The organism is Rhizobium mongolense subsp. loessense (assembly GCF_900099775.1).
Taxonomy (GTDB): Bacteria; Pseudomonadota; Alphaproteobacteria; order Rhizobiales; family Rhizobiaceae; genus Rhizobium; species Rhizobium loessense.
Map to the genome: position 1 here is coordinate 57,049 of NZ_FMTM01000007.1, position 55,912 is coordinate 112,960.

A 55,912-nucleotide genomic window follows, 5' to 3' on the forward strand; every position below is an offset into this window, starting at 1 on the left:
TGAGCGTCGCACAGGCGGTGTCGTTATTGTCGAGTGCTGCGAGCGACATGCCGAGCTTCAGCAGCATCTCGGGCGCCTTCTCGGAAGAGCCGTATTTCTTGTGGGCATTCAGGAAGGTCTTGGCGGCCTCATTGAACTTGCCTTGGGAATAGAGCGCCTCGCCCAGCCAGAAGTTGGCATCGGCAGCGCGGGCGCTTCCCGGATACTGCGCGATATACTGGGTGAACTGCTCTTCAGCAATCGCGTAGTCGCCGGAAAGGACGTGACCGTAAGCGGCCTTGTACTGATCGGTCTCGCTGCCGAGAGATGCGGTCTGCTGCGGCGACGTCCCGGCGTTCACGTCGGGAAGCGGCGCTGAACCGACCTCCGCGTTTTCATTCACGCTGCCGCCGATCGGATTGCCGTTCTGATCGAACTGGATCGAGCCAAGCTCCTGCGGCGGGCGGCCGAAACCGCTGTTCGACGGAACGTCGTTGGAGGGAGCCCTTTCGGCTCCCTCTGGTGTTTCGATGATCGTCGCGACATCATCGTTCTGGCGCTGGGGACGTGTCTCGGCCTGCCCCGAAGCCGGAGGCTGCAAATCGGCCTCGCTCTTCTTCGTGCTGCCCTTCGATCCAGCGGCACCGCCGCTCTTTTCCAGATCCTGGAAGCGGAATTCGTTGTCTTCCTGCGTCTTGCGCAGCGATTCCTGCATCTGCAGGATCTGGAAGCTCATTTCCTCGATGCGGCCGTTCAGCTGGCGCAGCTGCTCTTCGAGTTGCTGCACGCGCATTTCGGCGCTGCTGCTCTGCACGTTGACGGCCGGCGGCGTCTGGGTCTGCGTCTGGCTCTGCGCAGGCTTGCCGCCAAAGTTCATGCCGAGAAACGAAGCGGAATAAGCCGCTCGCTCGGTTCCGGTAACGGCCGCGAGGCAGAGCAAGCCTGCCACGACAAGTTTCTTCATAGGTTTCGTCCTGTCCCAGTGATTCTTCGCGCCTGGATGGCACGAACAGGAGATTTTTCCAATTACCTTCAAAAAGCAACGGAGTCTGGCCAAAGTGTGTTCAAAAAGAAAAGGCGGCCCGCGAAGGAGCCGCCTTTCCGCAACACAATATATTTGAGAGGATTACATACCGGCGCCGCCGAGAACAGTGACTGCACGGCGGTTCTGCGACCAGCAGGAAATATCGTCGCAGACGGCGACCGGACGTTCCTTGCCGTAGGAGATCGTCTTCATGCGCTGAGCCGGAACGCCGCGCGAAGCAAGGTAATCCTTGGTGGCGGCAGCACGGCGGGCGCCGAGAGCGAGGTTGTATTCGCGCGTGCCGCGCTCGTCGGCATGGCCTTCGACGGTGATCGCATAGTTCGGATAGCGAGCCAGCCACTGTGCCTGGCGGTCGAGGGTCTGGGCAGCGTCGGCACGGATCGAGGTAGAGTCAGTGTCAAAGAAGATGCGGTCGCCGACGTTGACGGTGAAGTCCTGAGCCGAACCCGGCGTTGCCGCACCTGCACCGAGGCCGAGCTCGCCAGCGCTGTTCGGCGTCTTCTTGTTGGCGCAGCCAGCAAGCGCCAGACCGGCAACGAGTGCGATCATGACAGGGTTGCGGGCGAAATTCTGCATGCGGCTCATTGCCGGGGTGTGAATTCGGCTCATGGCCGGGTCTCCTTGCGATTTATCAGGGTTGCCGGACTGTAACCGTACTCGGTTAATCGGCGCTCAAGAAGTATGGTTAATAATTTATTGATTGTCCCTGCATCGGCCAATTCCAGCTCTTTGCGGCGACAAGAAGGCGAAATCTGGCCCATCCACTACTCAAGCAGCGGCGACCAGGCCGGGTCGGATGCGTAGGTGGGCGTCTTGATGACCTGCTCGTTGTAACCCGTCAGATCGATCGAATAGAGCTGCGGGCCGCCTGCACCGGCTGGCTGGCGGAAGAACATCAGCACACGCCCGTTCGGCGCCCAGGTCGGACCTTCGTTGTGAAAGCCCGTAGTCAGGATGCGCTCGCCCGAACCGTCCGGCTTCATCACGCCGATCGAGAATTTCCCGCCCGATTGCTTGGTGAAGGCGATCAGATCGCCGCGTGGCGACCAGACCGGCGTCGAATAGTTGCCGTCGCCGAAGGAGATACGCGTCTGGCCGGAGCCGTCGGCATTCATCACGTAAATCTGCTGCTTGCCGCCGCGGTCGCTTTCGAAAACGATCCGGCCGCCATCCGGCGAATAGGATGGCGATGTATCGATCGCGGCTGTCGAGGTCAGGCGCGTCGTCGTGCGCGATCGCAGATCCATCGTGTAAATATTGGCGTTACCTTCCTGCTGAAGGCTCATTACCACTTTTTGGCCATCCGGCGAGAAGCGCGGCGAAAAGGTCATGCCCGGGAAGTTGCCGACAACTTCACGCTGTCCGGTTTCGAGCTGCAGCAGGTAGACGCGCGGCTGCTGGTTGGCGAAGGACATGTAGGTCACTTCCTGCCGGTTCGGCGAGAAGCGCGGCGTCAGAACGAGGTCGCTGCCATCCGTCAGCGTGCGCACGTTGAAGCCGTCCTGGTCCATGATCGCGAGCTGGCGTTTGCGCTGCTGCTTCGTGCCAGACTCGGAGACAAAGACGACGCGGGTATCGAAATAGCCCTCTTCGCCGGTGATCTGCTTGTAGATCGCGTCGGCAATGATGTGGGCAACGCGGCGCCAGTTTTCCGGCTGCGTGTAGAATTGCTGGCCGGTCATCTGCTGACCAGCGAAGGAATCCCAGAGACGGAACTCGGCGCGAAGACGGCCATCGCCTTCCTGCGTGACGCGGCCGGTGACGAGCGCCTGCGCGTTGATGACCTTCCAGTCCTCGAAGCGCGGTGCGGCATCGGGGTTGGAAATCTTCTCGATGAAGGCGTTCTTGTTGATCGGCGCAAAGAGGCCGGAACGCTGCAGATCGGCGGCGATCACCTGAGAGACCTGCGCGCCCATGTCGCCCTGCAGGAAATCGGTAATGGCGATCGGCAGCGGCTCGACGTTACCCTTGTTGATGTTGATCTCGACAAGCGCGTGCGCAGGCGTCGCGACAGCCGCCGTCACAGCCATGCCGAGAGCCACCATGAAGGCGCGGATGAGGGAACACTTGGTCATGAGGAGCAAGCCTTTCAGCATTTAAAGGGCCATCTGACTGGGGTCGAAGTTCACGATGACTTCGCTCCACGCGTCATATTTGTCTTTCGGAAGGTTGGTGAACGGCGCAGACCGCTTGACGGCACGATAGGCACCGCCGGCAAGTGCACGGCGTGTGGATTCGTTGCCGCCGGTCGCTTCGACCTCGGGATCTCCGATGATCTCGCCATTCTCGTCCAGCTTCATGTGCACGGTGATGCGGACCTGGTCCATGTCCGCAAGGCCGGGAATGATCTGCCAGTTGCCGGCAATCGCATTGCGCAGTGCATCCATCTCGCTCATGCTGAGCTTGGCGCCGGTGTTATTCGACTTCTTCGCGCCCAGAGAAGCGACTTCGGTCGAGCGCTTGGCGCCACCGTTGGAGGGCTCCTGCTTGTTCAGCAGTGCTGCGATGTCGTCGGCGTTGAAATCGCTCTGCTTGGAGGACGAGGCCTTCGCCTTTTCCTGGGCCTTGTCGGCTTTCTTCTTGTCCGGCTGCTTGTCAGCCGTCTTCTGCTGGTCCTGCGCTTTTTCCGGCGGCTTTTCAGCGGGTTTCTGCTCGGGCGGTTTCACCTGCGGCTTGGCGACCGGCGTCGGAACATTGTCCGGCAGCGCTTCGGCTTCCGGCTTCGGCGGCTCGGCCTGTTCGGCAGGCATTTCTTCCGGCTTCGGCGGGGTCGGCGCAATTTCCGGCTTGGTTTCTGGAATCGATGCGACTTCCTTCGGCTCATCGACCACCGTGTCCTCCTTCATGATCTCCTTAACCTCGTTGGGGACGGGATCATTCTGGGGAAGCGGCTTCTCGGCGGCTTTCGGCGCGGCAGTGCTTTCGTTGTTGTTGGGCTTGGCGTTCGGGATCGGCGGCGTCTTCAGATCGATCTTGTTGTCGCCGAGGTTTTCGGCGTCTGCAACATCGGCGGGTTTTGACGTCGGCTTCGGCGCCGGCTTGTCGTTGGGCTTTGCCGTCTTGTCACCCTGCTGCATCTGGGTGATGGATTCAACCGGCACCAGATCGACCGGCATCGCTTCGAAATCATCGACCTTGAACGATTCCGGCGAACCAATGGTCACCAGAGCCGCGGCGAGCACCAAGCCGTGCAGAACAGCAGATGTGACGACGCTGGTCTTCATCTTGCTTTCTACTGGTCCTTCTTCTGCTGCGTGACGAGACCGATATTCTTGAAGCCCGCGCCCTGGATGCGCGCCATGACGTCGGCGATCACGCCGTAGGGCGCCGTCGCATCACCACGCACGAAGATGCGTTCATTGTAGCCGGTGGTCGCGATCGCTTCGAGCTTGGCGGCGATCTCTTCGGCCGGGATCGGCGTTTCCTGCAGGAACACCGCACCGTCATTCTTGACGGAAATAGTGATCGGCTGCGTTTCGGAATTGAGCGCCTTGGCTTGCGTTTCCGGCAGGTCGATCGGCACGCCGACGGTCATCATCGGGGCCGCCACCATGAAGATGATGAGCAGCACGAGCATGACGTCGACGAGCGGCGTCACGTTGATCTCGGAAATAACACCCTTGTTCCGGCCACCACGGCGGCGGCGTCCTCCGCCTCCGCCGTTATTGCCTCCAACAGCCATACCCATAATCGTGTACTCCGTTGGTTTACTGCGCGGCCTGACGCGGCTGCAGCTTCTCGTCGATCTGGCGCGAAAGTATGGCGGAGAATTCGTCCGCAAAGCCTTCCATGCGACCGGAGAGTTTGCCGGCATCCGCGGAGAACTTGTTGTAGGCGATAACCGCCGGGATAGCTGCAACGAGGCCGATCGCGGTGGCGAGAAGCGCCTCGGCGATACCGGGGGCAACGACGGCAAGATTGGTCGACTTCGAACCGGCGATTGCCTGGAACGAAGTCATGATACCGACGACCGTACCGAAGAGACCGATGAACGGACCAGCCGAACCGATCGTCGCGAGCGACCCGAGGCGGGCGGAAAGATATTCGGTTTCACGGGCGAGCGTCACATCCATTGCCCGGTCGATACGCATCTGCAGGCCGATCGGCGAGCGTGCGCCGCGCTCGAAGGACTTCTTCCACTCGCGCATGGCTGCGACGAAGATCGAAGCAAGCCCGGTATTGTTGCGCTCGGAAAGTGTCCTGTAGAGCTCTTCCAGCGACTGACCCGACCAGAAAACCTGTTCGAACTTGTCGAACTGTCGCCGGGCACGTCCATAGGCCAGATATTTGTCGATGACAATCGCCCAGGTCCAGACGGAGGCTGCTATCAGCCCGAGCATGACCAGCTTGACGACGATGCCTGCCTGCATGAACAGCGACCAGAGGCTGACGTCGGCCGTTGCTGCTGCCAATCCTACTTGTTCCATTTATCAAAATCCCCGAATCCAAACGCCCGGTGCTTGACCGGGCGGCACAGAAAGTGATCTCGCAAGAATTGCTTGGCGACCGCCGCCCAAAGCCCTGGTCAAGCTTAAAGCTCTTCTTCCGCCTTCCTTGCCGTCAAATTTGGTCAAAGGAAGGCGTGCACCGCACAATCTCTGACTTTCAGAGTAAGACACTATTATGGTTAATAGATCGTTAGTGCCAGAGTATGACGGCAAAGCTTTAGCAGCTGAATTTTTCTTCCCGGCTTGGCACGAAGAGACCGAAGTCCGACGACGGAATACCCACGCAATCCTTGCAACGCCGAATTCCTTCACATAAAAGTCATGTTTTTGCAAGGCTTGCGTTTGGTCATTCCAGCGTGTCTCGGATGCATCTTCAGCCCTCCTGCGTCTCGATTTGCATCTGCTTTGCCAGCGTCTCGGGCAACCGCCGCGGTCTTCCCTTCGCGTTGATGACGGCAATGATGACCTTGGCGGCGATAAGCGGCGTTTCGCCACGGCGGATGTCCTGTTGCAGCACCATCTTCGCGCCGCCTGCCTTCTCGGTGCGCGTGACGATGGTAAGGACATCGTCCATGCGCGCCGGATTCCTGAAGTCGATCTCCATGCGGTGAACGACGAAAACGAGCCCTTCCTCGTCGGCGGTGATCAACTCGCGCTGCTCGACGCCCAGGCAGCGAAGGTAGTCGGTGCGGCCGCGCTCGAGGAAATGCAGATAGCGCGCGTGATAGACAAGACCGGAAAAATCGGTGTCCTCGTAATAGACGCGCTGGATCAGTTGGTGGCCCGTCTCCGTCAGTGCGCCAGAAATCGAAAAGCCGTTATCCGCCATAATTTTCTCCAAACTCGCATGCCTGTTGGCGAGGCGCAGCAATGCCCTACCTTTGAACAATCGTCACAGTACTTGAGTATTCCCGATAGTGGATGAGCATACAGGAGGCAATGCGATGAAGATTGCGGTGATGGGCGGAGATGGGTTCATTGGCTGGCCGACATCACTGCATCTCTCGGACGCGGGGCACGACGTCCACATTCTCGACAATCTCTCGCGGCGCTGGATCGACACCGAACTCGGCGTGCAATCGCTGACGCCGATGGATTCCATTCAGGAGCGAACCCGCATCTGGCATGCCGAAACCGGGCGGCGCATCCATTTCAATCTGATCGACCTCGCCAAGGACTACGAGCTTCTCAAGAAGTGGCTTGCCGAAAACCGGCCGGACGCCATCGTCCATTTCGCCGAGCAGCGCGCAGCACCCTATTCGATGAAGAGCGACCGGCACAAGAACTACACCGTCAACAACAATGTCAGCGCTACGCATAACCTTTTGAATGCGCTCGTCGAATTACAGCTCGACGCCCATCTGATCCACCTCGGCACGATGGGCGTCTACGGCTATTCGACAGTCGGCGCCGCGATTCCCGAAGGCTACCTGACCGTCGGCGTCGAAACGGCGGATGGCGACATGGCGCAACAGGAAATCCTCTATCCGTCCAATCCCGGCTCGATCTACCATATGACCAAGTGCCTGGATCAACTGCTCCTGCAGTTCTATGCGAAGAACGATGCCCTGCGCATCACTGACCTGCACCAGGGCATCGTATGGGGCACCCACACGGAGCAGACCTGCCGCCATCCCCAGTTGATCAACCGTTTCGACTATGACGGCGATTACGGCACCGTGCTGAACCGCTTTCTCATCCAGGCCGCGATCGGTTACCCGCTGACCGTGCACGGCACAGGCGGTCAGACGCGCGCCTTCATCCATATCCAGGATTCGGTTCGCTGCATCGAGCTTGCGCTGAAGAATCCACCTGCGCACGGCTCCCGTGTCGAAATCTTCAACCAGATGACCGAGACGCATCGTGTGCGCGATCTTGCCGAGATGATCGCCAGGATGAGCGGCGCGAAGATCGCCTGGCTTCCCAATCCGCGCAAGGAAGCGCCGGAAAACGATCTGATCGTCAGGAACGAGAAATTCCGCGATCTGGGGCTCGATCCGATCACGCTCGAGGCGGGTCTGCTCAGCGAGATCGTCGACGTCGCCAGGAAATTCGCTTATCGCGTCGACCGCTCCCGCGTTCCCGCCGTCTCCGCGTGGACGAAGGACATCGCCGCCACGATCGACCGCGACCCGGAAGGCAAGCGGCTGAAATCGGTGTCGTGAGCATGGGGGTGACCGAGACCGGAGCGGCCATCTCATTAGGAGGCTCGCCTCAGCGCCACGCCTACATCACCCTCGTCACGAATGCCGACTATGCCAAGGGTGCGACCGCGCTTGTGCGCTCCCTGCTGCTCACGAAAACGTCGGCCGATATCGTCGTGCTGCACACCGGCGGCGTGGATGCAAGCGCCCTTGCCCCGCTTGCCGATCTTGGCTGCCGCCTCATTTCAGTCGCGCACCTGCCGCTTTCCAAAGCCTTCAACGAGCGTCATGCCCGCGGCGAGCTTCATTCCGCCGCCCCCTTCACGAAGGGCCGCAAGCCGGATTTTCATTCGCCGCTCGACAATTTCTGCAAGCTGCGCGTCTGGCAGCTGACCGAATATGAGCGCACCGTCTTCATCGATGCCGATGCTATCGTCTTGAAGAATACCGACAAACTCTTCGGCTACCCCGAATTCTCAGCAGCACCGAATGTCTATGAAACGCTTGCCGACTTCCGCCGCTTGAATTCCGGTGTCTTCGTCGCAAGGCCTTCCGAAGAAACCTTTGGCCGGATGCTCGCCATGCTCGACCAGCCGGATGCATTCTGGCGACGGACCGACCAGACCTTCCTCGAAGCCTTCTTCCCGGATTGGCACGGCCTCCCCGTCTATTTCAACATGTTGCAATATGTATGGTTCACCATGCCCGCGCTTTGGGACTGGAAGAGCATTTCGGTCCTGCATTACCAGTATGAAAAGCCATGGGAGAAGGATCATCCGAAGGCGGACAGGCTCAAACCGCTGATCGATCTCTGGCACTGCGTCCATGCCGGCAATGACCTGCCGGACCTTGCGTCAATGACGAACCCGGAGGCGAAATGAAGGTATTGGTATCCGGCGGAACAGGCTTGGTGGGACGCTATATCGTCGAGGAGCTGCTTGCCGCCGGGTATTCGGTCATCATCGGCGGACGCCGTGCGCCACTGCCACGCCTCTTCTCCCGTCCCGTCGAATTCGCACCGCTTTCGCTCGACCCCGATAAGGACCATATCGAGGCCTTCGACGATGCCTATTTCTACGTGCATGCCGCGCTCAGCCACCTGCCCGGCAAATATCGTGGCGGCGAAGGCGATGATCCGGGCAGCTTCCGTCGCCTAAACCTCGACGGCACCGTGAAGCTGTTCGACACCGCCAAGCGCGCCGGTACCCGCCGCTGCATTTTCATCTCCAGCCGCGCCGCCTATCAGGATGCAGCGCCCGGCACTGTTCTCACGGAAGACATGCTGCCGGAGCCCGATACGCTTTACGGAGAGGTGAAGCTCGCCGGCGAGCGAGCGCTCGCCGATCTGGCCGGACCGGGCTTTACAGCGGCCAGCTTGCGCGCCACGGGAGTCTACGGCGACCTGCTCCCGAACAAATGGACGGGTCTCATCGAGGATTACCTGAGCGGCAGGCGGGCACCCGTTCGAGCCGGAACGGAAGTTCACGGCCGCGACCTCGGCCGCGCCGTGCGCCTGATGCTGGAGACGGAAAGCGCCCGCATATCCGGCGAGGTCTTCAATGTTTCCGATCTTCTCGCCGATACCCGCGATATCTTGTCGGTCGTGCAACAGCAAACCGGCTGTCCCAATCCTCTGCCTGCATCGGCAGACAAGGCTGCCATCAATCGGATGAGCACCGAAAAGTTGCAAGCGCTCGGCTGGCTGCCGGGCGGCAAGGCCCTGTTCGAACAGACGGTCCGGCAACTGGTGGCCCCATTGCAGCTCTTGTGACACTAAGCTTCCGCCGCTTTCACAGGATTGCAATGGCCCGCCAGCCGTTTATGGTTCGCATTATGCAGCAGACGATATCCAAAGAACTGAAAGCTCAGATGCGCGCCGAACGGCTTGCGCTGCGCGACGCAATCCCGCCAGAGACGCGTATCGAGAAAAGCCTGGCAATGGCGGAGCACGCCGGCGAGGCCGTGGCTTTCGATCCCGGCACGATCATTTCGGGCTTCATGCCCATCCGCTCGGAGGCCGATATCCGGCCGTTGATGGCGCGCTTTGAGGCACGCGGCGCCCGCCTCTGCGTTCCCGCCATTCTCGACAAGCAGACGATCGTCTTCCGTGAGCTCCTGCGCAGCGCGCCTCTGGTTGCAACAGGCTTCGGCACTGCCGGACCGGGACAGGAGGCGACCGTTCTCGATCCGGAAATCATGCTCGTGCCGCTGTCGGCTTTCGACGATCGAGGCCATCGCATCGGCTATGGCGCCGGCCACTACGACCGCGCGATCGGCCGTTTGCGGCAAAAAGGCATGCATCCGAAGCTGATCGGCATTGCATTCGACTGCCAGGAAGTGGCACATGTGCCCGACGAGCCGCATGACATAAGCCTGGATGCCATCCTGACAGAAAGCGGCCTTCGCTTTTTTGCATCTTGGATCGGATAAGGAATGCGTCTGCTTTTTCTGGGTGACATGGTCGGCAAGACGGGGCGCACGGCTGTATGGGATCGCCTGCCCGGCTTGGTATCAGACCTGAAACTCGACTTCGTGATCGTCAACGGCGAAAATGCTGCCGGCGGTTTCGGCATCACGGAGGACATCTTCCTCGAGACGATCAATGCCGGCGCCGACGTCGTCACCACCGGAAACCACGTCTGGGACCAGAAGGAAGCGGTCGCCTTCGCGGGCCGCCACGACCAGTTCCTGCGCCCGGCGAACTATCCGCAGGGAACGCCCGGCCGCGGTTCAGGGCTCTTTTATGCGCGAAGCGGAGCACGCGTGCTCGTGGCAAACATCATGGGCCGCGTTTTCATGCATCCCGAGCTCGACGATCCTTTCAAATCCGCCGAAGCGATTCTCGATGCCTGCCCGCTGAAGGAACAGGCCGATGCGATCATCTTCGATTTTCATGCAGAGGCCACCAGCGAAAAGCAGTGCTTTGGCCATTTCGTCGATGGACGCGCCAGCTTCGTCGTCGGCACGCACACGCATGTGCCGACCGCCGACCACCAGATCCTCAACGGAGGCACGGCCTATATGTCGGATGCCGGCATGTGCGGCGACTACGACTCCTCGCTCGGCATGGACAAGGAAGAGCCACTCAACCGCTTCATTTCCAAGATGCCGAAGGGACGTATGGAAACCGCCACTGGCCCTGCCACGATCTGCGGTGTGGGCGTGGAGATTTCCGACGCCACGGGGCTTGCCGAAAAGATCGCGCCACTGCGGATTGGCCCGCGACTTTCCGAGACCATCCCGGAGTTCTGGCGCTGAGAACACCCGCCGGCAACACGCAATTGTGAGCGGCCCTGCCTGATTTCGGCTGGACCGATGCGTCCCCTTGTCGCATCCTCGCCGCACCGTGACAGCGCCGGAGGGTGGCATGAAGCCGCAATTGCTTATCCTCGCTATCGCATGCCTTGTGCCTCTTGCCCTGCCCCATGCAGCCGCCGCGCAAGGGGAACGGAAGCCCGTTAGCCAATGCCAGGCGATCGCACAGGCAATCCCCAAGACCAGATTTGCAAGCTTTTCCGGTGAGACGCCGATCGTGCCGGCGGTTTCGGAAGGCGATGATGTCAAGCTGACCTTCCTGGGACATTCCACCTTCGAAATCGAAACGCCGGGCGGCATCGTCATCGCAACGGATTTCAACGGCTGGTACCGGCCGGCCGTGACACCCGACGTGGTGACGATGAACCGGGCGCACTCCACGCATTACACGCTGACCCCGGATCCGGCGATCAAGCAGGTGCTGCACGGCTGGAGCGATGTGCCCGGAGAAAAGGCCGACATCGACCTGATGGTCGGCGACACTTATATCCGCAACGTCACCACGGATATCCGCGGTGGCTATAGCGCTGCGCAGCAGGATGGAAATTCGATCTTCATCTTCGAGATCGCCGGGCTCTGCATCGGCCATCTCGGCCATCTGCATTATGAGCTAACCGATGCCCACTACACCGAGATCGGCCGCCTGGACATCGTCATGGTGCCGGTCGATGGCGGCCTCACCATGGGCGCCGACAGCATGAGCCGCATTATCAAGCGGCTGCGCTCGTCGCTGATACTGCCGATGCACCGCCGCGGTCCGCCGGTCGAGCGCTTCGTGTCGATGTTCGGCAATGATTTCGATATCAGCTACGCGCCGGACGACACGATCACCGTTTCCATGCGCTCCCTGCCCAAGAAGCCGCTGATTTATGTGATGAAGGGCGCTCAATAGAGAAGACCCGAAAGCCAGAGACCTCCGGGTTTTGCCCGTATCAGGCAAATTGCAGATGCCGCTTGATGCCCACTTCCGGCATCTTGTCATCGCTGAGATTGGCCTTCGCGATCTCCCAGCCAAACTTCAGCTTGCTGCCGGTCGAAACCCAGATTTCGGCGTCGTCCACATGCATGACAAGCATCGTCAGCTTCGGATCTTTCTTGCCCTCCTCGTACCAGGCGGCAACCACCGAATCCCAATATTGCTCGATCCTGGAAGGATCCGGCCGGACCTCGATCTTGCCTGCCAGGCACGCGTGGTAATCGTGATCCTTGCCGATGACGCAGAAATGCGCACGCATTCCCGGTTTGACGGCGCGGACGATGTCGGCATCCGATTTGGTATAGAACCAGATGGTATTGGTCTTCGGATCGGCATGCGGAGCCATCGGCTGCATGTGCATGTCGGCGCCATCGATGCCGAGCATTCCTGCGGAAACATCGTTCACCTGATCCCAAAGCTGCCGTGCCGGATGATCGCGCGCTTCACTAAAGCTTGCCATGGCCTTCCCCTTCCGTTCGGGCTTTTCAAGCCTTCAAACGTCACGTCTGCCGCTTTGTTCCGTAGCTTTTGGCCTTCCTGGGGACACGGAGACAAGCTGCTTTCCGCTTGAATGCAGCCCGCTTCGCTCTTATAAGGCCGTCCATTCCGAACAATGAGACGTGAACAGGGGTGCCATGGCTGGCCATTCACAGTTTAAAAACATCATGCATCGCAAAGGCCGTCAGGATGCCGTGCGGTCGAAAATGTTCTCCAAGCTTGCGCGCGAAATCACCGTTGCCGCCAAGGCCGGCCTGCCCGACCCGACGATGAACGCCCGCCTGCGCCTGGCAATCCAGAACGCCAAGGCACAGTCCATGCCGAGGGACAACATCGACCGCGCCATCAAGAAGGCCGCAGGTGCCGAAAGCGAGAATTACGACGAAGTCCGCTACGAGGGTTACGGTCCGGGAGGCACGGCGATCATCGTCGAAGCGCTGACCGACAACCGCAACCGCACCGCATCCAACGTCCGCTCGATCTTCACGAAGGCCGGCGGCGCGCTCGGCGAAACCGGCTCGGTTTCCTTCTCCTTCGACCACGTCGGTGAGATCACCTACAAGCCATCCGCCGGCGATGCCGACACGGTCATGGAAGCCGCGATCGAGGCCGGCGCCGATGACGTCGAGACCGACGAGGAAGGCCACACCATCACCTGCGCCTTCGAATCCCTCGGCGAAGTCGCCAAGGCCCTGGAAGGCGCGCTTGGCGAAGCTGAAACCGTCAAGGCCGTCTGGCGCTCCCAGAACAACGTGCCAGTGGACGAAGAAAGGGCCCAGTCGCTGATGAAGCTCATCGACAGCCTGGAAGACGATGACGACGTGCAGAACGTCTATTCGAACTTCGAAGTTTCCGAGGAAGTGCTTGCCAAGCTTTCGGCCTGAGCATTCGAACGACGATCAAAAGACCCGGCTGCGGAAACGCTGCCGGGTCTTTTGTTTTCAGGAGTGATGCAGAGTAACGCAGCCCTTGTGCAACCACCCGCTACATCCTGGGCTCCCTCACACTCCTATGCTTGTCACAGGAGCCCAGTGCCCAAGTCCTTGGGCGCTGCCGAAGACGCTCATTCAAAGGAATGAGGAAAGAAGCCGGTCAGCGCTTCGCAGCTCCAGGACATCAAGCCGCAACACGCATGAAATTCCCAAGTCCCGCAAACAGCTCGACCGACTTCAGCCGCGCCTCGATGTCGTGGATCGGCATGGAGATGATGAGTTCGTCCGCCCCTGTCTCCTTCAGGAATTCGGTGAGCTTCGCCTCTGACGTCTTCGGCGAACCCACGACCGCATAGCGCAGCGTGTGCTCGACATTCAGTTTCTCCATCTGCGACCAGAAGCCCTCCATGTCCTCGACCGGCCGCGGGAACGGACCACGGACGTTGCGGCGCAGGTTGACGAACTGCTGCTGAGCAGAGGTGAAATGATATTGCGCCTCCTCGTCCGTCGGCGCGACGGAACCCATGACGCCGGCCATGACGTAAGGCTGGTCGAGCGAGGCCGAGGGTTGGAACTTGCTGCGGTAGATATCGATCGCATCGAGCAGCGAATCCGGCGCGAAATGCGAGGCGAAGGCATAGGGCAGGCCGAGCATCGCCGCGAGCTGTGCGCTATAAAGACTGGAGCCGAGAAGCCAGATCGGCACATGCGAATTGTGGCCCGGAACGGCAAGGATCGCCTGGTTCTCGACCGGCGCGCCTAATAACTGCTGCAGCTCGACGATATCGTTCGGAAAGTTGTGGGCGCCTGTCTCCAGATTTCGGCGGAGCGCCTGTGCCGTGCGCATGTCCGTACCCGGTGCGCGGCCGAGCCCGAGATCGACCCGGCCCGGAAAAAGCGCCGCCAATGTGCCGAACTGCTCGGCGATCACCAGCGGTGAGTGATTGGGCAGCATGATTCCGCCCGAGCCGATACGGATCCGTTTCGTTGCGGCACCGACATGGCCGATGACCACCGCAGTCGCCGCACTTGCAACCCCCGGCATGCCGTGATGCTCCGCCAGCCAGAAGCGCTTGTAGCCGCACTCCTCCGCCTTCTGCGCCATGCGCGCCGAGCCTTCGAAGGATTGCTGGATCGTCGTGCCTTCGGCAACGGGCGAAAGATCGAGAATGGAAAAGGGGACCATAGGAAAACCTGCCGGTGATTGGAAGGACAGGTCTATGTAGGTTCTGGAATCGCTCATTCCAAATCCCGCGGACGAAGAAAGGGGCCGGCTTCCCGACCCCCGATCTCTTCGCTTCGCTTTCTCCGTTTATCGGCGTTGCCGGAGAACGTGAACCTCGGCGCTGTGATGGTAATGGTCGTGAGGCAGCGAAAAATTGCCAAGCTGACGGTCCATCTCGACAGCCTCGGCCGCAAGGCGGTGGATCGCGGCTGTCGTTTCCTCGACCATGGCGGCATTCTGCTGCGTCATCGAATCGAGCTCGGAAACGGACGTGTTGATCTGGCGGAGCGTATCGGCCTCTTCGCGGGTCGATTCCATAATCTCGTTAATTTGGCCGTTGATCGCTTCCACATGGCTGCCGATGCCGGTCAGAGCCACGCCTGCCCGCTCGACAAGCGCCACGCCGGTCTCGACTTCGTGGGTCGACTTCTGCAGCAGGCTCGCGATTTCCTTGGCTGCGCTCGAGGAGCGCTGCGCCAGCTCGCGCACTTCCATTGCCACAACCGCGAACCCCTTGCCGGATTCCCCGGCGCGGGCTGCTTCGACGCCGGCATTAAGCGCCAGCAGATTGGTCTGGAAGGCGATGTCGTCGATGACGGAGATGATCGTGTTGATCTGACGCGAGGAGGATTGGATTGCTTCCATCGCTGCAATTGTCTCGCGCATGATCTGGCTGGAGCCGGTGGTCTCCTTCTTCGCGTCGCGGGCAATGCGCTCCGCCTGTTCGGCGCGTTGGATCTGGGCGCGAACGGACTGGGTGATCGCGTCGATCGCATTGGCCGTTTCAGTTATCGAAGCAGCCTGGCGCTCGGTGCGTCCGGCAAGGTCGTCGGCTCCGGTCCGCATCTCCTCCGAGCCCGACCGTACAGCCATAGAGTTGCCGCCGATCGCCGTCATCGTTTCGCTGAGCGTGGCGAGCGCCTCGTTGAAGTTGACGCGCAGGCTTTCAAGCTCGTTGGGGAAGCGCGTTTCGATCTGATAGGCAAGATCGCCGTTCGCCAGATGGTGCAGACCCTCGTCCAGTGCCTGGACGACATCCTGCAAGGTTTTCGCTTCCGCTTCGCGCAGAGCAAGGTTTTCCTGACGGTCGCGCTCGGCACGGGCGCGGGTTTCGGCGCTTGCCGCTTCCAGCTCGCGGCTTTCGATCAGTGATTGCCTGAAGCGGGCGAGAGCCTTGGCCATCGTGCCGATCTCGTCCTGGCGGGTCTGACTGCCTATCTCGACATCCAGCTTGCCGTCGGCCACATCGCGGGTATTTCCAGCGAGGCGGGAGAGCGGCGAAAAGAGCAGCTTGGTGATGAGGCCGGTGGCGATCGCCATGACGACAAGCGCTGCAAGGCCGATCATTGTCAGCAGCGTCGCGATCTCGATCGAACCAGCATTGAGCTCACTGACGAGGACGCTTTCGACGACGAGGAACCGCTCGCCCTGATAAGTGATAGAGCGGACATAGGCCCGGGCGGTACCGTCGGGGCGCGCAAAATCGTCGACCATCATGCCGTTGCTGCTTGCAAGCGCATCCTTCATGAAGGTGAACGGCGCCGTGTCGAGCGTTGCAAGCCGGCCTCCGGCATTGAGCCCCACGGCAGAACCGTCACTGGAAATAATGGCCGCCTGAGCCGTGCTGCCGGAAACGATCCCCTTTGCCAGGATGCTGGTGATGATATCGTCGCGCACCTTGAAGAGGATGATGCCCTTCGGCTGACCGAGCTTGATGATCGGCACTGCGTAGAAGATCGCCGACGTGCCTTTGGAGGCATCAACGCGCAGGCCCGAAAATGCGGTCGGCGCGGAAGCGTCCGTCGCCTTCCCCGTGTTCTCGATCGCCTTTGCAAACGCAATACCCGCACCTGTCGCCTTCCATGCATCAGCCTTCAGGTTTTCGGCAAAATTGTCGTCCTTCTTGTACGAATAGAGGACCGAGCCATCGAGATCGGCGATCAGCAGGTCGCTGAAAGCGGTATTCTCCAGGTCGCGTGCAACTTCACCCTGCGTCTTTTCGTGGTTGGAATAGTAGAAGCCGCTCGGACCTTCGGGCTTCATCAGCTTTTCACGTTGATCGGCCGGATTCGGATTGTTGGTGATGAACACCTTCTTGAGTTCGCCGCGCGCGTCGCCCGAGGATTTTTCGATCGTCTTCCAGCCGCTCTTCAGGCTGGTAATCGACATCTGTAGCGCCTCGATGCGCGCGATGGAACTCGCCTGATTTTCGAGCTGTCCCAATTGATCCTGCAGCATGTCGCCGCGGAAGATGAGAACGCTTTCCTTGGCCTTCAGCGCCTGCGCATCCGAAATGCGGCTGCTGGTGAAATAGCCGAGAACACTGATCGTGCTCACAGCCAGTGCCGTAAGCAGGATGAATGTCGCGATAACCTTAAAGGACAGGGACTGAAATCTCTGAGCCATGACAACGAACCCTTCCGGAGCGGCTTGCCGGCAGCGCAAATCCGCCACCTTGACCGAAAACAGAACACGGGGAGCCTTAACCCTTTGCAAAAAGGCAGCTCCTCTCACATTTGAAGGGGTAGCTTTCAGGCATTGGATTTAATTCGTGGTAAACGGCGCCTTATAAAGGGACGTAATGTTTTTGTTTTGTTCACATATCGGTGGCAGTTATTTTGCAACCGCAATAAGGTGAGCCATGCAAAATACGATTCGCATCATCGGCATCGACCCGGGCCTTCGCCGCACCGGCTGGGGAATTATCGACACACTCGGCAATTCGCTACGCTTCGTGGCCTCCGGAACGGTGACCTCGGACGGCGAGATGGACCTCGCCTCCCGCCTCTGCCAGCTGCATGACGGGCTCGCCGAAATCGTGCATGACTACAAGCCGGATGAGGCAGCGGTCGAGCAGACTTTCGTCAACAAGGATGCGGTTGCGACGCTGAAGCTCGGTCAGGCCCGCGGCATCGCGATGCTCGTGCCGGCACGCGCCGGGCTCCAGGTATCGGAATATGCACCCAACGCCGTCAAGAAGGCCGTCATCGGCGTCGGCCACGGCGAAAAGCAGCAAATCCACATGATGCTGAAAATCCTGATGCCGAAAGTCGAATTCAAGGGCAACGACGCCGCTGACGCGCTTGCCATTGCCATCTGCCACGCCCATAACCGCGGCAGCAGCCGGATGCGTCAAGCGGCATTGGCCGGCTGACATGCGTTCTTGACTTGTTCTCTTTTTATATCTAGGTAATACATACGAGGTATTACCATGCGTGTCACCGAAAAGGGCCAAGTGACGATCCCGAAGGAGATTCGCGACCGATTAGGGATCGTCCCTGGATCGGAAGTGGATTTCATCGCCTCCGGAGCGGGCGCCGTACTCGTCAAGATTGAGAAGGGCGGAGCAGATCCGATTCGCAATTTCGATGATTGGGCGCGCCGCGTTCAAGGAACGGTTGATCTCGGCGCAATGACGACAGATGAGTATATCGAATGGTTGAGGGGCCCGCGTGACGATCTCGACCCTCGTTGACAGCAATATCTTTATCGACATCCTGGGGCCTGATACTGCCGAACGGCAGTGGTCTCTGAAGTCCCTGAAGCAATGCGTGATTGACGGTGATCTGGTAACGAACGTCGTTATCTGGTCGGATCTTGCCGCCTCGCCTTTGTCCGAGGAGCAGTTGACGTCTGCTTTGTCGTGGCTCGATGTGAAGCGAGAAGCCGTGCCTTTCGAGGCGGCCTTTCGTGCCGGCAAAGCACACCGCCTATATCGGCGAGCTGGCGGTCAGCGCGAAAGGATACTTCCCGATTTTCTGGTCGGAGCTCATGCCGATTGGCGCCGGCATCGGCTGCTGACGCGAGACGCTTTCCGTTACCGTTCCTATTTCCCATCGCTCGATCTCATCACCCCCGAAACCCATCCCTGACGGACCCCTTCATGATCGGCAAGCTCAAAGGCACCATCGACGAAATCGGCGACGATCATGTGCTCGTCGACGTGCACGGCGTTTGTTACGCCGCCCATTGCTCCGGCCGTACGCTATCGAGACTCGGTTCGCCGGGAGAGGCTTGCGTGCTCTTCATCGAGACCTATGTGCGCGAAGACCAGCTGAAGCTCTTCGGCTTCATGACCGCGCTGGAACGCGAATGGTTCAACCTGCTGCAAAGCGTCCAGGGTGTCGGCGCGAAGGTCGCGCTCGCCATTCTCTCCATCCTGACGCCAAGCGAACTGGCCAATGCGATCGCACTGCAGGACAAAACGGCCGTCTCCCGCGCACAGGGGGTTGGCCCGAAGGTTGCGGTCCGTATCGTAACCGAATTGAAGAACAAGGCGCCCGCCTTTGCCGGCGAGGCGATCAATATCGGCCTCAAGCAGGAACTCGGTGAAGGTGTTGCGTCGGCCCCGGTTTCCGATGCCGTCTCGGCCTTGACGAACCTTGGCTATTCACGTGATCAGGCAGCCAACGCCGTCGCTGCGGCCATGAAGACGGCAGGCGAAGGTGCCGACAGTGCCAAGCTGATCAGGTTGGGTCTCAAGGAGCTCGCGCGTTAAATCGGCCGTGATTTGATGCAAAAGCGGACTGCGTCATGTATGGGTTGAATCCCTATCAAACTGGAAGATTGCCAAGATGAGTGAACCCGCGCGCCTGATATCGCCGGAAAAGCGGGGCGAAGACCTGGATGTGACGCTACGCCCGCAGTCGCTTGATGAGTTCACCGGCCAGGCGGAGGCGCGTGCGAACCTGAAGGTCTTCATCGAGGCCGCCAAGAACCGCGGCGAGGCGCTGGACCATGTCCTCTTCGTAGGGCCGCCGGGCCTCGGCAAGACGACGCTCGCGCAGATCATGGCCAAGGAGCTCGGCGTCAACTTCCGCTCGACCTCGGGTCCGGTCATCGCCAAGGCAGGCGACCTTGCCGCGCTGCTGACGAATCTCGAAGAGCGCGACGTCCTCTTCATCGATGAAATCCACCGCCTGAATCCGGCCGTCGAGGAAATTCTCTATCCGGCGATGGAAGACTTCCAGCTGGACCTTATCATCGGCGAAGGCCCGGCCGCCCGCTCGGTGAAGATCGATCTCTCGAAATTCACCCTCGTCGCCGCGACCACGCGTCTCGGCCTCTTGACCACGCCGCTCCGCGACCGCTTCGGCATTCCGGTGCGACTGAGCTTCTATACGGTGGAAGAACTGGAACTGATCGTGCGCCGCGGCGCCCGTCTCATGAACCTGCCGATCGTCGACGACGGCGCCCGCGAAATTGCGCGGCGCGCCCGGGGCACGCCGCGCATCGCCGGCCGCCTTCTTCGCCGCGTGCGCGATTTCGCCGAAGTCGCCAAGGCCGAAGCCGTTACCCGCGAGATAGCCGACGAAGCGCTCACCCGCCTGCTTGTCGACAGTGTCGGCCTCGACCAGCTCGACAAGCGCTATCTCAACATGATTGCCGTCAATTTCGGCGGCGGCCCCGTCGGCATCGAGACGATCGCCGCCGGCCTTTCCGAACCGCGCGACGCGATCGAGGACATCATCGAGCCCTACATGATCCAGCAGGGCTTCATCCAGCGCACGCCGCGTGGCCGCGTACTGACTGCAACCGCCTGGAAGCATCTCGGCCTGCAGCCACCGAAGGACCTGGAGGCCGCGCAGTTCCGGCTGTTTCAGGAAGACGATTGAGTGATCCCGTGACGCGGATATCTGGAGATTCTCGGCGGCAGTGTCGCGGGCTTCGCGGCGCTAGGTGGTTATGCCCATGAGCCTGGCACGAGCTTGGCTTTTCGTTACCTGATGGAAATCCCGCCCAAGTTTCCATTCAAGTCCGGCGAGATCATCCACCGATCGAGGATGGTGGCAATTATCTCGAGTTCAAATGGGTGCCTGCGAGACGCGGAGCCCTGTCCGCGCCGGATATTCCGCCTATTTCATCGCTGAAGAAATGGAGACGTTGCCAGCCTCGCCGCACCATCTTGTCTGGCGCGATTGGAATCTGGATGGCAACGATCAAGCAGACTGCAAACATTGACGCCACATAGATCTGCGCCTTAGCTACGCCCCATTCGCAATGAGGAGGACGCGCCATGCCGAATTTCGATCCGTGCCGGGTGTTCCGCAAACTTTCTTATAACAACGCGCTTGCGAACCATCGCCTACTGGCTGCCTGCGCGTCCCTGCGCCCGGGCGAGTTCGAGGCGAAGCGCGTGAGCTTCTTTCCCTCGATCAAGTCGACGCTCAACCACCTTATCACCGTTGACTGGTTCTATGTCGACGCGCTCGAGGGCGGCACGCTTGGTCCGAAAGCCTGGGAGGTCGAAGAGCCCTTCGATACGGTTGGCTCGCTTGCTGCCGAACAGCGCAAGGTCGATCAGCGCCTCGTTGCCGTTTGCGAAGCCCTGACCCCGGAAGGGCTTGCAGCGGTGATCGATCTTCAGCGCATCGGCCGCCTCCAGAAAGAGCGGGTGGACGACGTGCTGAGCCACCTCTTCCAGCATCAGACGCATCATCGCGGCCAGGTGCATGCGATGCTCGCCGGAACCTGCGTAAAGCCGCCGCAGCTCGACGAATTCATCGTCGATGACGACGCGAAGTTCCGCAGTGTTGAGATCGCCGCCCTCGGCTGGAGCGAGGAGGCGCTGATGCGTTAATCGGCAAGCTGCGCCTTCAGCCGGTCCACGATCGTCTTGGTCAGTAGATCGTAGTTCTCGTCGAAATGGTGATCGCCCGGCAGCTCGACGACGTCGGCGGCGCTATCCTTCAATGCGGGGCAGGCAACCTCGTCATCGTCGTCCTTGCCGTAGATGCATTGCACAAGCTTGGGGTCGATAGCTTTCAGATCATCAACCGGGTCGCCGGCAGCACCCTCCGTCTTCTGGCCGAGCCAGCCCATGACGGAAATCACATAGTCCACCTCGTGGGAGAGCGAGAGCAGCGACACCTGGGCGATCGCCGCTTTGTCCGCGGCTTTGAGCCTGTTGTAGGTGGCGGGCACGATATCGGCACCGAAAGAGTAACCGATCAGAAGAACGTGCTTTACCTTCCATTGCTTGCGATAGAATTCGATGATCTTCGCCAGGTCGTCGGCCGTCTCCTGGGGCTGGCGTTCTGACCAGAAATAGTGAAGGGAGTCGACTCCGATGACAGGAATGCCCTCTTTCTGCAGCGCCGCACCGACTTCCTTGTCAATGTCGCGCCAGCCGCCATCGCCGGAATAGATGATGGCCATGGTGTCGATGGACGGCTTGGCCTCGAGCACGGCAAGCGGCAATCCGAGCGGATTGTCCGCGCTTCCGGAAGCGGCGATCAGGTCGTCCAGAGTGTCGGAAAGAGCCGTTTCGGCATCATCCCCGACATCGCGGATCTCAATTTCCGGATGATCCTGCTTCAGCGCTTCGACATGCGTACGCCCATCTTTCGTTGCAGCGGACGTGAAGGCAGCGGTGATGGGGTTCGGAAGGCTACCTTCGGTGAGGCCGTAGACGATTCGGTCACCCACCGTCTTTTTCGATGCCGGCGTGCAAAGCTGCTGGGTCAGCGGAATGCCGGCAACCGGATCCACGACCAGCGTTTGGCCGATCGTCGCATCCGGCGTCTGCGCTGCAATCGCCAGTGCCAATGCGCCGCCTTCGGCGATACCGGCGATGATCGGCAGATGATAGGCGCTGTTGCCGGCAGCCCGCTGCACCTGCTGGCTGAGCGACTCGATGTCGGAAACCAGATAGATGCAGCCGTCATTCTCGCTGATGTCATATTTGCGCAACGCATCCATATAGGACGGGAAGTCGACACCGATTACGACGGCTCCCTCCTGCACCAGACTGTCGGCCTCCGCCTTTTCCGTGTCGCCCCAGCCAGCGCCGTCCGAAATCAGCATCACCGCGCCTTTGACATCGCCGTCCGGCAAAAAGATGTGCGGTGAAGGAATAAGCCCGGTTTCAAAGCGTTGCGTGGTTTCCTCGGCAGCGACGGCCGGGGCCGTCATCGCGAAAGCGCACAAGGCTGAGAGCAGATATCTTCTGATCATTTCCTGACGACTCCCTTCAATCCGCCGCCGATGAGAAGTGTCGCGTCCATCAACGCGATCATCGGATTGCCCCCTCCTGAAACCGCAAGATAGCGCGGCTGCCAGTGCGGATGAAACTTTGATTTGAATGCCCGAAGGCCTTTGAAATTGTAAAAGCGCTCGCCGTGTTCGAAGACGGTGCTGCCGATCCGGTCCCAGACGGGTGCCGTCTCGCGCTTGGACATGCCGGAAAGCGGCGCCATGCCAAGGTTGAAGTGCGTGTAGCCTTCACCGCGCAGATATTCCATGATCCGTACGAAGAGGAAGTCCATCGATCCCTTGGGCGCCTCGGGCGAAAAGCGCATAAGGTCAATCGTACCTTCCGACTTCGTTTCGGTGACGAGGATATTGGCAAAGGCAACGATCCTACCGTCCTTCTTCAAGACGCCGACCGGCTGGACGCTCACGTAGTCCGCCTCGAAGGCACCGAGCGAGAAGCCTTTCTCCTTGGCGTTGTGATGTTCGAGCCAGGCATTGGAAACCGCAGAGAGCTCGTCGATGATACCCGCTACCTTCTCGGGGGGGATGACTTCGAATTCCAGCCCGTCGCGCTGCGCGCGCGCCGCCGTCTGCCGCAGGTTTGCCCATTTGCCGCCCTTCAGTTCAAAATTCATCAGATCGGCAACGGCCAGTTCGCCGAGCTTGAACGCACGCAGGCCCGCATCGGCGCAGTGGGAGAGAAGCGCTGGAGAAATCTGGTAGAACACGGCCCGGCAACCGGCAGCGCGTGCCGCCTCGACGAAGCGCCAGACGAGTTCCGGCCTTGCGTGCTTTGCCCCTATGGGATCAAAGAGTGCGATCCAGGAGCGCCCCTGCCGGCCATACATGATGAAGGCATCGCCCTCCTCGGAAAACATGATGCTCTTGTCGCCCATGCGCACGAGATTGGCATCGGCATCATTCTGCGTCCTGACGATCTCGACCGCGCGCCGGAGCGCCTCCTCCGTCGCAGGCTCCGGCTTGAAGGTGGCGGGGCGCAGCAGGCTGAAGATCGCGATTGCCGACGAAATGATCGTGAGGCCGAGAACGGCACGCAACCCGCGCGGCGCCTCGCCGGTGAATTCGAACTGCCACCAGAGCTCGTTGCTGTATTCCACATCGCGGTAGACGAAAAGCAGGATGACGACCGCGCCCACGCAGATCACCGCGATCGCCGTCAACCATGATGCTGTCAGCGTCTGGTTAAGCAGTGAGGCATGACGGGTGAAGAGCCGGCGGCTGACAAAGAGGCTGGAAATAAGGAAGGCAAGGAACACCGCTTCGACAAGCGCTACGGCCTTGAGCAGCGAAAGCGCTAGCGCAGCAAGTGCGGCGATAACCGCCACCAACCAGGCGCCATCGAGCCGCTGGCCAAGACCGCGCGCGGCAACCAGTAGCGCAAGACCCATCAGGCTCGAGAGGAAATGCGCTCCTTCGACGATCGGCAGCGGCAGATAGCTGGCGAGGAATTCCAAGTTCTGGTCCGGCGTCGGCGTGACGCTCGAAAAGATCAGCATGACGCCGAGCAGCAGCGTAAGCGCCGAAAGCAGCTGCGGCGTCAGCCGTCCGCCGATGCGCCGGATGCTGGACGCCGCCGGATGATCGACAAAGCGCCGAAATTCGGTTGCCGACACCGCGAGCACGGCGATCAGAAGCGGCAGCACATGATAGATCAGCCGGTAAAGGACAAGCGAGCCGAGAACCGCGTCGATATTCACCGCGCTGCCGAGCGAAGCGATGATGACGGTCTCGAAAACACCGAGACCCGCCGGAACATGACTGAGCACCCCGAGCCCGACAGCAATCGCATAGACGGCAAGGAACACCGGCCAGCCGATCGCCGTTTGCGGCAGCAGAACATAAAGAACTGTGGCTGAAGCTGCGATATCGAAGGCGGTCACCAGGAACTGGCGCGACCATGTGCGCGAATCCGGCAGGCGGATTGCTATCGGGCCGATGTGCATCGCCCGACCGTCGCGTCCAAGCACGAGGAGCCCACCAAGAGCCGCGATGATCACGCCCGCGACCAGCCGGAGCAGCAATGCGCTCGTTCCCACCAAAGGTGCGATTTCATCGGCGATGATCATCAATGCGATCGATGCGACCCCTGCCAGGCCAAGCCCGAAGGACAGCGTGACGAACGCAATGACGCGGCCGATATCTTCCGGCGTCAGGCCGAGACGCGAATAGGCGCGATAGCGAATCGCCCCACCGCTCAACGCGCCGAAGCCCGCCGTGTTGCCGACCGCATAAGCGCTGAAAGCCGTCAGGGCTACATGCGGAAATGGCAGCCTCTTGCCGATGTAGTCTATGGCATTGAGATCGTAGACGATCAGCGCCAGGAAGCTCAATCCGGTAAAGAGAAGCGCAAGCAGAATGGCGCTGGGGCGCGTATTGGCGAGCGCTGCGACGACGTCCTCGTAGCGCACCTCATCCGTAAGCTGGACGACGGCATATCCGACGATACAGAAAACAAGGAGCGTGGCGAGCGCCACCAAGTGGGGCCGATAGCGCCGCAAGAACCCGCGCGCACCCCGGCTCTCCGCGTCTTCGATCTCTTCCAAGCTGCCGTCACTCGCCATCTCTACCTGCCGCTTTGCCGTCTGGCGGATCATTCCGGGAGACGAAGCATACGCGGCATTCAAGCTCTGCGAGCTAATACCGGACGATACCCCACCGCCGTCATTTGCGTCTCACTCGGCTTGAATTGGGGCAGAATTAGCGCCGTCAAACGCAATGAAACATTGCATTTTCGTAAGGTTTGACAATCCAAGAGCAAGATCAGCCAGGGCCTGCGTCCGTGCCGCACATTCCGACACAAGCCTCGGAATATTCAGCTCACGGGCTCGCTCGCGGTATCCGGTTTTTGTACCATATGGCGCGCCGCCGCCGCACGCGCCTCGGCCTCGCGCCCATCGCCGGCGACCTGTACGGTAGGCACCGCGAACTCAATGCCATTCTCCTTGAAGGCATTGCGGATCATCGCCAGTGCGTTGCGGCGGATGACGAATTGCTCGCCCGGCTTGGTCATCATGGCCAGCCGGAGCTCAATCGCGAATTCGCCGAATTGTTCGACGCCCTTCATCTTCAGCGTCTCGATGATATGCGGCCCGAATTCGGGATTTTCGAGCAATTGCTGTCCGATCTGCTTGATGACCTTCTTCGCTTTCACGAGGTCAGTATCGTAGGTCACGTTGAGACTGATCTTGTCGATCGTCCAGTCGCGGTTGAGGTTTTTGACCGCGCCAAGTTCGCCGAAGGGCACGGTCGTCAGTGGTCCGCGGTGATGGCGGAGTTTCACTGATCGCAGGCTGAAGGACTCGACGACGCCCTTGTGGCTGCCGCTCTCGATATACTCACCGACGCGGAAGGCATCGTCCCACAGATAGAACATGCCACTGATGACATCCTTGACGATCGCTTGTGCTCCAAAACCCACCGCGACGCCGACGACGCCGGCACCGGCGATCAAGGGCGCGATCTGGATGTTGAGACCGGCGAGCACCATCAAGACGGCAATAACGGCGATAACGACTGCAAGAATGTTACGAAAAATCGGCAGCAGCGTTTGCAACCGCGCGCGCCTCGCCTTTTCCTCATCCGTGGCGCCATCGGCAAGCGGGGCATCCGCAAGCTTGCTGTTGATAAAGGCCTTCACGAGATGCCAGAGCAGATCGGCTGCAAGCAGAATGACGACACCGCCGATGACGCCGCGAGCGATGCGATCCACCATCGTCTCCCCGGCGGCCATCGTATCGGCTCCGACGCCAATCATCCGCCCCAGCCAGACAGCTGCCAACGCAATGATGACCGCCCTGACGCCGCGGTCAAGCAATACTGCTGCCATGCTGCGCTTTGCAAGAAAACCCGCTTCAGCCTGATGCAGCGCACGGACAGAAATCGTAGCGATGGCGAGCACTTTCGGCAATATCAGCGCGTAGATGCCGAGCCAAAGCAACCCGGCGAAGCCGGTGACCCACAGCACCCAAAGAAAGACGAAATAAAGCGTCAGCGCCCAGGATGTCGTAGGACTGCGGCGTGCACCATTTGCCGGACGCGACCAAACAGCCTCGGCGGCAATCAGAAACAATCCGATACCAAGAACATAGGCAACGAAATAGCGCGATGCGCTGGAAAAGCCGAGCGGCGCCAATACCTGGATGACGGCCCACCCGAAGGCGAAATAGATGACGAATACCGCCGAGCGCCGGAACCAGAAAAGCGCTTCTGCACGGGAGACCTCGCGTTCACCATCGGCCCTTGGAAGCGTCACCAAAGCAACCAGCAGCCGTCCAAGCGAGATAACAACGCGTGCGGCCACCAGCGCAATCGTCACGGCGATCGCCATCGACTGACTGACCGGCGGCCAGTTCAACACAAGAAGCGCTACGAGAGTTGCGATCATGAAGACGATAGCAGGTACGAGGCGATAGAACAGATTGACCCCTGCCTGATAAAGCCCCGCCGGCTCCTCGGCATCCACGCGCCGAATGCGCGGGCGCGGCGCAACCGCACGGAAAAGCAATTCGGCCAGGGGACCTGCAAGGAAAAGAGCCACGGTCTGAACCAGAATCCGGCCGACGCCTACGGGCTCCACCTCGCGGTCGACAATATCGGATGCGCTTGCGACCTCTGCCGGCAGGGTCATTGGGGCTTGCGACACCATCTCGACATGACGGCGTACGTGCCCGAGCAAATCCGAAAGCACGGACATCTGCTCTTCAGGCGCGGCTGCGGCTGGAGCAGATGGCGCCGCATTTGTCTGCGCCGACATCCATTTCTGGACTTCGGGGGCCTGCATCAGTTCCATTATCTGGCGCACTTTGTCCGGCGGCGGCCCGGCCGGATCCGCGCCAGGTGCTGGCGTCTGCCCACTACTCGCGCTGGAAAGGGCCGTCAAAATCACCAAAGAGAGAAGAAACGCCCAAAGACCGCGCCCCACGAACCTTGAACCCGACATGATGCCGCCCCTCCGGTGTGACCCCGCATCAACCATATCGCGTGCACAGCCATAGGCAATGGGCCGATGAAAAACCCCGGAAGGTTGTTGTCCAACTTTACGGGGTCAGTTCACCGAGGGTGCGGGCTTGTAGCGCTTGAGGCTTGGGGCCTCAGGCTTTCGGCTTTTCCACATGGCCGCCGAAGCCGGCGCGCATGGCGGAAAGCACCTTATTGGCGAATTCATCATTGTCGCGCGAGGAAAAACGGCCATAGAGCGCAGCGCTCAGCACCGGCGTCGGCACGCTTTCGTCGATAGCTGCCATGATCGTCCAGCGGCCTTCGCCGGAGTCCGAAACGCGGCCGGCAAATTTCATTAGCGCCGGATCGGCATGCAGCGCGTCCGAGGTCAAATCGAGAAGCCACGAGGTGATGACGCTGCCGCGCCGCCATACTTCAGCGACATCCTGCAGGTTGAAGTCGTAACGGTAGTGCTCCGGGTGGGAGAGAGGCGCGGTTTCGGCATCCGCTTCATGCGCCGCAGCACCGATATTCGCGCGCTTCAGGATGTTCAGCCCCTCGGCATAAGCGGCCATCAGGCCGTATTCGATGCCGTTGTGAACCATTTTGACGAAATGGCCCGCGCCGTGAGCACCGCAATGCAGATAGCCCTGCTCCGCCGTGCTGTTCGGGTCAGGCGCGCGGTTTGCCGACGGCGGCGTGGTGCCGGCGCCAGGGGCCAGCGAGGCGAAGATCGGCGAAAGGCTCTGCACGATGCCCTTTTCGCCGCCGATCATCAGGCAATAGCCACGCTCCAGACCGAAGACGCCGCCGCTGGTGCCGACATCGACATAGTGGATGCCCTTGGTGATCAGCTCGGCGCCGCGGCGGATATCGTCGTGATAATAAGAATTGCCGCCATCGATGATGATGTCGTCGTCGTGCAGCAGCGGCACGAGCTGGGCAATCACCTTGTCGGTGATGGCGGCCGGCAACATCAGCCAGACGGCGCGCGGGCGGGAAAGCTTCGAGACGAACTCCTCGAGAGAGGCGCAGCCGACCGCGCCTTTTGCGACGAGATCGGCGACGCTCTCCGGCTTCGTGTCATAAACGACACATTCATGGCCGTCGCGCATCAAGCGCTGGACCATAAAATTGCCCATACGGCCCAAACCCACCATGCCAAGCTGCATCTGAAATCTCCTGGAATCCAATCACTACAATAGTTCCGGAAACTAGCACCCACAGTGCAGCAGACAAGCGAGGTCTCTATCACATTAAGGCGAAGGCGGCTCCCATGATGGCTGGTATTGTCATTAGAGCGCCTCGTAGTCTGGAGCCTCCGCAGGCTCGCCGCGCATCTCGCTGAGGAACATGCCCTCCCGAAGATTGATGCCGTATTCGACGAAGGCCTTCATGCAGCAGAGCATGTTGGCCCAGCCCTCGCAGTTGAGATAGGTGCCGCGCCGGCCGGCCTCGTCTTCGTGCCAGCCATTCTCGGAGATCGTCACCATCGTTCCGCCGTCCTCCAGCGGATCAAATTTCATCTCGACTGTCGTTTTGTAGCGAACCTTGTTTTCGTCCGTGCCACCATCCCAGCGAAGCAAGATCAGGCGCTCCGGAACGAGATCGACCACTTCGACCGGCGAATCCTTCCACCAGGTTACCGTCGTACCCTTGACGAGTGGTGCGCTCGCCCCGCCGATAGTCGTGAAATAGCTCGAGAGCTTCTTCGGGTTGACCACCGCATCGAATACTTCTGCGACCGGACGTCCGATCCGTCCGCCGACACGAATAATGAGGGACATTGCAACTTCCTCCTCATTTCGATTGTGATAATCACCATTATGTTATAAAAATATAACATGTCAAGCGAATCGGATAACGACCCTGTTTTCAAGGCACTGGCCCACTTCCGGCGCCGTGAAATCCTCGACATTCTGAAAGAAGGTCCGCGCACCACCGGCATGCTCTGCGAAACCTTCGCAGACATGGATCGCTGCACAGTCATGCAGCATCTGAAGGTTCTCGAAGAAGCCGACCTCGTTGTCCCGAAGAAGGAGGGCCGCGAGCGCTGGAACCATCTCAACAGCCTGCCGATCAAGCATATCTATGACCGCTGGATCAGTACTTATGCGGGACATGCGCTATCGATACTGGACAGGCTGAAGGGCGATCTGGAGGGATAAACTCGAAACGAAACGGGCGCCGAAGCGCCCGTTTCGCCAAGGACCAGTTCAGGCAGCCTTGCGCAATGGCGCGGCAAGCGGGGCAGAGCGGCGGTCGAGCGCACCGCTTGTGAGGTTGAGGACAAGAGCCGCGGCAACGAGGATCGCGCCGACCCAAGGCGTGGCGGCGAGCCCGAGCGAGGATTCGACGACTAACCCGCCGATCCAGGCGCCCGCCGCGATTCCGAGGTTGAAGGCAGCAATGTTGAGTGCCGAAGCAACATCGACGGCGGCCGGACGGACCTGCCTTGCCAGTTGCACGACATAGAGCTGCAGGCCCGGCACGTTTGCAAAGGAGAGAAAGCCGAGCGCGGCCAGCGTCGGGATCGTCAGCCATGGCGAAACAGCCGTGAAGCTGAAGAGAACAAGCACGATCGCCTGGGCGATGAAGAGCCCGGTCAGCGCCCTCACCGGATCGCGATTGGCAATCCGCCCGCCGATGATGTTGCCGATGGCGATCGCGATACCGTAAAGCACGAGGATCAGGCTGACGGCAGACGCAGAAAAGCCGGTGATCTCCTGCAAGATCGACGCAAGAAAGGTGAAGGCAACGAAGGTCCCGCCATAACCGAGAGCGGTCGTGGCAAAGACGATCAGCAACCGGCCGCTGCCAAGCACGCGAACCTGATCCTTGATTCTCGCGGGCGGCGCTTTCGCGAGGTGGGAGGGAAGCAGGAGCGCGATACCGGCAAGGGCCACGACGCCGAGGCCTGCGACGGCGGCAAAGGTCGCCCGCCAGCCGAATGTCTGGCCGATGAAAGTGCCAAGCGGCACGCCGGTCACGATCGCGACAGTCAGTCCCATGAACATCATGGCAATGGCCGAGGCGCGGCGGTCCTCCGGCACGAGATCGGCGGCGATCGTCGAACCGACGGAGAAAAATACGCCGTGCGCAAAAGCCGAGAGCACGCGCGCAACCAAGAGCGGTGTGTAATCGGGGCTGAACGCCGCCATGGCATTGCCAATGACGAAGAGCGCCATGAGCCCGAGCAGCAGCGGCTTGCGCGCGATCCGGCCAGTCAGTGCTGTCAGGATGGGCGCGCCGAAAGTCACGCCAAGCGCATAGACGCTGACAATGAGACCTGCGAGCGGCAACGTGATGTGGAGATCATTGGCGACGGTCGGCAGCAGGCCGACGATGACAAATTCCGTGGTTCCGATCGCATAGGCGGCGATCGTCAAGGCAAAAAGAGCAAGTGGCATGACATGACCCGTGATGATGTGCCCAGAGTTCGGGCGCAGGTTGTTGTTCGGGTCCAGATATGGATGCGCGACACCGCATCGATAATCCGATGGAGCGGCCCAACACTTGTGAATTGAATTCAAGATAGGCGGCTAAGAATGCTCCGTCTCGCTGATAAGCCATTTCCGAAAAAGCGCCAACGACGACTTTTCCAGGGCGCCCGCGGGATAGAGCATCGCGTAGTTCAGGGCTGCAGGCTGGCGCTCGACGAAACAGCGCACAAGTCTTCCGGCGGCAATATGCTCGGCAACCAGCGAACTGCGCACCAGCGCAAAACCCTGTCCCCTGCTGCAAGCTTGCAGCATCTCCTCGAAGGAATCGAAAACCGGCGCTTCATCGACCGCTCTTGCGATGTCGAAGCCGGCAACCGGCTCGACGTTCGGATCGTCTCGGACCGTCACCTGTTCGTACCATCGCTGCCAGTCGAGCACAGTGTGCCGCATGCCGCGATAAAGTAACAACGGCGCGACGCGAATGGCACCACGGCTTGGAAGTCTGCTTGAGAGAGCCGGCCCGCAGACGACGAATTCCTCGTCGAGCAGAAGCGGCTCCGTCACAAGGTCCGGGCCGCCATGACCGAGCCAGATCGCCAAGTCGACACTTGAAAAATCCGGTCGCTGATAACCGACGGCGGTGCGGACTTCGATTTTCGGATAGCGGCGGCAGAACGCCTCGAGACGCGGAGCAAGCCATTGGCTTGAAAATTCCGGTGTCGTCGCGATCGTCAGCGACGGACTGGCGCTTGCCTCCCGGGCCTGATGCAAAGCGCTTTCAAGCGAAGCAAGCGCGCTTGCGATCTCGGGATGAAGCCTGAGACCAAGCGGTGAGGGCCGGGCGCCGTGCCGCCCGCGATCGAAGAGCCTTCCGCCCATCCAGCCTTCCAGCTGTGCGATCTGATGGCTGACGGCTGTCTGTGTCAGCCCGAGCCGCTCCGCGGCGCGCCCAAAGCCTCCTGTTTCCGCAATAGCGCAGAAGGCCTGCAGGGTCGAAAGCGGCGGCAACGGACGGTCTGCCATGAAAATCTCTCATGATAAGAACAATCGAGTTTCATTATACAGTGTTCAAAAGCAGGAATAAATTGACCGCATGGGAGATAGGCCATGAGGTTTTCGATAAAAATTCTGAATGCATTGCTATCGTTTAGCAGCCTCGCCGCTCCAGCGCAGCGGCCAAGATCCGCAGCCCCGCCGCAGCCGGCAACCGCACTGAACGCGCATATGCAGAGAGATATCGGAATAGACGAGGGGCGGAACCCCTGCCTTCGAAAAATGAAGTGCGATCCGCGGCAGCCGATGGAGATTTACGATCCTGGGCGCCTACAAACGTAGGTGGGCACCGTGTGTCCAGGCCCACGAGCCTGGTCAGGGACAGCTCCCTTTGGATCGAGTATGGCCCCAGGGATTGTGGTTCCTGTCGAGAGGCGCAGATCGCAGCACGATATATAAGGCCGTTCACAAAGCTGCGCCAGAGGGACATGCATGCTGCGCAAATTTAATTGAGTTCGGCAGGCGCCCGGCCGTTGAGCTTGTCGGTGATGCCGCGAATGCGGGTCGTTACCTCTCCGAGCACTTCGGCGAGGTTTTCCTCCGTCCGCGCGGTCGCAGCAAGAACGGTGTCTCGATTGCCGCGCAGCGTTTCGAGCTCGGTTTCCAGCTCAGCCACGCGGCGGCTCAACTCGGAAATTTCGTCCATCACCATGATCCCGGCCATGACGGTGATCCTCAGATCGCCGATTTCGCCGAACTGACCCTTGAGATGGCCGACATAGCGATCGAAGCGGTTGGCGAGGTCGGTCAGGTGGTCTTCCTGTCCTTCCTCGCAGGCCATTCGATAGGCCTTCCCGTCAATCGTTACCGTCACCTGTGCCATGTCACTGTCTTTCCATTAGCGGTCCAGAACCGCGCGGATCGTCTCCATCGCCGTTACCAGCCGCCGCGAAACCTCGCGGTTGACCTCTTCCAGCCGGTTGGCACGGAATTCTGCCTGGTCGAGTTCCTGCGCGAGTTTGGAGCGATCGGCGTGCACGCGGCGAACCTCGCCCTCGATGTCGCCCTGCTCGCGCTGGCGTTCAATTCGCATATCCACGGCGTTTTCCAAGCCGGAGATCGCCTGCTTCAGCTCGTTGAGCGCCGCTTCCATGGATTTGCCTGTGGGCGTCATGTTGCTGTCCGGTTCTCCCGCGCAAGACCTCTCGAATCGGCAGGCCTTGCCGGTCCAGTGATTTCAACAGGATATGCAGCTAGCCGAGGGCGCGTCAATAAAAGCCGTACCGGCGCATGGGCCCTATTCTGTGGATGACTGAAATACACGCACCTGAAGCAGCGAATTCGTCTTTTGCACAACTCAACGATCAAATGTCAAAAATCGTCGCACCCTGCCCGGATATGGCCCGCAATTTATTGACTTGGCCGTTCCAACTGCTATGTCTCACCCGCTTTCATCGATGGCCTTCAGCAGGCTCGAGGCCATCTCCCGACACCGGAACCCCGTGGAAAAGCCATGACCTCTCCCGAACAACATGACCGGATGGCAAATGCGATCCGTTTTCTCTCCATGGATGCCGTCGAAAAGGCAAATTCGGGCCATCCGGGCCTGCCGATGGGCATGGCGGATGTCGCCACCGTTCTCTTCACGAAATACCTGAACTTCGATCCCAAGCAGCCGCACTGGCCAAACCGCGACCGCTTCGTGCTGTCGGCCGGGCATGGCTCCATGCTGCTTTATTCGCTGCTTTATCTGACCGGCTATCCGGACATGTCGATCGAGGACATCAAGAATTTCCGCCAGCTCGGCTATAAGACGGCCGGCCATCCGGAATACGGCCATGCGACCGGTATCGAAACCACCACCGGCCCGCTCGGCCAGGGCATCGCGAATTCGGTCGGCATGGCGATCGCCGAGCGTAAGCTGCGCGAGGAGTTCGGCTCCGACCTGCTCGACCACTACACCTACGTGATCGCCGGCGACGGCTGCCTCATGGAAGGCGTCAGCCAGGAAGCCATCGCGCTCGCCGGCCACCTGAAGCTCAACAAGCTCATCGTCTTCTGGGACAACAATTCGATCACCATCGACGGCGCCGTATCGCTGTCGGATTCGACCGACCAGGTCGCGCGCTTTAAGGCAGTGCACTGGAACACGATCGAAGTCGATGGTCACGACCAGGCTGCCGTTTCCGCCGCTATCGAAGCGGCGCAGAAATCCGACCGTCCGACACTGATCGCCTGCAAGACGATCATCGGCTTCGGCGCGCCGAACAAGCAGGGCACCCACAAGGTGCACGGCAACCCGCTCGGAGCAGATGAAATCGCCGCTACCCGCGAGGCACTGAACTGGGACGCCGAAGCCTTCACCGTCCCGGCCGACATTCTGGAAGCCTGGCGCAAGGCGGGCACCCGTTCTGCCGAAACCATCACGGCCTGGCAGGGCCGCCTCGCTGCCTCCGACAAGAAGGCCGAGTTCACCCGCCGCTTTGCCGGCGAATTGCCGCCCGGCTTCGATGCAGCGATCAGCGAATACAAGAAGAAGCTTGCCGAAACCAAGCCGACGGTCGCGACCCGCAAGGCTTCGGAAGATGCGCTCGAAGTTATCAACGGCTTCCTGCCAGAAACGCTCGGCGGCTCCGCCGACCTGACGCCTTCGAACAACACCAAGACCAGCCAGATGAAGTCGATTACCCCGACCGACTTCTCCGGCCGCTACATGCATTACGGCATCCGCGAACACGGCATGGCTGCCGCCATGAACGGCATCTCGCTGCACGGCGGCCTGATCCCCTACGGCGGCGGATTCTTGATCTTCTCGGATTATTGCCGCCCGCCGATCCGCCTCGCCTCGCTGATGGGCATCCGCGTTATCCACGTGCTGACGCATGACTCGATCGGCCTCGGGGAAGATGGCCCGACGCACCAGCCGGTCGAACAGCTCGCCGCACTGCGCGCCGTTCCGAACCTGATGGTCTTCCGCCCTGCTGATGCCACGGAAACCGCCGAATGCTGGCAAGTCGCCATCACGACGCCAAACCGTCCGTCGGGCTTGGCGCTTACCCGCCAGAACCTCTCGGCGGTGCGCACCGAATACAGCGAGAAGAACCTCTCGGCTAAGGGCGCCTACACGCTCGCCGGCTCCGATGATGCCAAGGTCACGATCTTCGCATCGGGCTCGGAGGTCGAGATCGCCATCGCCGCTCGCACCACGCTGGAAGGCACGGGCATTTCCACCCGCGTCGTCTCCGTCCCCTGCACCGAACTCTTCTTCGAGCAGCCGGAAGCCTACCGCAATGCGGTCCTCGGCAAGTCGCCGGTCAAGATCGCCGTCGAAGCCGCCGTGCGCGAAGGCTGGGACGCCTTTATCGGCCCGGAAGGTACCTTTATCGGCATGAAGAGCTTCGGCGCGTCCGGCCCATACAAGGAACTCTACAAGCATTTCGGCATCACGGCGGAAGCCGTCGTCGCCGCAGCACAAGCCAAGCTCTAAAGGGGGAGCGTTCCGGCGCTCTCCACTCATCCGCAAGCCCCATATCTAGGGAGTGAATGCAAATGACTGTAAAGGTTGCCATCAATGGCTTTGGCCGCATCGGCCGCAATGTTCTCCGCGCGATCGTCGAATCTGGCCGCACTGACATCGAGGTGGTCGCGATCAACGACCTCGGGCCTGTCGAAACCAATGCCCACCTGCTGCGCTATGACTCGATCCACGGCCGCTTCCCCGCAGCCGTCAAGGTCGAAGGCGACACGATCATCGTCGCCAATGGCAAGCCGATCAAAGTGACGGCGATCAAGGACCCGGCAACGCTTCCGCACCGGGAACTCGGTGTCGACATCGCGATGGAATGCACCGGCATCTTCACTGCGCGCGACAAGGCCGCAGCCCACCTTACCGCCGGCGCCAAGCGCGTCCTCATCTCAGCGCCTGCCGACGGTGCTGACCTGACTGTCGTCTACGGCGTCAACCACGACCAGCTCACCAAGGAGCACATGGTCATCTCCAACGCATCCTGCACGACGAACTGCCTGGTTCCGGTCGTCAAGGTGCTGAACGACGCCGTCGGCATCGACCACGGCTTCATGACGACGATCCACTCCTACACGAACGACCAGCCGTCGCTCGACCAGATGCACAAGGATCTGTACCGCGCCCGCGCTGCCGCACTTTCGATGATTCCGACCTCGACCGGTGCGGCAAAAGCCGTCGGTCTCGTCCTGCCGGAACTGAAGGGTAAACTCGACGGCACGTCGATCCGCGTCCCGACCCCGAACGTCTCCGTCGTCGACTTCAAGTTCGTCGCCAAGAAGGCAACCACGGTTCAGGAAATCAACGAAGCCATCAAGGCTGCCGCCAACGGCAAGCTGAAGGGCGTTCTCGGCTACACCGAGGAGCCGCTGGTTTCCCGCGACTTCAACCACGACAGCCAATCCTCGATCTTCGCAATCGACCAGACCAAGGTCATGGAAGGCAATTTCGTGCGAATCCTCACGTGGTACGACAACGAGTGGGGCTTCTCCAACCGCATGGCCGACACGGCTGTTGCGTTTGCGAAGCTCATCTAGTTTTTGCGAAGCGGATTTTGGGAAGGCGGCCTGCGAAAGCGGGCCGCTTTTGTTTTGAGCACTGCCCGAGCTATGAAGTCCTTTGCGACAAAAACGGCACGCATCTGCCCATGCCGGCAAAACGAGGATGAAGATCGGGGTATATCTCGATATTCGAAAGGCAAGCGCAGACGATACGGAAGAACTCTGTGTGCTCCTCAACGAGATAATCGAAGCTCGCGGCACCACTGCTCTGGAGGAGCCCCTATCGGTAATGGAGTTGACCGACTGGTTCATCACCGGCAAGTCCGTACTGACATGCCATGTCGCACAGTCCGGGCCTGGCATTGCAGGATTTCAGTTCCTGAGCCTTTACGAAAACCTGCCGAAAGGGTGGGCTGACATCGGAACCTTTGCTCGGCTGAGCCCGAAGATACCGGCGCCGGTACCCAGCTCTTCGCCGCGACCTTGTCCGCCGCCGAAGAGCTGGGCCTCGCATTCATCAATGCAACCATCCGCGCCGACAACACTGGCGGGTTCGCCTACTACGAGAAGATGGGCTTCCGGACATATAAGACGACAGATAAGGTGCCGCTCCAGGATGGCACGCTCGTGGAAAGAATCCAGAAGTGCTTCGCGGTGAGCAAAATTTGGGCGGCGTCTAAGGAACCTTCCAAAACAAAAATTGCAGTCCTCTTCTCCTTGCCCTGCTCTTGCCTGATTTACCTATAAATTCTTCATAGAGAATCTCTCCCGCAGCACCCCCACCGGCCAGCCGTCCGGCGCGCCGTTCAGCAGCATGAAGCCGCAGGCAAGCGAGGTTAAGCCGCAAGGCCTACCCTTCCGACCTGTTTTGCCGTTTACTGATGCAGGCGGAATGACGCGTGGAGGACGTAAATAGCGGCATGCCGGGGCGGGTTTGCGGCGGTCAATGAAAGGGGTTGGACGTGGAAGCATTCTACATCGTCGTACTGGTATCGACGGCGCTTGTGCTTCTTGCGGCCTTCTCGAGCCTGCTCGCCTTCCGCTTCGGCGCTCCCCTGCTTCTGCTTTTCCTGGCAATCGGCCTGATTGCGGGTGTAGACGGGCTCGGCATCGAGTTCAGCAACAATTATCTCGCCTATATCCTTGGCTCGATCGCACTTGCCATCATTCTCTTCGATTCCGGTTTCGGCACGCCGATTCAGGCCTTCAAGCTCGCGGCTATACCTTCGCTGACGCTTGCCTCTGTGGGCGTGCTGATGACCGCCGGCCTCTTTGCCGTCGTCGCCATGTGGCTGTTGAATTTCACCTGGCTCGAAGGTCTGCTGCTCGGCTCGATCGTCGCCTCCACGGATGCGGCCGCCGTCTTCTTCCTGCTGCGCATTGGCGGCATCAACATCCGCGACAAGGTGCGCTCGACGCTCGAGGTGGAATCCGGCACGAATGATCCGATGGCGATCTTCCTCACCATCGCCCTCGTCGAACTGCTTGCCAGCGGCGAAGGCTATGCCGGCATCAATATCGGCATGCTCGCGGTGTTCATTCAGGAAATGGGCCTTGGCGTCATCCTCGGGCTGCTCGGCGGCATGATGATCGCGCAGGTCGTCGGCCGTCTGGACACTGACCGCGGCCTCACGCCGATCTTCGTGCTGGGCCTTGCCATGCTGGTGTTTTCCTTCGCAGGCGCCGTCGGCGGCAGCGGTTTCCTGGCCGTCTATGTCGCCGGCATCTATGCTGGAAACCGCAAGCTTCCAGCGCTGGGATCGATCAAACGCTTTCAAGACGGCATGACCTGGCTCGCGCAGATCATCATGTTCCTCGTGCTCGGCCTGCTCGCGACGCCCTCGCAGTTTCCGGCGATCATCCTCCCGGCGGTTGCACTGGCGCTGTTCCTGATCTTCGTTGCCCGTCCGCTCGCCATTTGGCTTTCGCTGCTGCCTTTCGACTATACCCAGCAGGAGATCGGCTTCGTCGCCTGGGTCGGGCTCCGCGGCGCAGTCTCGATCCTACTCGCCATCATGCCGATCCTCGGCGGGCTGCCGAACGGGCAGATCTATTTCAACACCGCCTTCATCATCGTGTTGGTCTCGCTGCTGATTCAGGGCTGGACGATCAAGCCGGTGGCCAAGAAGCTCGGCCTCATTATTCCCCCGCGCATGGGTGCCGTCGACAAGGTCGAGGTCGACCTGCCGGGTGCGGCAAACCACGAGCTACTTTCCTATCGCGTCATCAAGGACAGTCCGATCCTTCGCGGCGAGCGCATCCCGCGCTGGGCAACGCCCTCGCTCGTCATCCGCGATGGCAAGTCGATGCGTTATCAATATGCCGGGCGGCTGCGCGAGAACGATCTCGTATATCTATTCATCGTGCCGAGCCATTCGCGTCTGCTTGACCGGCTTTTCGCCAGTCGCGCGCCGGTGGACGCGGATGATGCCGAGTTCTTTGGCGCCTTCGCGCTCTCCCCTGCCCGCCCTGCAGCCGATCTCGATGCTGCCTACGGCCCGGGCCTGCTGAATGAATCCGAGAAGGGGCTGACGATCGCCGAACTGATGAAGCAGCGCCTTGGCGGCAAGGCGGACTATGCCGATCGCGTCCGTCTCGGGTCGATCATCCTGATCGTCCGCGACCTCGACGACCAGGCCCATATCACCTCGGTCGGCATGTCGCTCGAGGCTGTCGAGCCTGCCATCACGCTGCCGATCTTCATCAATCTGCATGACATCGTCCAGCGTATCCGCGACCGCCTCAAGGGTCGCAAAAACCCGGAAGCCGCAACGGCCAAGGGCGTGCCGGACCGAGAGGAAAACGCGCGTGAAAACCACGGTTGAACGCCTTGCGTCTTGAGGCATCCTTGCTATGGTCGGCCACCTTCCAAGGCAAATAACGAACGGATAGTCCCATGCCAGCTTTCAAGACTCTCGACGACCTCAGCGGCATCGCCGGAAAGCGTGTTCTCGTTCGCGTCGACCTCAACGTGCCCGTAAAAGACGGCAAGGTGACCGACACGACGCGCATTGAACGCGTTGCGCCGACGATCCTCGAACTGTCGAAGAAGGGGGCCAAGGTTGTTCTGCTTGCGCATTTCGGCCGCCCGAAAGAAGGCCCCTCACCCGACCTCTCGCTCTCGCTGATCGCGCCGGACGTTGCAAAGGTGCTCGGCAAGCCGGTTGCCACGGCATCGGACTCGATCGGCCAAGCCGCTGCTTCGGCCGTCGCCGGAATGAAGGATGGCGATATCCTGCTTCTCGAAAACACCCGCTTCCACAAAGGTGAGGAAAAGAACGACGCGGAGTTCACCAAGGCGCTCGCTGCCAATGGCGACATCTATGTGAATGACGCTTTCTCCGCCGCCCATCGCGCCCATGCTTCCACCGAGGGCCTTGCCCACCTGCTTCCTGCCTATGCCGGCCGCACGATGCAGCAGGAGCTCGAAGCGCTCGAAAAAGGCCTCGGCAGTCCGGTCCGCCCGGTCGTTGCCATCGTCGGCGGCGCTAAGGTTTCCACCAAGATCGATCTGCTCATGAACCTCGTGAAGAAGGTCGATGCCCTGGTGATCGGCGGCGGCATGGCCAATACCTTCCTCGCCGCCCGCGGCACCAATGTCGGCAAGTCGCTCTGCGAGCACGACCTTGGCGAAACCGCAAAACAGATCATGATCGAAGCCGCGACAGCCGGCTGCGCGATCATTCTGCCGGAAGACGGCGTTGTCGCGCGCGAGTTCAAGGCAGGTGCCGCCAACCAGACCGTCGACATCAACGCCATTCCCGAAGATGCCATGGTCCTCGACGTCGGTCCGAAGTCGGTCGAGGTCGTCAAGGCCTGGATCGAGCGCGCCCAGACGCTGGTCTGGAACGGGCCGCTCGGCGCCTTCGAAATCGAGCCTTTCGATAAGGCGACGGTCGCAGCGGCCAAATACGCTGCCGAACGCACCAAGGCTGGCAAGCTCACCTCCGTCGCAGGCGGCGGCGATACTGTTTCGGCACTGAACCATGCCGGTGCCGCTGATGACTTCAGCTATGTTTCGACCGCAGGCGGCGCCTTCCTCGAATGGATGGAAGGCAAGGTCTTGCCGGGCGTTGCCGTGCTCTCCGGCAAGTAACCGCCCGGATTTGGCAATTTTTACATGTGGATAGACCGCTGGAGCTTGCAGGCTTCGGCGGTCTTTTGCTCACACAGCGAAAAAACTCCCAAAGTTTCAAACGATTGAAACGATTTCAATCGTTTCAATGACTTAGCGCTCCATTCTCCTGCCTATAAACTTCTGTTATCGCCGACCTATATGCATGGTTGCCGATTTTCTTGTCGTGGAGAGAGTAAAAAATGAGCGAACGCCTGGAAGACATTGCAGCAAAGATGGTAGCGGGTGGCCGGGGGCTGCTTGCCGCCGATGAATCGACCAGTACGATTGGAAAGCGGTTCGATACGATCGGCTTGGAATCCACTGAAACGAGCCGCCGCGATTATCGCGAAATGCTCTTCCGCTCCGAAGAGGCAATGAAGAAGTATATCTCGGGCGTGATCCTTTATGAAGAGACGCTTTATCAGAAAGCGGCCGACGGCACGCCCTTCGTCGACATCATCAAGGCTGCAGACAGCATTTCCGGCATCAAGGTCGATATCGGCGCCAAGCCGATGGCGAAATATCCGGGCGAAACGATTACCGAAGGCCTCGACGGCCTCGCCGACCGCCTTGCCAAATATTATGAAGCCGGAGCCCGCTTCGCCAAGTGGCGCGGCGTGATCGCCATCTCCTCCTCGCTGCCCACTTGGGGTTCGATGAAAGCAAACGCTCATGCGCTCGCCCGCTACGCCGTGCTGTGCCAGCAAGCCGGTATCGTGCCGATCGTCGAGCCGGAATGCCTGATGGACGGCAAGCCGGGCGACCACAATATCGAGCGCTGCGCCGAAGTCACCGAATGGACGCTGCGTACCGTCTTCGAAGAACTTGCCGATGCACGCGTCAGCCTGGAAGGCATGATCCTGAAGCCAAACATGGTCATTGACGGCAAGAACGCCCGCAAGGCATCCGTCGCGGAAGTCGCCGAACGCACCGTCCAGGTGTTGAAGCGCACGGTTCCGTCCGCCGTTCCCGGAATTGCCTTCCTTTCCGGCGGTCAATCCACCGAAGAAGCGACAGCTCACCTCTCGGCGATCAATTCCGGATTCGAGCTGCCCTGGAAGGTCACCTTCTCCTATGGCCGCGCGCTGCAGGATACGGCACTGAAGGCGTGGGGCGGAAAACAGGAAAACGTCGCCGCCGGCCAGCGCGCCTTCAGCCACCGCGCCGAAATGAACAGCCTTGCAGCCAAGGGCAGCTGGAAACAGGAACTTGAAAACGCGGCGTAGCCGCCACTTAGCGCCATTGCGACGTGCCCTCCTGCCGTGAGCTTGTCACGGAGATCCAGCCGCGCCATGTCCATGCGCGAATGACTCACAACGAATGATGAAGAGAATCAGCCACGGCGCGGACGCGCCGTGGTTCAGTCCTGTGACAAGCACGTGAATGGAGGGCCGCGAAGCTCGCCAAGCTCAATTCTTGCATTGTCACGGCGACAAGATTGCGCTTTCGCGATCGAAGGACGTGACTCATTATTGCGGCTTCCAAAATATCGGAGCCGCAATGACTGTCCTTTCTTATACGACCGTCGACGTTTTCACTTCCACCCGTTTTGAAGGCAATCCGCTCGCCGTCGTCACCGGCGCCGAGCAGCTCAGCACCAAGACGATGCAGAAGATCGCAGCGGAATTCAAATATTCCGAAATCACCTTCGTCCTGCCGCCCAAGGATCCCGCCAACACAGCGAATGTCCGAATCTTCACGCCGACGATGGAGGTGCCGTTCGCAGGCCATCCGAATGTCGGCACAGCTTATGTTCTCGGCCAGCAGCAGGAGATCTTCGGCAGGCCGATCGGCGACACGCTGCGTTTCGAAGAAAAGGCCGGTTTGGTTGAAGTGGCGCTTCGGCGTACTGAAGGTCGAGTCACTGCTGCAACGATCCGTGCGCCTCGGCCTCTGGATATCGGGACTGCCGTCTGCGAAGAAACTGTTGCGCGCTGCATCGGCATCGACCGCAGCGCAATCGTCAAATCGACCCACCAACCGGTTTTCGTCTCCGTCGGCCTTACCTTTGCTGTTGCCGAACTCGACGGCCTGGCATCGCTTGGCGCCGCCCGAGCGAATCTCACGCATTTCCAAGAGGCTGCCGGCCCGAACGCTGAAAGCAATCACGATTTCTCGCTCTTCGTCTATGTCCGTTCTCCGGACGAGCCTTGGGCGATCCGCGCCCGCATGTTCGCGCCACTAGACAACGTCCCCGAAGATCCGGCGACAGGCAGCGCTTCCGCGGCACTCTGCGCCTATCTCGTCTCACTCGCGCCGGAGCAAACCATAAGCCGGCGTGTGACGATCGAGCAGGGTGTCGAGATGGGCCGGCGCAGCAGCATAGAAGTCGATGTCGTCAAGAAAGATGACGTCGTGACCGACGTCACGATTTCCGGCAGTTGCGTGCCGGTCATGCGCGGCGAGATCACCGCCTAGGCGATCAGGTCGCGGCCAAGGAGCGCAACCGCCCAAACGGCAAACGCAATCAGCGCAATCTTCCAGAAGTCCATTCGTTGGCGCAAACCGGGCAGCCCCAGCGGCTTGATGATCTGTATAACCATGGCAAGGACGAGCAACAGCGCCAGCAGCTTTGTCATGGCATTATTTTTCCAATATTTCAGAATGTCACAGGACGGACATTATTCCGCGCGAACACAGCACTTCTTCATGCCGTAACGGCATTCCGGGCCATAATCAACACCATTGGGACAGGACGGGCAGCGTCTTGTCTTATGACTTTTCAAATCGAACGTGCCGAGAATGTGGAAATGAGAAGAAATCTGCTGTCCGTCGCCGCGCTGCTTTTCGGAACGCTTTTCCTCTTCATGGGCAATGGCCTGCAGGGCATCCTGCTTCCCGTCCGCGGCAACCTCGAAGGTTATGCCACGACCACGCTCGGCCTGCTCGGCACGTCCTGGGCGGCAGGCTTTGTCGTCGGCTGCCTCGTCGCCCCCAAACTGGTGCGGCGCGTCGGCCATGTGCGCGCCTTCTCCGGCTTCATTTCGATCATCGCCATCATCGCCCTTGTGAGCGGCATCATCATCGATCCGATCTGGTGGATTGCGCTGCGCGCCGTCACGGGCTTCTCGACCGCCGGCACCTCGATGATTATCGAAAGCTGGCTGAACGAGCGCGCCACGAACGAAAGCCGCGGTGCAATCTTCTCGCTCTATATCGGCATCACCCTTCTCGGCGTCGTCGGCGGCCAGATGATGATCCCGCTCGAAGACGTGCGAACGCCGTTGCTCTTCATGGTCTGCGGCATCTTCTACTGCATCGCCATGCTGCCCACGACGCTCTCGACCGCAGCCTCGCCGCAGCCGCTGAAGGCGGTGAAGCTCGACCTGCCTGCGCTCTACCGCAATTCGCCCGTCTCCTGCCTCGGCATCTTGATGGTCGGCATCGCCAACGGTGCCTACGGCACGCTTGGAGCGGTTTTCGGGGCAGGTGCGGGACTTTCCGATGCCAGCATCGCAATCATGATGAGCGCCACCATTTTCGCCGGTGCGCTGATGCAGCTTCCAGCCGGCCGCCTTTCCGATCGTGTCGACCGCCGCTATGTTCTGGCAGTCATGTCGGCGATTGCGGCGGTCGCTGGCCTTCTGATCGTGGTGCTGCATCCCTCCTCGCCTGCGCTTCTGATCGGCCTTGTCATCCTTTACGGTGCAGTTGCCAACACGCTCTATCCGATCGCCGTAGCGCATGCGAACGACTTCGCCTCCGCCGAGGACTTCGTGAAGGTTTCCGGCGGGCTCCTGTTGCTCTATGGTATCGGGACGGTGATCGGACCAACGATCGGCGGCCCTGTGATGGCGATGACAAGCCCACACGCGCTCTTCCTCGTCACGGCGCTGTCGCATGTCTTCATCACCGCTTACGCAATCATCCGCAGCCGCATTCGCGCCGCAGTGCCGGCAAGCGAACGCGACACTTACACGACGATGCCGACCGGCACCTCGCAGATGCTGACGCCCGAGAGCATGTCGCTTGTCGAGCCCATGTCGAACAAGCCTCCCGAAAGCGACGATCCTGCTGTAAAATACGGCTGACAACCGGACGGAGGATTGCTCATGAGCTTCATTGACGATGACCTGCCTAAGAAGGCAGCTTACGAAATCGGGTCCGATCTCTCCATGCTTTCCGTGGACGAGCTTAAGGAGCGTATCGAACAGCTGAGGGCGGAGATTGCCCGCATAGAGGCTGAAGTCACGAGGAAAGCTTCGGGCCGCGCCGCAGCCGAAAGCCTTTTTCGCTCCTAGCGTTCGATCAAAGGCTACGGGCAAGCGAATAACCGCTGCCGCAAGTCTTAATACGAAACAATGTTAATAGAATATTAAGCTTTATGAGATATTACTGTTCTCATCCAGATTTCGTCTGGATCTCAGACAGTTTTCCATGCGGCGAATTGGTCTGATTTTTCTCCCTGTTTTACCTTGAGAGCCGCTTTTGCGGCTCTTCTTTTTGCGCCGGCGCCAATTTCCCACGAAACTGTGGAAGTTAACCTTTTCTTAAGAAACGCCTTGCGCATTTGGGCTAAAGATACCATCCTAAAGACATAAAGACAGACCTCTGAAACTTTTGTTTCAGGCTGGCGTTACCTGAACATATGTAGACGCGTGCAACAGGAACCATTTGAATGTCGGAACTCGGTTTGAACACCATCAGTTTTGCGGGCCGCGTTGCCACATCCTCGCAGTTCAAGACACTGTACGCGGAAGGCATGTCGCTGGTCGAGGAAACTGCCGCCTATCTGGATGGCAATGGCCGCGCCGCATCCAAGGTTCTGCCCCGCATGGCTTCGGTTCTCTACGCTGCCGAATCGATGCGCCTCACGACCCGCTTGATGCAGATGGCGTCCTGGCTGCTCCTGCAGCGTGCCGTCAATAACGGCGAGATGTCGCGAGACCAGGTTCTCGCTGAAAAGAACAAGGTCCGCCTTGACGGGTTCAACGTGGACCGCAATGCCCCGGGCTGGGGCGATCTGCCGGAAGCCTTCCGCGATCTCGTCGAACGTTCGCTGCGCCTCCAGAACCGCGTTGCCCTTCTCGACCGTGAAATCTATCGCCCGAATGAAGCGCCAATCGTTCCCGACAATCAGAACAGCGTCCAGGCACAACTGAGCCTGCTGCAAACGGCTTTCGGCAACAACTGAGAGCTTGCATAGGCTAAAGATGGAACCGGCTGCGTGATACGCGGCCGGTTTTTTGTTGGTACTCCCTGCAGCTTCATCCAGGAGGAAGGTGAGAAGGCGACTGCTGCTCTCGAGCGATGGGGTTTCTGATGCGGTGCCGACGAGCATCGCCTGCTCTTTGAAGTCAACGTGCCGAAGCGTTCACTGAAAAACCAATGAAGGAACTGGAAGAAGGCAAAGACAAGCGGTTCGAAATGCCGACGCCCTTTTCGGCGATCTTGGCCCCCTCTGTGCTGACGCCTGTGCAATCCGGAAAGTTCAAGCGTGACGTCAAGCGCATAAGAAAGCGCGGCAGGAATATCCGCAAGTTAAGAGTGCCTGCTTTTCATCATCAATGGATGCCGAGTACTCAGATCATCGGCTGCGGCGATTGGCAGCTCCTCCATCTCATCGAGGTTCGGGAACCTTTGCATGCCTCGGCACTCATTCAGACTTGCTCAAGCAATAAAAAAGCCCGGAAACCCGGGCTCTTTTCAAATTCCGTACCGCAAAAGCGATTAGAGGCCGAGGCCGCCGAAGCGCTTGTTGAACTTGGACACGCGGCCGCCGCGGTCCACGAGCTGCTGGTTGCCGCCGGTCCAGGCCGGGTGGGACTTGGAATCGATTTCGAGGTTCATGACGGCGCCTTCCGAACCCCAGGTCGAGCGGGTTTCGTATTCGGTGCCATCGGTCATCACCACCTTGATGACGTGGTAGTCGGGATGGATATCAGCCTTCATAACAATCTTCCTGCGATGCCAGGGTCCAATTTGACGCAAGTCATTGCGGCAAGAGAACCGATTGAATAAATGAAGCCGCAGTCGCTAAGGCTACGGCTTCCCATTCGGATGCGGTGCCTATACATGAAGGCCGCCCGGATAACAAGGGCCTACAAGCTGCTGATCAGCGGTATTGGGGCGATTGGAGATGATTTGGCAAACGCAGTGCAGACCGCGGAAAAGAAGTCGCGTTCCTTAAAGCCGCTCGCAAGGCTGGCGCCCTATGTGAAGCGTTACCGCGGCATCGTCGCAGGCGCGCTGGTTTCGCTTATCGTTGCCGCCGTGACATCGCTCACGCTTCCGCTTGCCGTGCGCCGCATGATCGATCATGGTTTCACGCAAGCTGACGGCACCTTCATCAACAGCTACTTTGCCATGTTGCTGGTCATCGCCGTCATACTCGCGGCCGCAAGCGCCTTTCGCTACTATTTCGTCATCACGCTCGGCGAACGCATCGTTTCGGATCTGCGCCGAGATGTCTTTGCGCATGTCACACGGCTTTCTCCCTCCTTCTTCGATGTCAACCAGTCTGGAGAAATTGTGTCACGCCTGACGGCCGACACCACGCAGATCAAATCGGCTGTCGGTGCCACCGCCTCGGTGGCGCTCCGCAATCTGATCCTCTGTCTCGGTGCCATGGGCATGATGATCGTGACCTCGCCGAAGCTTTCAAGTCTTGTGCTCGGCGCAATCCCCCTGATCGTCTTCCCGCTCGTCGGCTTCGGGCGGTCCGTGCGCAAGCGCTCCCGTGCCGCGCAGGATACGCTCGCCGAAGCTTCCGCTTTTGCCAATGAGACGATTGCTGCCACGCGCACCGTCCAGGCCTTCAACGGCGAGGATGCGGCCGCAAGCCGCTACGGCGCTGCCGTCGAATCCGCCTATGAGGCAGCCCGCTCCGCCATCCGCTCGCGCGCGCTTTTGACAGGCATTGCGATCACCTTGATCTTCGGCAGCGTCGTTGCTGTCCTTTGGGTTGGCGCGCACAACGTTCTGTCGGGAACGCTGTCTGCCGGTACGCTCGGGCAGTTCCTGCTCTATTCAGTCATCGCCGCCGGCTCTCTCGGCGCTTTGTCGGAAGTCTGGGGAGAACTCTCGCAAGCGGCAGGCGCCGCCGACCGGCTGACCGAACTGCTGGACGAAGTCTCGACGATCGCAGCTCCGGAAAAGCCCGAGACACTGCCCGTTCCCGCCCGAGGACGCGTCGAATTCTCGAACGTGCACTTCGCCTATCCGTCACGCCCCGGAAAATCGGCGCTGCATGGCCTAAGCTTCAATGTGACACCGGGCGAAACAGTCGCCATTGTCGGCCCATCAGGCGCCGGCAAGAGCACCGTCTTTTCTCTGTTGCTCCGCTTCTACGATCCGCAGCAGGGCAGCGTCGGGATCGATGGTATCGATGCGCGCGAAGTATCACCCGGCGATATGCGCGAACGCCTGGCGATCGTGCCGCAGGACGTCACCATCTTTGCCGCTTCAATCCACGACAACATCGCCTTCAGCCGCCCCGGCGCGACGCGCGAGGACGTACGCGCCGCAGCGATTGCCGCCCAGGCCGATGAATTCATCGCAAGATTGGACAAGGGCTACGACACCGAGGTCGGCGAGCGCGGTATTACCCTTTCTGGCGGCCAGCGCCAGCGTATCGCCATCGCCCGCGCGATCCTGAAGAACGCCCCGATCCTCCTGCTCGATGAAGCGACGTCAGCCCTTGACGCCGAGAGTGAAACACTGGTGCAGAAGGCGCTCGAAGGCCTCATGCACGGCCGCACGACGCTCGTCATCGCCCATCGCCTTGCGACCGTTTTGAAAGCCGACCGCATCCTCGTCATGGATCAGGGCCGCATCGTCGAGGAAGGCACGCATCAGAGCCTAATCCGCCACGGCGGCCTCTATGCCAAGCTGGCGAAGCTGCAGTTCGATGCAGGCGCAGAAGAGTTCCTGGCGACCGTCAAATAGACGTTACCCCTGAGGAAACGCGTAGACATCCACGGGCACATCCAAGCCGCGCAGCGGGTAAGATCCGAGGCTTTCCAGGTCGCTTTCGCACCCTGCCATTTCGACGAAGGCTTTCGACAGCAGCACAGGACGCTTAATTTCCTTGGTCAGGCTTTCCAGCCGCGATGCAATGTTGACGGCCGGGCCGATGACGGTGAAATCGAGGCGCTTGCGCGACCCGATATTGCCGTACATGACATCCCCCACATGCACGCCGACGCCATAGCGTAGCTCCACATGTCCCCTTTCCGCGTTGAAGAGATTGAGCTCGGTCATCGCCGCTTGCGCTTCCTTGATCGCCCGGAGAAGATTGATGCATGCATCCGGATTGGTCAGCGGAAATATGGCGAGCAAGCCGTCTCCCATGAATTTCAGGATTTCGCCGCCGTGCTTTTCGATTGGCTCCGACATGGCATCAAAATAGGCGTTGAGCAGTTCGATGACATCGTCGCGCGGCCATAAGTCGGAGATCGTCGTGAAGTCGCGCAAGTCACAGATGAGGATCGCGGCGCCGACCGTTGCGCCGCTGCCGCGGGTCGTGGCGCCTGCAAGAATCTGCTCGCTGGCATGCGGCCCGACATAGGTCTGCAGCAGCGTGCGGGCGAGAATGTTCTTGATCCGGATTTCGGTGACAAGCGTGAGCGCCGGCAAAAGATCCTTGAGGAAGGTCAGATGGTCTTCCTTAAAGCCGCCTGGCCTGTCGCTTGAGAAGGTAATTACGTGCCGTTTTCCGAGTGTGTGCTCCATCGGCCAGGCCACATAGTCCGTCAGCCCCTCACCCTGCAACTCGCCATAGAGCGGATAGGAAGCAACTTCCCCTTCGAGACTCTGCCGCACTTCCCTACCTCCGCTGAAGATCTCGTTCATCGGGCTGTTCAGGAATTGCGACGTTGTCTCGACGCCGTAACCGAAGGTGGTGATCTTTGCTTCCTGCAAGCCGGGACGCCAGAGGATCCGGGCGCCCAGCCATTGAGGATGCAGCGTCCGGAAATGCATCGTCGCGCGGGCGAGGGGAACGCCCGAAGCTCGCAGCCGCTCGCACATCTCCACTAAGATATTGTCGATGAACCGCTGGTTGCGCGTTTCATTGATCAGCCAGTCGAGGATCTTGTGCCGGCGCACCGGCCAAAGACCGTCCTCTTCGTTCTCAACTGCCGGGAATGGATTGGATACCGGCTGCATGTCAAACTCCACGATCGCGTCCCGCCAAGCGTACAAATTCGATTGCGTCTTTCGCATAGATGGTTATCGGAGGACGGATTGTAATATCAATAGTCGGATAGTTTATCTCAGCGACTAAAGTTGCAATTCCATGCGGCTGCTTTTGGTTGCTTTTATCCTCCTCCGCCCTACCCTCCTTTTGCCGATTTGATGCAATTGGGCGACATCATCGCTGAATTCCGGGAGGAGAATCGAATGACACTTTTCAATATGACCCGCCGCATGGCACTCGGCCTCGGCATGCTTGCAGCCTTGAGCGCCGGAGCCGCGCATGCCGAAGGGTTTCCGGAGCGGGCGGTTACGCTGGTCGTTCCCTTTGCCGCCGGCGGGTCGACCGATGTCGTGGCGCGCATCATCGCCGAGAAGATGTCGGAAGACCTTGGTCAGCAGGTGATCGTCCAGAACGTCGCCGGTGCGGGCGGCAATCTCGGTGCGGGCAACGTGGCTCGCGCAGAACCGGACGGCTATACCATCCTGATGGGAACCGTCGCGACGCACGCGCTGAACCCGCTGATCCTTAAATCCACGCCTTACGATCCGGAAAAGGATTTCGCGCCGGTTTCACTGCTCGTCATCGTGCCCAACGTGCTCGTCGTCAATCCGGAGCTGCCTGCAAAGAACGTACAGGAATTGATCGCGCTGCTGAAGGCCGAGCCGGACAAATGGAGCTATGCTTCCTCCGGCAACGGCACGCCGCTTCATCTTTCCGGCGAATTGTTCAACTCGATGGCCGGCGTCAAGATGCAGCACATCCCCTACAAAGGTGCAGGCCCGGCGCTGACCGATCTGCTGGGCAATCAGGTATCGATCATGTTCGATAACCTGCCGTCGTCGTCCAGCCACATCAAATCCGGCAAGCTGCGGGCGCTGGCGGTCACTACGGCGAAACGTGCTCCATCCTTCCCGGATATTCCGACCATCGCTGAGTCCGGCGTTCCTGGTTACGAGACCTATACCTGGAACGCGCTCTTCGCGCCGGCAAATACACCCGCGGATGTTGTGGCAAAGCTCAACGCGTCCGCCAACAAGGCTTTGAAGGACCCGGCCGTTGCCGAGCGCATGAAAGACTTCAGCGCCACGATCGTCGGCTCCACGCCGGAGGAACTTGGCGCACATGTGAAGTCCGAACTGGCCAAGTGGGGACCCATCGTAAAGGGTGCGAATATCCAGATGGAATAGACTCAACTTTTGCACTAGATTGCCTCCCGTTACCGAGGCAACTTCCTGATAATTGGGAGATAATCGATGTATAAGTTTGAAGTGTACAAGGATAAGGCTGGCGAATTTCGTTTCCGTTTCAAGGCTTCGAACGGCGAATCCATGTTCAGCTCGGAGGGCTACAAGGCCAAGGCGTCTGCGCTGAGCGCCATTGAATCCATCAAGAAGAATGCGCCCGACGCAACGGTCGACGACCAGACCAAGGCAACGGCTTAACCAGACTGGCGGCGCTCGAAAGGCGCCGCCTCATACGGCTCTTCCCGCCACCCGGCCCGAAAAAATGCAACCGCCGAGAAAGGTTCCTTCGAGCGCTTTGTAGCCGTGCATGCCGCCTCCGCCGAAACCGGCGACCTCACCGGCGGCATAGAGACCCGGCACCGCATCTCCATTCATACTGATCACCCGCGCCGAAAGATCCGTCTGCAGACCGCCCAGCGACTTTCGCGTCAGGACATGCAGCCGCACGGCGATCAACGGCCCTGCCTTGGTATCCAGCAGCCGGTGCGGCTTTGCCGTCCGCAACAGCTTGTCGCCAATATAATTTCGGGTTCCGCGAATGGCAGTTACCTGTGCATCCTTGGAATAGGCATTGTCGATTTCCCGGTCGCGCGCTTCGATCTGCCCACGCACATGCGCAGTGTCGATCCGGTTTTCTCCAGTCAGCGCATTCATGCTTTCGACCAGTTCTTCGAGCGTCTTGCGGACGATGAAATCTTCGCCCTTCTCCATGAAGGCTTGCACCGGCCCGGGCGGGTTCTTGCCGAGCCGTTTCAAAAGCAACGGGATATCCTTACCGGTGATGTCGGGGTTCTGCTCCGAACCCGAAAGCGCGAACTCTTTCTTGATGATCGCCTTGGTGAGAATGAACCAGCTATAATCATGCCCGCTGGTGCGGATCGCCTTCAAGGTGGCAAGCGTGTCAAAGCCCGGCATCGCCGGCGGGGCGAAACGGTTTCCGTCGGCATCGCACCAGAAGGACGACGGACCGGGAAGGATGCGGATGCCGTGGTTCGCCCAGATCGGATCCCAGTTCCTCAGGCCTTCCGTATAGTGCCACATGCGGTCGCTGTTGATGATGCTCGCGCCGGCACGCTTGCCGATTGCCAACATCCGGCCGTCGACATGGGCGGGAACGCCCGCAACCATCGACGCAGGCGGAGGACCAAGACGCTCCGCCGGCCAGTTCCGGCGCACGAGATCGTGGTCGCCGCCGATGCCGCCGGAGGCGACGATGACGGCGCCCGCGCGGAATTCGAATGTTCCGGCAGCCATGCGAACCGTTGCCTTGCCACGCGGCGCGGCATCGGGCTCGAGGATTGTCCCCTGCACGCCGCAGACGGCGCCATTTTCGACTATGAGCTCGTCCACACAGTGGCGGAAGGCAAATGTGATGCGGCCTCTCGCCTCTGCCTCCCGAACGCGCCGGATAAATGGTGTAAGCACGGCGGGCCCCGTGCCCCAGGTCAGATGGAAGCGCGGCACGGAATTGCCGTGACCATGCGCCATGCCACCGCCGCGCTCCGCCCAACCGACGACAGGAAACCAGCGCATGCCCTGTTGATGCAGAAAGGAGCGTTTCTCGCCCGCCGCAAAATCGAGATAGGCATCCGCCCAAAGCCGCGGCCAGTAATCCTCGAGCCGGTCGAAGCCAGCCGAACCCGCCCAATCCTGCCTGGCAAGCTCGAGGCTGTCGCGAATGCCCAGGCGGCGCTGCTCGGGACTATCGACGAAAAAAAGGCCGCCCAGCGACCAGAAGGCCTGCCCGCCGAGGCTCTGTTCGCCCTCCTGATCGAGAATGCAGACCTTGCGCCCCCGATCTGCGGCTTCCGCCGCGGCAACAAGCCCGGCAAGACCTGCACCAACGACCAGCACGTCATATTCCATCCCGAACGCCTCCCCGCATCCATCGGAATGAAATTACGCATACGTAAACGTCAATGCAACCGCAGGATTTCCCATCGCGAATTTTTCATTTGATGATTTTGAATGGGTGGCCGAGCCCTTGGTGGGGCCCCCCGCCCCTTGCGGCTGGAAAGGGCAGGCCTGTCCTGCAGCGACTATTTCTCGGTCAGCTTGAGCTCGATGCGGCGGTTGGTGGCGCGGGCTTCTGGAGTATCGCCGGGCGCGATCGGCTGGAATTCGCCAAAACCTGCCGCAACGAGGCGGTCGGAAGGCACGCCCTGCGAAATCAGGTATTTGACGACGGAGATGGCACGCGCCGAGGAAAGCTCCCAGTTGTCGCGAAAGCGGCCGGCCCCGGAAAGCGCCACATTGTCGGTATGGCCGTCGACCCGGAGCACCCAGTTGATTTCCGGCGGTATTTCCCTGGAAAGATCAAGCAGCGCAGTGGCCAGTTTCGTCATCTCCGTCGTGCCTTCAGGATTGAGATCGGAACTGCCGGAAGAAAACAGAACCTCTGACTGGAAGACGAAACGGTCGCCGACGATGCGGATGTTTTCGCGGTCGGACAGGATCTCGCGCAGGCGGCCGAAGAAGTCGGAGCGGTAGCGATTGAGTTCCTGAACCCGCTGTGCCAGCGCGACATTCAGCCGCCGGCCCAGATCGGCGATCTTCGCCTGCGAACTCTGGTCCTTCTGCTCCGATGCCTGAAGCGCCGCCTCGACGGCTGCAATCTGGCTGCGCAGGGCCGCAATCTGCTGGTTGAGAATTTCGACCTGGCTGAGCGCCCGGTCGCTTAACTGCTTCTGTTCGTCGAGTTCCTTTGTCAGGCCGCCGATGCGCTGTTGCGCCGCATCCTTTCCGCCGGAACCGGCATCGAGCAATGCCTGCAGCCGCGAGCGATCACCTTCAGCGGTCGCGAGAGATGCCTGCAGATTGGCAACGGAATCCTCGAGATCCTGCTTGCTGCCCTTCTCTAGCGCGAGCAACTGCGTAAGTTCGTTGATCTGGCTGTTGAGGCGGGTCAGTACTTCGTCGCGACCGGAAATCTCGCGGCTGAGAATGAACTGGCCTACGACGAAGACCGTCAGCAGGAACATGATGGCGATCAACAGCGTCGACAGTGCGTCGACGAAACCCGGCCAGTAGTTCATTTCGCCGTGGCGGCGGCGATTTCGGGCGAGCGCCATGGCTTACTTGCCCTCGCTCTTCTCGGTCTGGCTGACGCGGTGGCTTCTCTCGGCGCCACTCTGCTTTTCCTGCGCGCCGATGCGTTCGGCCAGCCGATCGAGCGTGCGACGCATGGCCTTTGCCTCGTCCTGCTGCGCTTCGATCCAGTCGCGCAGCATCTGCTGTTCGTTGCGCATGTTCTTGACGAGACCCTGGATGCCTTCGGCAAGGCTCGCCATCGCGGCAACCGAGCGCTGGCTGCCGGCTCCGCCTTCTTCGGCAACCTTCTTCAGATAGTCCGACATCGCGCGAAGGTCCTCGGAAGACGTACCCGAGTCGAGCGCTGGAACGGCAATATCCGACCCGACATCGGTCACCGAGGAAAGCCAGTTTTCGAGTTCCGTGTAGAAGCGAGTCTGCGCCCGGCCGGCCTGAAGATCGAGGAAGCCGAGAATGAGCGACCCGGAAAGGCCGAGCAGCGAAGACGAGAAGGCTTGACCCATACCGGAAAGCGGCAAGGACAGACCTTCTTTGAGCGTGGTCAGCACGTCGCCGGTGCCGTTCGAGCCTGCATCCAGCGACTGAATGACGCCGCTGATCGAGCCGATCGTGCCGATGAGACCCCAGAAGGTGCCGAGAAGACCGAGGAAGACGAGAAGGCCGATGAGGTAACGCGACGTATCACGCGATTCATCGAGGCGGGTGGCGATCGAATCCAGAATAGAGCGTAGCGCGGTCGTCGAAAGCGTCGCCGTCGACTTACGGTTGCCGATCAGTGCCCGCATGGGGGCAAGCAGTCTCGGATTGCGGTTTACCTTGTCCGCACTGCCGGCTGCGCGAAAGGAATTGAACCAGCGCACTTCCGGACGAAGCGCCAGCACATGGCTGAAGACCAGGATGATGCCGACCGCAAGCACGCCGACGATGAGGCCGTTGAGGCCCGGATTGTGCATGAACGCTGTCTGCGTCTGCCGGAAAAGGATGGCGGCGATGAAGCCGACGATGACCAGGAACAGGAGCATCGTCCAGAGGAACGGCATCGGGCTGGAGAGTTTATAGACATAGTTGCTGCTCGGTTTTTCGGTCGAGCCGAACTCCGCCGCATTCACATTTTCCATGGTTGCGCAGCCCTCCGGATTGCTTGCAACCGAAGACTAGATCAACATTGTGCCGAATTGAAGTGCGCGGGCAGAGAAAACCGTGTCTTTACAATAGTCGGTTTCCGACGTGTCTCACTTCGCAGGGATGGGGCGCTTGATGGTCTCGATTAGCGCCTTGTGAATATATTCATTGCCGGCGACGATGGCGCCGCCATCGAGGATATCCGTGCCGCCGTTCCAATCGGTCGCATAACCGCCAGCTTCGCGGATAAGCAGGATGCCGGCTGCCATATCCCAGGGCGACAATCCCATTTCCCAAAAGCCGTCGAAGCGGCCAGCCGCAACATAAGCGAGATCGAGCGAGGCAGCGCCCATGCGGCGGATGCCGGCCACTTCGCCCATCACATGACGAAGCTCGACGAGGAACTTGCCGTGGTTGCCGCGGCCGAGATGCGGCACGCCGCAGCCGATGACGGAATCCGAAAGAACGCGGCGCGCACCGACGCGCAGCCGGCGGTCGTTCAAGAAGGCGCCGCCACCGCGCTCGGCAGTATAGAGCTCGTCCATCGCCGGATTGAAGACAACGCCCGCAACGACTTCGCCATTGCGCTCAAGTGCGATCGACACGGCAAACGTCGGAATCCCATGCAGGAAGTTGGTCGTGCCATCGAGCGGATCGACGATCCAGCGGTGCGCACCGTCCGTGCCCTTGATCTCTTCGCTCTCCTCTCCAAGGAACCCATAAGTCGGACGCGCCTTCAGGAGCTCGTCCCTGACGATCTTTTCAGCTTTCCGGTCAGCATTGG

At 60.2% G+C, this 55,912-nt stretch carries 52 protein-coding genes, 1 other RNA gene and 2 pseudogenes (2 of these 55 running past the window's edge); 28 read left to right on the forward strand and 27 right to left on the reverse strand.

Going from position 1 to position 55,912, the window contains the following annotated elements; translation table 11 throughout:
* The 7 genes from ybgF to ybgC all read right to left on the reverse strand — a co-directional run.
* Positions 1 to 943: the 5' portion of a tol-pal system protein YbgF gene (ybgF, locus tag BLP23_RS21395; RefSeq protein ID WP_092586833.1), read on the reverse strand. The gene continues 83 nt to the left of window position 1, outside the view; 943 of the gene's 1,026 nt are visible here — the first part of the coding sequence; its start codon is at positions 941 to 943; the stop codon falls past the left edge of the window.
* 162 nt (positions 944 to 1,105) lie between these two features.
* Positions 1,106 to 1,633 (reverse strand): peptidoglycan-associated lipoprotein Pal, encoded by a 528-nt coding sequence (pal, locus tag BLP23_RS21400; RefSeq protein ID WP_022715753.1) that lies wholly within the window; start codon positions 1,631 to 1,633, stop codon positions 1,106 to 1,108.
* 155 nt (positions 1,634 to 1,788) lie between these two features.
* Positions 1,789 to 3,099 carry a Tol-Pal system beta propeller repeat protein TolB gene (tolB, locus tag BLP23_RS21405; protein ID WP_092587046.1) on the reverse strand — a complete coding sequence of 437 codons (1,311 nt, stop codon included), beginning with the start codon at positions 3,097 to 3,099 and terminating at the stop codon, positions 1,789 to 1,791.
* Between the two features lie 21 nt (positions 3,100 to 3,120).
* Positions 3,121 to 4,248 carry a prolipoprotein diacylglyceryl transferase gene (locus tag BLP23_RS21410; RefSeq protein WP_092586834.1) on the reverse strand — a complete coding sequence of 376 codons (1,128 nt, stop codon included), beginning with the start codon at positions 4,246 to 4,248 and terminating at the stop codon, positions 3,121 to 3,123.
* 8 nt (positions 4,249 to 4,256) lie between these two features.
* Positions 4,257 to 4,712: a protein TolR gene (gene tolR / locus BLP23_RS21415; protein ID WP_022715756.1), complete on the reverse strand. Its 456-nt coding sequence runs from the start codon at positions 4,710 to 4,712 to the stop codon at positions 4,257 to 4,259.
* Positions 4,713 to 4,731: 19 nt separating this feature from the next.
* On the reverse strand, positions 4,732 to 5,451 hold the full coding sequence (gene tolQ, locus BLP23_RS21420) for a protein TolQ (RefSeq protein WP_022715757.1): 720 nt from the start codon (positions 5,449 to 5,451) through the stop codon (positions 4,732 to 4,734).
* 394 nt (positions 5,452 to 5,845) lie between these two features.
* Positions 5,846 to 6,301, reverse strand: coding sequence for a tol-pal system-associated acyl-CoA thioesterase (gene ybgC / locus BLP23_RS21425; RefSeq protein WP_092586835.1), 456 nt, complete (start codon positions 6,299 to 6,301; stop codon positions 5,846 to 5,848).
* Between the two features lie 115 nt (positions 6,302 to 6,416).
* On the opposite strand from ybgC, the gene BLP23_RS21430 reads away from it, so the two are divergent.
* The 6 genes from BLP23_RS21430 to BLP23_RS21455 all read left to right on the forward strand — a co-directional run bounded on the left by BLP23_RS21430 (position 6,417) and on the right by BLP23_RS21455 (position 11,823).
* Positions 6,417 to 7,637 (forward strand): NAD-dependent epimerase/dehydratase family protein, encoded by a 1,221-nt coding sequence (locus BLP23_RS21430; RefSeq protein WP_092586836.1) that lies wholly within the window; start codon positions 6,417 to 6,419, stop codon positions 7,635 to 7,637.
* Between the two features lie 2 nt (positions 7,638 to 7,639).
* Complete coding sequence (locus tag BLP23_RS21435; protein WP_092586837.1) at positions 7,640 to 8,497, forward strand: glycosyltransferase; 858 nt, start codon at positions 7,640 to 7,642, stop codon at positions 8,495 to 8,497.
* Positions 8,494 to 9,387 (forward strand): NAD-dependent epimerase/dehydratase family protein, encoded by an 894-nt coding sequence (locus BLP23_RS21440; RefSeq protein ID WP_092586838.1) that lies wholly within the window; start codon positions 8,494 to 8,496, stop codon positions 9,385 to 9,387. Before BLP23_RS21435 ends, BLP23_RS21440 begins: the two co-directional genes overlap by 4 nt.
* Positions 9,388 to 9,449: 62 nt before the next feature.
* Positions 9,450 to 10,046, forward strand: coding sequence for a 5-formyltetrahydrofolate cyclo-ligase (locus BLP23_RS21445; RefSeq protein ID WP_092587047.1), 597 nt, complete (start codon positions 9,450 to 9,452; stop codon positions 10,044 to 10,046).
* Positions 10,047 to 10,049: 3 nt separating this feature from the next.
* Positions 10,050 to 10,874 (forward strand): TIGR00282 family metallophosphoesterase, encoded by an 825-nt coding sequence (locus BLP23_RS21450; RefSeq protein ID WP_092586839.1) that lies wholly within the window; start codon positions 10,050 to 10,052, stop codon positions 10,872 to 10,874.
* A 109-nt stretch (positions 10,875 to 10,983) separates the two neighbouring features.
* The gene (locus BLP23_RS21455) at positions 10,984 to 11,823 is read left to right on the forward strand and encodes an MBL fold metallo-hydrolase (protein WP_092586840.1); all 840 of its coding nucleotides are present in this window, start codon (positions 10,984 to 10,986) and stop codon (positions 11,821 to 11,823) included.
* Positions 11,824 to 11,863: 40 nt separating this feature from the next.
* Here BLP23_RS21455 and BLP23_RS21460 read toward each other — a convergent pair whose 3' ends face one another.
* A complete protein-coding gene (locus BLP23_RS21460; RefSeq protein WP_092586841.1) occupies positions 11,864 to 12,367 on the reverse strand; it encodes a pyridoxamine 5'-phosphate oxidase family protein in 504 nt (167 codons plus the stop codon).
* A gap of 175 nt (positions 12,368 to 12,542) precedes the next feature.
* Here BLP23_RS21460 and BLP23_RS21465 point away from each other — a divergent pair, with 175 nt between their 5' ends.
* The gene (locus BLP23_RS21465) at positions 12,543 to 13,289 is read left to right on the forward strand and encodes a YebC/PmpR family DNA-binding transcriptional regulator (RefSeq protein WP_092586842.1); all 747 of its coding nucleotides are present in this window, start codon (positions 12,543 to 12,545) and stop codon (positions 13,287 to 13,289) included.
* A 232-nt stretch (positions 13,290 to 13,521) separates the two neighbouring features.
* On the opposite strand, the gene BLP23_RS21470 is transcribed toward BLP23_RS21465, so the two are convergent.
* Together BLP23_RS21470 and BLP23_RS21475 are read right to left on the reverse strand one after the other, a co-directional pair.
* On the reverse strand, positions 13,522 to 14,523 hold the full coding sequence (locus BLP23_RS21470) for an LLM class flavin-dependent oxidoreductase (protein ID WP_092586843.1): 1,002 nt from the start codon (positions 14,521 to 14,523) through the stop codon (positions 13,522 to 13,524).
* 126 nt (positions 14,524 to 14,649) lie between these two features.
* The gene (locus tag BLP23_RS21475; RefSeq protein WP_092586844.1) at positions 14,650 to 16,968 is read right to left on the reverse strand and encodes a methyl-accepting chemotaxis protein; all 2,319 of its coding nucleotides are present in this window, start codon (positions 16,966 to 16,968) and stop codon (positions 14,650 to 14,652) included.
* Between the two features lie 235 nt (positions 16,969 to 17,203).
* Between BLP23_RS21475 and ruvC the strand changes: the two genes are divergently transcribed.
* The 7 genes and pseudogenes from ruvC (at position 17,204) to BLP23_RS21510 (ending at position 21,142) form a co-directional block, all read left to right on the forward strand.
* Positions 17,204 to 17,716 (forward strand): crossover junction endodeoxyribonuclease RuvC, encoded by a 513-nt coding sequence (gene ruvC, locus BLP23_RS21480; RefSeq protein ID WP_092586845.1) that lies wholly within the window; start codon positions 17,204 to 17,206, stop codon positions 17,714 to 17,716.
* A gap of 57 nt (positions 17,717 to 17,773) precedes the next feature.
* A complete protein-coding gene (locus BLP23_RS21485) occupies positions 17,774 to 18,037 on the forward strand; it encodes an AbrB/MazE/SpoVT family DNA-binding domain-containing protein (RefSeq protein WP_092586846.1) in 264 nt (87 codons plus the stop codon).
* Entirely contained in the window at positions 18,015 to 18,434 is a 420-nt protein-coding gene (locus tag BLP23_RS21490) for a type II toxin-antitoxin system VapC family toxin (RefSeq protein WP_092586847.1), read from the forward strand. The genes BLP23_RS21485 and BLP23_RS21490 overlap by 23 nt, the downstream gene beginning before the upstream one ends.
* 11 nt (positions 18,435 to 18,445) lie before the next feature.
* Entirely contained in the window at positions 18,446 to 19,060 is a 615-nt protein-coding gene (gene ruvA, locus BLP23_RS21495) for a Holliday junction branch migration protein RuvA (RefSeq protein ID WP_092586848.1), read from the forward strand.
* Between the two features lie 76 nt (positions 19,061 to 19,136).
* Complete coding sequence (ruvB, locus tag BLP23_RS21500; RefSeq protein WP_022715772.1) at positions 19,137 to 20,177, forward strand: Holliday junction branch migration DNA helicase RuvB; 1,041 nt, start codon at positions 19,137 to 19,139, stop codon at positions 20,175 to 20,177.
* An 83-nt stretch (positions 20,178 to 20,260) separates the two neighbouring features.
* Positions 20,261 to 20,523: pseudogene (locus tag BLP23_RS34655) on the forward strand (NUDIX hydrolase); the annotation flags it as partial.
* A 55-nt stretch (positions 20,524 to 20,578) separates the two neighbouring features.
* Entirely contained in the window at positions 20,579 to 21,142 is a 564-nt protein-coding gene (locus tag BLP23_RS21510) for a DinB family protein (RefSeq protein WP_092586849.1), read from the forward strand.
* On the opposite strand, the gene BLP23_RS21515 is transcribed toward BLP23_RS21510, so the two are convergent.
* The 5 genes from BLP23_RS21515 to BLP23_RS21535 all read right to left on the reverse strand — a co-directional run bounded on the left by BLP23_RS21515 (position 21,139) and on the right by BLP23_RS21535 (position 29,282).
* Positions 21,139 to 22,518, reverse strand: a complete 1,380-nt coding sequence (locus BLP23_RS21515) for a virulence factor family protein (protein WP_092586850.1) — start codon at positions 22,516 to 22,518, stop codon at positions 21,139 to 21,141. The two genes, BLP23_RS21510 and BLP23_RS21515, sit on opposite strands and share 4 nt — an antisense overlap.
* Entirely contained in the window at positions 22,515 to 25,118 is a 2,604-nt protein-coding gene (gene mprF, locus BLP23_RS21520) for a bifunctional lysylphosphatidylglycerol flippase/synthetase MprF (RefSeq protein ID WP_092587048.1), read from the reverse strand. Before mprF ends, BLP23_RS21515 begins: the two co-directional genes overlap by 4 nt.
* A gap of 251 nt (positions 25,119 to 25,369) precedes the next feature.
* The gene (locus BLP23_RS21525; protein WP_092586851.1) at positions 25,370 to 27,496 is read right to left on the reverse strand and encodes a mechanosensitive ion channel family protein; all 2,127 of its coding nucleotides are present in this window, start codon (positions 27,494 to 27,496) and stop codon (positions 25,370 to 25,372) included.
* 151 nt (positions 27,497 to 27,647) lie between these two features.
* Positions 27,648 to 28,667 (reverse strand): phosphogluconate dehydrogenase (NAD(+)-dependent, decarboxylating), encoded by a 1,020-nt coding sequence (gene gnd / locus BLP23_RS21530; protein ID WP_092586852.1) that lies wholly within the window; start codon positions 28,665 to 28,667, stop codon positions 27,648 to 27,650.
* Between the two features lie 123 nt (positions 28,668 to 28,790).
* The gene (locus tag BLP23_RS21535; protein WP_092586853.1) at positions 28,791 to 29,282 is read right to left on the reverse strand and encodes an SRPBCC domain-containing protein; all 492 of its coding nucleotides are present in this window, start codon (positions 29,280 to 29,282) and stop codon (positions 28,791 to 28,793) included.
* 57 nt (positions 29,283 to 29,339) lie between these two features.
* On the opposite strand from BLP23_RS21535, the gene BLP23_RS21540 reads away from it, so the two are divergent.
* Positions 29,340 to 29,663: an ArsR/SmtB family transcription factor gene (locus tag BLP23_RS21540; RefSeq protein WP_092586854.1), complete on the forward strand. Its 324-nt coding sequence runs from the start codon at positions 29,340 to 29,342 to the stop codon at positions 29,661 to 29,663.
* 48 nt (positions 29,664 to 29,711) lie between these two features.
* On the opposite strand, the gene BLP23_RS21545 is transcribed toward BLP23_RS21540, so the two are convergent.
* From BLP23_RS21545 to BLP23_RS21565, 5 genes are all read right to left on the reverse strand, one after another.
* Positions 29,712 to 30,905 (reverse strand): MFS transporter, encoded by a 1,194-nt coding sequence (locus BLP23_RS21545; RefSeq protein WP_092586855.1) that lies wholly within the window; start codon positions 30,903 to 30,905, stop codon positions 29,712 to 29,714.
* Positions 30,906 to 31,037: 132 nt separating this feature from the next.
* Entirely contained in the window at positions 31,038 to 31,961 is a 924-nt protein-coding gene (locus BLP23_RS21550; protein ID WP_092586856.1) for a LysR substrate-binding domain-containing protein, read from the reverse strand.
* Positions 31,962 to 32,218: 257 nt separating this feature from the next.
* A non-coding RNA gene (ssrS, locus tag BLP23_RS21555) (6S RNA) lies at positions 32,219 to 32,377 on the reverse strand.
* A 59-nt stretch (positions 32,378 to 32,436) separates the two neighbouring features.
* Positions 32,437 to 32,814 (reverse strand): cell division protein ZapA, encoded by a 378-nt coding sequence (locus BLP23_RS21560; protein WP_092586857.1) that lies wholly within the window; start codon positions 32,812 to 32,814, stop codon positions 32,437 to 32,439.
* 15 nt (positions 32,815 to 32,829) lie between these two features.
* The gene (locus BLP23_RS21565; RefSeq protein WP_022715786.1) at positions 32,830 to 33,105 is read right to left on the reverse strand and encodes a DUF4164 domain-containing protein; all 276 of its coding nucleotides are present in this window, start codon (positions 33,103 to 33,105) and stop codon (positions 32,830 to 32,832) included.
* A gap of 339 nt (positions 33,106 to 33,444) precedes the next feature.
* Here BLP23_RS21565 and tkt point away from each other — a divergent pair, with 339 nt between their 5' ends.
* The 7 genes and pseudogenes from tkt to BLP23_RS21600 all read left to right on the forward strand — a co-directional run bounded on the left by tkt (position 33,445) and on the right by BLP23_RS21600 (position 42,990).
* Positions 33,445 to 35,418, forward strand: coding sequence for a transketolase (gene tkt / locus BLP23_RS21570; protein ID WP_092586858.1), 1,974 nt, complete (start codon positions 33,445 to 33,447; stop codon positions 35,416 to 35,418).
* A 62-nt stretch (positions 35,419 to 35,480) separates the two neighbouring features.
* The gene (gap, locus tag BLP23_RS21575) at positions 35,481 to 36,491 is read left to right on the forward strand and encodes a type I glyceraldehyde-3-phosphate dehydrogenase (RefSeq protein WP_022715788.1); all 1,011 of its coding nucleotides are present in this window, start codon (positions 35,481 to 35,483) and stop codon (positions 36,489 to 36,491) included.
* Positions 36,492 to 36,618: 127 nt separating this feature from the next.
* Positions 36,619 to 37,202, forward strand: a pseudogene (locus BLP23_RS34660) (N-acetyltransferase family protein).
* 215 nt (positions 37,203 to 37,417) lie between these two features.
* Positions 37,418 to 39,280, forward strand: coding sequence for a potassium/proton antiporter (locus BLP23_RS21585; protein ID WP_092587049.1), 1,863 nt, complete (start codon positions 37,418 to 37,420; stop codon positions 39,278 to 39,280).
* 71 nt (positions 39,281 to 39,351) lie between these two features.
* The gene (locus BLP23_RS21590) at positions 39,352 to 40,551 is read left to right on the forward strand and encodes a phosphoglycerate kinase (protein ID WP_092586859.1); all 1,200 of its coding nucleotides are present in this window, start codon (positions 39,352 to 39,354) and stop codon (positions 40,549 to 40,551) included.
* Positions 40,552 to 40,772: 221 nt separating this feature from the next.
* On the forward strand, positions 40,773 to 41,798 hold the full coding sequence (locus tag BLP23_RS21595) for a class I fructose-bisphosphate aldolase (protein ID WP_092586860.1): 1,026 nt from the start codon (positions 40,773 to 40,775) through the stop codon (positions 41,796 to 41,798).
* Positions 41,799 to 42,072: 274 nt separating this feature from the next.
* A complete protein-coding gene (locus BLP23_RS21600; protein WP_092587050.1) occupies positions 42,073 to 42,990 on the forward strand; it encodes a PhzF family phenazine biosynthesis protein in 918 nt (305 codons plus the stop codon).
* On the opposite strand, the gene BLP23_RS33760 is transcribed toward BLP23_RS21600, so the two are convergent.
* Positions 42,987 to 43,151, reverse strand: coding sequence for a hypothetical protein (locus BLP23_RS33760; RefSeq protein WP_022715794.1), 165 nt, complete (start codon positions 43,149 to 43,151; stop codon positions 42,987 to 42,989). The two genes, BLP23_RS21600 and BLP23_RS33760, sit on opposite strands and share 4 nt — an antisense overlap.
* Before the next feature lie 171 nt (positions 43,152 to 43,322).
* Here BLP23_RS33760 and BLP23_RS21610 point away from each other — a divergent pair, with 171 nt between their 5' ends.
* The 3 genes from BLP23_RS21610 (at position 43,323) to rcdA (ending at position 45,706) form a co-directional block, all read left to right on the forward strand.
* Positions 43,323 to 44,603, forward strand: coding sequence for an MFS transporter (locus BLP23_RS21610; RefSeq protein WP_074069622.1), 1,281 nt, complete (start codon positions 43,323 to 43,325; stop codon positions 44,601 to 44,603).
* A 21-nt stretch (positions 44,604 to 44,624) separates the two neighbouring features.
* Complete coding sequence (locus BLP23_RS21615) at positions 44,625 to 44,813, forward strand: DUF1192 domain-containing protein (RefSeq protein ID WP_092586861.1); 189 nt, start codon at positions 44,625 to 44,627, stop codon at positions 44,811 to 44,813.
* Positions 44,814 to 45,190: 377 nt separating this feature from the next.
* Positions 45,191 to 45,706, forward strand: a complete 516-nt coding sequence (gene rcdA, locus BLP23_RS21620; protein ID WP_092586862.1) for a protease adaptor protein RcdA — start codon at positions 45,191 to 45,193, stop codon at positions 45,704 to 45,706.
* A 536-nt stretch (positions 45,707 to 46,242) separates the two neighbouring features.
* On the opposite strand, the gene rpmE is transcribed toward rcdA, so the two are convergent.
* Complete coding sequence (gene rpmE, locus BLP23_RS21630; protein ID WP_092586864.1) at positions 46,243 to 46,464, reverse strand: 50S ribosomal protein L31; 222 nt, start codon at positions 46,462 to 46,464, stop codon at positions 46,243 to 46,245.
* Between the two features lie 192 nt (positions 46,465 to 46,656).
* On the opposite strand from rpmE, the gene BLP23_RS21635 reads away from it, so the two are divergent.
* Positions 46,657 to 48,459 (forward strand): ABC transporter transmembrane domain-containing protein, encoded by a 1,803-nt coding sequence (locus BLP23_RS21635; protein WP_233426777.1) that lies wholly within the window; start codon positions 46,657 to 46,659, stop codon positions 48,457 to 48,459.
* A 3-nt stretch (positions 48,460 to 48,462) separates the two neighbouring features.
* Here the strand turns inward: BLP23_RS21635 and BLP23_RS21640 are convergent, their stop codons facing one another.
* On the reverse strand, positions 48,463 to 49,680 hold the full coding sequence (locus tag BLP23_RS21640; RefSeq protein ID WP_092587051.1) for an adenylate/guanylate cyclase domain-containing protein: 1,218 nt from the start codon (positions 49,678 to 49,680) through the stop codon (positions 48,463 to 48,465).
* 234 nt (positions 49,681 to 49,914) lie between these two features.
* On the opposite strand from BLP23_RS21640, the gene BLP23_RS21645 reads away from it, so the two are divergent.
* The gene (locus BLP23_RS21645) at positions 49,915 to 50,898 is read left to right on the forward strand and encodes a Bug family tripartite tricarboxylate transporter substrate binding protein (protein ID WP_092586866.1); all 984 of its coding nucleotides are present in this window, start codon (positions 49,915 to 49,917) and stop codon (positions 50,896 to 50,898) included.
* 66 nt (positions 50,899 to 50,964) lie between these two features.
* A complete protein-coding gene (locus BLP23_RS21650; protein WP_022715802.1) occupies positions 50,965 to 51,153 on the forward strand; it encodes a YegP family protein in 189 nt (62 codons plus the stop codon).
* Between the two features lie 30 nt (positions 51,154 to 51,183).
* On the opposite strand, the gene BLP23_RS21655 is transcribed toward BLP23_RS21650, so the two are convergent.
* From BLP23_RS21655 to BLP23_RS21670, 4 genes are all read right to left on the reverse strand, one after another.
* Positions 51,184 to 52,821, reverse strand: a complete 1,638-nt coding sequence (locus tag BLP23_RS21655; RefSeq protein ID WP_092586867.1) for an FAD-binding dehydrogenase — start codon at positions 52,819 to 52,821, stop codon at positions 51,184 to 51,186.
* Positions 52,822 to 52,994: 173 nt separating this feature from the next.
* Positions 52,995 to 54,026, reverse strand: a complete 1,032-nt coding sequence (locus BLP23_RS21660) for a peptidoglycan -binding protein (protein ID WP_092586868.1) — start codon at positions 54,024 to 54,026, stop codon at positions 52,995 to 52,997.
* Between the two features lie 3 nt (positions 54,027 to 54,029).
* On the reverse strand, positions 54,030 to 55,124 hold the full coding sequence (locus BLP23_RS21665) for a flagellar motor protein MotA (protein ID WP_092586869.1): 1,095 nt from the start codon (positions 55,122 to 55,124) through the stop codon (positions 54,030 to 54,032).
* A gap of 114 nt (positions 55,125 to 55,238) precedes the next feature.
* On the reverse strand, positions 55,239 to 55,912 hold the 3' portion of the coding sequence (locus tag BLP23_RS21670) for an inositol monophosphatase family protein (RefSeq protein WP_022715806.1). Its footprint extends 127 nt past the window's final position; 674 of the gene's 801 nt are visible here — the last part of the coding sequence; the start codon falls outside the window, past its right edge; it ends in the stop codon at positions 55,239 to 55,241.

What these genes read in the sequence shown, in the direction of transcription:
- BLP23_RS21445 (WP_092587047.1), top strand. Translation starts at nt 9,450, where the DNA reads ATGCAGCAGACGATATCCAAAGAACTGAAAGCTCAGATGCGCGCCGAA.
- BLP23_RS21455 (WP_092586840.1), top strand. Translation starts at nt 10,984, where the DNA reads ATGAAGCCGCAATTGCTTATCCTCGCTATCGCATGCCTTGTGCCTCTT.
- BLP23_RS21450 (WP_092586839.1), top strand. Translation starts at nt 10,050, where the DNA reads ATGCGTCTGCTTTTTCTGGGTGACATGGTCGGCAAGACGGGGCGCACG.
- tolR (WP_022715756.1), bottom strand. Translation starts at nt 4,712, where the DNA reads ATGGGTATGGCTGTTGGAGGCAATAACGGCGGAGGCGGAGGACGCCGC.
- BLP23_RS21510 (WP_092586849.1), top strand. Translation starts at nt 20,579, where the DNA reads ATGCCGAATTTCGATCCGTGCCGGGTGTTCCGCAAACTTTCTTATAAC.
- BLP23_RS21410 (WP_092586834.1), bottom strand. Translation starts at nt 4,248, where the DNA reads ATGAAGACCAGCGTCGTCACATCTGCTGTTCTGCACGGCTTGGTGCTC.
- BLP23_RS21645 (WP_092586866.1), top strand. Translation starts at nt 49,915, where the DNA reads ATGACACTTTTCAATATGACCCGCCGCATGGCACTCGGCCTCGGCATG.
- mprF (WP_092587048.1), bottom strand. Translation starts at nt 25,118, where the DNA reads ATGGCGAGTGACGGCAGCTTGGAAGAGATCGAAGACGCGGAGAGCCGG.
- BLP23_RS21660 (WP_092586868.1), bottom strand. Translation starts at nt 54,026, where the DNA reads ATGGCGCTCGCCCGAAATCGCCGCCGCCACGGCGAAATGAACTACTGG.
- tolB (WP_092587046.1), bottom strand. Translation starts at nt 3,099, where the DNA reads ATGACCAAGTGTTCCCTCATCCGCGCCTTCATGGTGGCTCTCGGCATG.
- BLP23_RS21590 (WP_092586859.1), top strand. Translation starts at nt 39,352, where the DNA reads ATGCCAGCTTTCAAGACTCTCGACGACCTCAGCGGCATCGCCGGAAAG.
- ybgC (WP_092586835.1), bottom strand. Translation starts at nt 6,301, where the DNA reads ATGGCGGATAACGGCTTTTCGATTTCTGGCGCACTGACGGAGACGGGC.
- rpmE (WP_092586864.1), bottom strand. Translation starts at nt 46,464, where the DNA reads ATGAAGGCTGATATCCATCCCGACTACCACGTCATCAAGGTGGTGATG.
- BLP23_RS21595 (WP_092586860.1), top strand. Translation starts at nt 40,773, where the DNA reads ATGAGCGAACGCCTGGAAGACATTGCAGCAAAGATGGTAGCGGGTGGC.
- pal (WP_022715753.1), bottom strand. Translation starts at nt 1,633, where the DNA reads ATGAGCCGAATTCACACCCCGGCAATGAGCCGCATGCAGAATTTCGCC.
- ruvA (WP_092586848.1), top strand. Translation starts at nt 18,446, where the DNA reads ATGATCGGCAAGCTCAAAGGCACCATCGACGAAATCGGCGACGATCAT.
- BLP23_RS21615 (WP_092586861.1), top strand. Translation starts at nt 44,625, where the DNA reads ATGAGCTTCATTGACGATGACCTGCCTAAGAAGGCAGCTTACGAAATC.
- BLP23_RS21665 (WP_092586869.1), bottom strand. Translation starts at nt 55,124, where the DNA reads ATGGAAAATGTGAATGCGGCGGAGTTCGGCTCGACCGAAAAACCGAGC.
- gnd (WP_092586852.1), bottom strand. Translation starts at nt 28,667, where the DNA reads ATGCAGCTTGGCATGGTGGGTTTGGGCCGTATGGGCAATTTTATGGTC.
- BLP23_RS21650 (WP_022715802.1), top strand. Translation starts at nt 50,965, where the DNA reads ATGTATAAGTTTGAAGTGTACAAGGATAAGGCTGGCGAATTTCGTTTC.
- BLP23_RS21610 (WP_074069622.1), top strand. Translation starts at nt 43,323, where the DNA reads ATGAGAAGAAATCTGCTGTCCGTCGCCGCGCTGCTTTTCGGAACGCTT.
- tolQ (WP_022715757.1), bottom strand. Translation starts at nt 5,451, where the DNA reads ATGGAACAAGTAGGATTGGCAGCAGCAACGGCCGACGTCAGCCTCTGG.
- BLP23_RS21440 (WP_092586838.1), top strand. Translation starts at nt 8,494, where the DNA reads ATGAAGGTATTGGTATCCGGCGGAACAGGCTTGGTGGGACGCTATATC.
- BLP23_RS21485 (WP_092586846.1), top strand. Translation starts at nt 17,774, where the DNA reads ATGCGTGTCACCGAAAAGGGCCAAGTGACGATCCCGAAGGAGATTCGC.
- BLP23_RS21435 (WP_092586837.1), top strand. Translation starts at nt 7,640, where the DNA reads ATGGGGGTGACCGAGACCGGAGCGGCCATCTCATTAGGAGGCTCGCCT.
- rcdA (WP_092586862.1), top strand. Translation starts at nt 45,191, where the DNA reads ATGTCGGAACTCGGTTTGAACACCATCAGTTTTGCGGGCCGCGTTGCC.
- BLP23_RS21600 (WP_092587050.1), top strand. Translation starts at nt 42,073, where the DNA reads ATGACTGTCCTTTCTTATACGACCGTCGACGTTTTCACTTCCACCCGT.
- BLP23_RS21655 (WP_092586867.1), bottom strand. Translation starts at nt 52,821, where the DNA reads ATGGAATATGACGTGCTGGTCGTTGGTGCAGGTCTTGCCGGGCTTGTT.
- BLP23_RS21535 (WP_092586853.1), bottom strand. Translation starts at nt 29,282, where the DNA reads ATGTCCCTCATTATTCGTGTCGGCGGACGGATCGGACGTCCGGTCGCA.
- BLP23_RS21550 (WP_092586856.1), bottom strand. Translation starts at nt 31,961, where the DNA reads ATGGCAGACCGTCCGTTGCCGCCGCTTTCGACCCTGCAGGCCTTCTGC.
- ruvC (WP_092586845.1), top strand. Translation starts at nt 17,204, where the DNA reads ATGCAAAATACGATTCGCATCATCGGCATCGACCCGGGCCTTCGCCGC.
- BLP23_RS21470 (WP_092586843.1), bottom strand. Translation starts at nt 14,523, where the DNA reads ATGGTCCCCTTTTCCATTCTCGATCTTTCGCCCGTTGCCGAAGGCACG.
- BLP23_RS21640 (WP_092587051.1), bottom strand. Translation starts at nt 49,680, where the DNA reads ATGCAGCCGGTATCCAATCCATTCCCGGCAGTTGAGAACGAAGAGGAC.
- BLP23_RS21560 (WP_092586857.1), bottom strand. Translation starts at nt 32,814, where the DNA reads ATGGCACAGGTGACGGTAACGATTGACGGGAAGGCCTATCGAATGGCC.
- BLP23_RS21460 (WP_092586841.1), bottom strand. Translation starts at nt 12,367, where the DNA reads ATGGCAAGCTTTAGTGAAGCGCGCGATCATCCGGCACGGCAGCTTTGG.
- BLP23_RS21475 (WP_092586844.1), bottom strand. Translation starts at nt 16,968, where the DNA reads ATGGCTCAGAGATTTCAGTCCCTGTCCTTTAAGGTTATCGCGACATTC.
- BLP23_RS33760 (WP_022715794.1), bottom strand. Translation starts at nt 43,151, where the DNA reads ATGACAAAGCTGCTGGCGCTGTTGCTCGTCCTTGCCATGGTTATACAG.
- BLP23_RS21465 (WP_092586842.1), top strand. Translation starts at nt 12,543, where the DNA reads ATGGCTGGCCATTCACAGTTTAAAAACATCATGCATCGCAAAGGCCGT.
- BLP23_RS21565 (WP_022715786.1), bottom strand. Translation starts at nt 33,105, where the DNA reads ATGACGCCCACAGGCAAATCCATGGAAGCGGCGCTCAACGAGCTGAAG.
- BLP23_RS21545 (WP_092586855.1), bottom strand. Translation starts at nt 30,905, where the DNA reads ATGCCACTTGCTCTTTTTGCCTTGACGATCGCCGCCTATGCGATCGGA.
- ruvB (WP_022715772.1), top strand. Translation starts at nt 19,137, where the DNA reads ATGAGTGAACCCGCGCGCCTGATATCGCCGGAAAAGCGGGGCGAAGAC.
- BLP23_RS21430 (WP_092586836.1), top strand. Translation starts at nt 6,417, where the DNA reads ATGAAGATTGCGGTGATGGGCGGAGATGGGTTCATTGGCTGGCCGACA.
- gap (WP_022715788.1), top strand. Translation starts at nt 35,481, where the DNA reads ATGACTGTAAAGGTTGCCATCAATGGCTTTGGCCGCATCGGCCGCAAT.
- BLP23_RS21540 (WP_092586854.1), top strand. Translation starts at nt 29,340, where the DNA reads ATGTCAAGCGAATCGGATAACGACCCTGTTTTCAAGGCACTGGCCCAC.
- BLP23_RS21515 (WP_092586850.1), bottom strand. Translation starts at nt 22,518, where the DNA reads ATGATCAGAAGATATCTGCTCTCAGCCTTGTGCGCTTTCGCGATGACG.
- BLP23_RS21525 (WP_092586851.1), bottom strand. Translation starts at nt 27,496, where the DNA reads ATGTCGGGTTCAAGGTTCGTGGGGCGCGGTCTTTGGGCGTTTCTTCTC.
- tkt (WP_092586858.1), top strand. Translation starts at nt 33,445, where the DNA reads ATGACCTCTCCCGAACAACATGACCGGATGGCAAATGCGATCCGTTTT.